The 54,873-nt window shown below is 60.4% G+C and carries 62 protein-coding genes (1 of these 62 only partly in view); 39 read left to right on the top strand and 23 right to left on the bottom strand.

Going from position 1 to position 54,873, the window contains the following annotated elements:
• From LGQ03_RS06805 to mscL, 9 genes are all read left to right on the top strand, one after another.
• A protein-coding gene (locus tag LGQ03_RS06805) for an ATP-binding cassette domain-containing protein (RefSeq protein WP_090158312.1) crosses the window boundary here: on the top strand, positions 1-296 show its final stretch. It extends 526 nt beyond the left edge of the window; the window shows 296 of its 822 coding nt (coding positions 527-822); its start codon lies off the left edge, out of view; the stop codon is at positions 294-296.
• A gap of 118 nt (positions 297-414) precedes the next feature.
• Positions 415-2,325 (top strand): bifunctional 5-dehydro-2-deoxygluconokinase/5-dehydro-2-deoxyphosphogluconate aldolase, encoded by a 1,911-nt coding sequence (locus tag LGQ03_RS06800; RefSeq protein ID WP_226747789.1) that lies wholly within the window; start codon positions 415-417, stop codon positions 2,323-2,325.
• 4 nt (positions 2,326-2,329) lie between these two features.
• On the top strand, positions 2,330-4,159 hold the full coding sequence (gene iolD, locus LGQ03_RS06795) for a 3D-(3,5/4)-trihydroxycyclohexane-1,2-dione acylhydrolase (decyclizing) (protein ID WP_226747788.1): 1,830 nt from the start codon (positions 2,330-2,332) through the stop codon (positions 4,157-4,159).
• A complete protein-coding gene (gene iolE, locus LGQ03_RS06790; protein ID WP_226747787.1) occupies positions 4,159-5,064 on the top strand; it encodes a myo-inosose-2 dehydratase in 906 nt (301 codons plus the stop codon). Before iolD ends, iolE begins: the two co-directional genes overlap by 1 nt.
• Positions 5,065-5,069: 5 nt before the next feature.
• A complete protein-coding gene (gene iolB, locus LGQ03_RS06785) occupies positions 5,070-5,876 on the top strand; it encodes a 5-deoxy-glucuronate isomerase (protein WP_226747786.1) in 807 nt (268 codons plus the stop codon).
• 1 nt (position 5,877) lies between these two features.
• On the top strand, positions 5,878-6,657 hold the full coding sequence (locus LGQ03_RS06780) for a TIM barrel protein (RefSeq protein WP_226747785.1): 780 nt from the start codon (positions 5,878-5,880) through the stop codon (positions 6,655-6,657).
• A 123-nt stretch (positions 6,658-6,780) separates the two neighbouring features.
• A complete protein-coding gene (gene pheT, locus LGQ03_RS06775; RefSeq protein ID WP_226747784.1) occupies positions 6,781-9,177 on the top strand; it encodes a phenylalanine--tRNA ligase subunit beta in 2,397 nt (798 codons plus the stop codon).
• A 10-nt stretch (positions 9,178-9,187) separates the two neighbouring features.
• Positions 9,188-9,634 (top strand): YtoQ family protein, encoded by a 447-nt coding sequence (locus LGQ03_RS06770; RefSeq protein ID WP_226747783.1) that lies wholly within the window; start codon positions 9,188-9,190, stop codon positions 9,632-9,634.
• A 159-nt stretch (positions 9,635-9,793) separates the two neighbouring features.
• Positions 9,794-10,222, top strand: a complete 429-nt coding sequence (mscL, locus tag LGQ03_RS06765; protein WP_090158319.1) for a large conductance mechanosensitive channel protein MscL — start codon at positions 9,794-9,796, stop codon at positions 10,220-10,222.
• Positions 10,223-10,572: 350 nt separating this feature from the next.
• On the opposite strand, the gene LGQ03_RS06760 is transcribed toward mscL, so the two are convergent.
• The 3 genes from LGQ03_RS06760 to LGQ03_RS06750 form a co-directional block, all read right to left on the bottom strand.
• Positions 10,573-12,225 (bottom strand): sensor histidine kinase, encoded by a 1,653-nt coding sequence (locus LGQ03_RS06760; protein ID WP_226747782.1) that lies wholly within the window; start codon positions 12,223-12,225, stop codon positions 10,573-10,575.
• A gap of 101 nt (positions 12,226-12,326) precedes the next feature.
• Complete coding sequence (locus LGQ03_RS06755) at positions 12,327-12,881, bottom strand: RNA polymerase sigma factor (protein ID WP_371260057.1); 555 nt, start codon at positions 12,879-12,881, stop codon at positions 12,327-12,329.
• Positions 12,878-13,036, bottom strand: coding sequence for a NepR family anti-sigma factor (locus LGQ03_RS06750; protein WP_090158322.1), 159 nt, complete (start codon positions 13,034-13,036; stop codon positions 12,878-12,880). Before LGQ03_RS06750 ends, LGQ03_RS06755 begins: the two co-directional genes overlap by 4 nt.
• A 103-nt stretch (positions 13,037-13,139) precedes the next feature.
• On the opposite strand from LGQ03_RS06750, the gene LGQ03_RS06745 reads away from it, so the two are divergent.
• Positions 13,140-13,958, top strand: coding sequence for a response regulator (locus tag LGQ03_RS06745; RefSeq protein WP_056030466.1), 819 nt, complete (start codon positions 13,140-13,142; stop codon positions 13,956-13,958).
• On the opposite strand, the gene LGQ03_RS06740 is transcribed toward LGQ03_RS06745, so the two are convergent.
• Positions 13,959-14,420 carry an Lrp/AsnC family transcriptional regulator gene (locus tag LGQ03_RS06740; protein WP_226747781.1) on the bottom strand — a complete coding sequence of 154 codons (462 nt, stop codon included), beginning with the start codon at positions 14,418-14,420 and terminating at the stop codon, positions 13,959-13,961.
• Positions 14,421-14,554: 134 nt separating this feature from the next.
• On the opposite strand from LGQ03_RS06740, the gene ald reads away from it, so the two are divergent.
• Positions 14,555-15,673: an alanine dehydrogenase gene (gene ald, locus LGQ03_RS06735; protein WP_226747780.1), complete on the top strand. Its 1,119-nt coding sequence runs from the start codon at positions 14,555-14,557 to the stop codon at positions 15,671-15,673.
• Here the strand turns inward: ald and LGQ03_RS06730 are convergent.
• Together LGQ03_RS06730 and LGQ03_RS06725 are read right to left on the bottom strand one after the other, a co-directional pair.
• Positions 15,663-16,910, bottom strand: coding sequence for a DUF2254 domain-containing protein (locus LGQ03_RS06730; RefSeq protein WP_226747779.1), 1,248 nt, complete (start codon positions 16,908-16,910; stop codon positions 15,663-15,665). The two genes, ald and LGQ03_RS06730, sit on opposite strands and share 11 nt — an antisense overlap.
• Complete coding sequence (locus tag LGQ03_RS06725) at positions 16,911-17,807, bottom strand: mechanosensitive ion channel family protein (RefSeq protein ID WP_090158325.1); 897 nt, start codon at positions 17,805-17,807, stop codon at positions 16,911-16,913.
• A gap of 267 nt (positions 17,808-18,074) precedes the next feature.
• Between LGQ03_RS06725 and LGQ03_RS06720 the strand changes: the two genes are divergently transcribed.
• Positions 18,075-18,296, top strand: a complete 222-nt coding sequence (locus LGQ03_RS06720; protein ID WP_319004464.1) for an HVA1 family protein — start codon at positions 18,075-18,077, stop codon at positions 18,294-18,296.
• A complete protein-coding gene (locus LGQ03_RS06715) occupies positions 18,296-19,303 on the top strand; it encodes a DNA topoisomerase IB (protein WP_226747778.1) in 1,008 nt (335 codons plus the stop codon). The genes LGQ03_RS06720 and LGQ03_RS06715 overlap by 1 nt, the downstream gene beginning before the upstream one ends.
• Here LGQ03_RS06715 and LGQ03_RS06710 read toward each other — a convergent pair whose 3' ends face one another.
• Both LGQ03_RS06710 and rpsU read right to left on the bottom strand, forming a co-directional pair.
• Positions 19,304-20,032: a Crp/Fnr family transcriptional regulator gene (locus LGQ03_RS06710; RefSeq protein ID WP_226747777.1), complete on the bottom strand. Its 729-nt coding sequence runs from the start codon at positions 20,030-20,032 to the stop codon at positions 19,304-19,306.
• Positions 20,033-20,178: 146 nt separating this feature from the next.
• The gene (rpsU, locus tag LGQ03_RS06705; protein WP_056030482.1) at positions 20,179-20,385 is read right to left on the bottom strand and encodes a 30S ribosomal protein S21; all 207 of its coding nucleotides are present in this window, start codon (positions 20,383-20,385) and stop codon (positions 20,179-20,181) included.
• Positions 20,386-20,493: 108 nt separating this feature from the next.
• Between rpsU and LGQ03_RS06700 the strand changes: the two genes are divergently transcribed.
• Complete coding sequence (locus LGQ03_RS06700) at positions 20,494-21,189, top strand: COQ9 family protein (protein WP_404807646.1); 696 nt, start codon at positions 20,494-20,496, stop codon at positions 21,187-21,189.
• The gene (locus tag LGQ03_RS06695; RefSeq protein ID WP_226747775.1) at positions 21,186-22,160 is read left to right on the top strand and encodes an NAD(P)H-quinone oxidoreductase; all 975 of its coding nucleotides are present in this window, start codon (positions 21,186-21,188) and stop codon (positions 22,158-22,160) included. Before LGQ03_RS06700 ends, LGQ03_RS06695 begins: the two co-directional genes overlap by 4 nt.
• Before the next feature lie 52 nt (positions 22,161-22,212).
• Here the strand turns inward: LGQ03_RS06695 and LGQ03_RS06690 are convergent, their stop codons facing one another.
• From LGQ03_RS06690 to LGQ03_RS06680, 3 genes are all read right to left on the bottom strand, one after another.
• Positions 22,213-22,836, bottom strand: a complete 624-nt coding sequence (locus LGQ03_RS06690; RefSeq protein ID WP_090158724.1) for a trimeric intracellular cation channel family protein — start codon at positions 22,834-22,836, stop codon at positions 22,213-22,215.
• Positions 22,837-22,859: 23 nt separating this feature from the next.
• Positions 22,860-23,312 (bottom strand): ribonuclease HI, encoded by a 453-nt coding sequence (rnhA, locus tag LGQ03_RS06685; RefSeq protein ID WP_226747774.1) that lies wholly within the window; start codon positions 23,310-23,312, stop codon positions 22,860-22,862.
• 79 nt (positions 23,313-23,391) lie between these two features.
• Positions 23,392-23,832, bottom strand: a complete 441-nt coding sequence (locus LGQ03_RS06680) for a DUF3429 domain-containing protein (protein WP_226747773.1) — start codon at positions 23,830-23,832, stop codon at positions 23,392-23,394.
• Positions 23,833-24,005: 173 nt separating this feature from the next.
• On the opposite strand from LGQ03_RS06680, the gene LGQ03_RS06675 reads away from it, so the two are divergent.
• Positions 24,006-24,437, top strand: coding sequence for a cupin domain-containing protein (locus tag LGQ03_RS06675; RefSeq protein WP_226747772.1), 432 nt, complete (start codon positions 24,006-24,008; stop codon positions 24,435-24,437).
• A 12-nt stretch (positions 24,438-24,449) separates the two neighbouring features.
• On the opposite strand, the gene ispH is transcribed toward LGQ03_RS06675, so the two are convergent.
• Together ispH and LGQ03_RS06665 are read right to left on the bottom strand one after the other, a co-directional pair.
• Positions 24,450-25,400 (bottom strand): 4-hydroxy-3-methylbut-2-enyl diphosphate reductase, encoded by a 951-nt coding sequence (gene ispH, locus LGQ03_RS06670; protein ID WP_226747771.1) that lies wholly within the window; start codon positions 25,398-25,400, stop codon positions 24,450-24,452.
• 132 nt (positions 25,401-25,532) lie between these two features.
• Positions 25,533-26,111: a LabA-like NYN domain-containing protein gene (locus LGQ03_RS06665; protein ID WP_090158334.1), complete on the bottom strand. Its 579-nt coding sequence runs from the start codon at positions 26,109-26,111 to the stop codon at positions 25,533-25,535.
• 114 nt (positions 26,112-26,225) lie between these two features.
• Here LGQ03_RS06665 and folK point away from each other — a divergent pair, with 114 nt between their 5' ends.
• The 13 genes from folK (at position 26,226) to LGQ03_RS06600 (ending at position 35,843) form a co-directional block, all read left to right on the top strand.
• On the top strand, positions 26,226-26,816 hold the full coding sequence (folK, locus tag LGQ03_RS06660; RefSeq protein WP_226747770.1) for a 2-amino-4-hydroxy-6-hydroxymethyldihydropteridine diphosphokinase: 591 nt from the start codon (positions 26,226-26,228) through the stop codon (positions 26,814-26,816).
• An 88-nt stretch (positions 26,817-26,904) separates the two neighbouring features.
• Entirely contained in the window at positions 26,905-27,258 is a 354-nt protein-coding gene (gene rpoZ / locus LGQ03_RS06655) for a DNA-directed RNA polymerase subunit omega (protein ID WP_056030505.1), read from the top strand.
• A 40-nt stretch (positions 27,259-27,298) separates the two neighbouring features.
• Positions 27,299-29,422, top strand: coding sequence for a RelA/SpoT family protein (locus LGQ03_RS06650; RefSeq protein ID WP_226747769.1), 2,124 nt, complete (start codon positions 27,299-27,301; stop codon positions 29,420-29,422).
• Positions 29,423-29,484: 62 nt separating this feature from the next.
• Entirely contained in the window at positions 29,485-30,093 is a 609-nt protein-coding gene (locus LGQ03_RS06645) for a DUF2062 domain-containing protein (protein ID WP_226748181.1), read from the top strand.
• A 29-nt stretch (positions 30,094-30,122) separates the two neighbouring features.
• The gene (locus LGQ03_RS06640) at positions 30,123-30,866 is read left to right on the top strand and encodes a pyridoxine 5'-phosphate synthase (RefSeq protein WP_226747768.1); all 744 of its coding nucleotides are present in this window, start codon (positions 30,123-30,125) and stop codon (positions 30,864-30,866) included.
• Positions 30,863-31,330, top strand: a complete 468-nt coding sequence (locus LGQ03_RS06635; protein WP_226747767.1) for a nucleoside deaminase — start codon at positions 30,863-30,865, stop codon at positions 31,328-31,330. Before LGQ03_RS06640 ends, LGQ03_RS06635 begins: the two co-directional genes overlap by 4 nt.
• Positions 31,327-31,743 carry a holo-ACP synthase gene (gene acpS / locus LGQ03_RS06630; RefSeq protein ID WP_090158340.1) on the top strand — a complete coding sequence of 139 codons (417 nt, stop codon included), beginning with the start codon at positions 31,327-31,329 and terminating at the stop codon, positions 31,741-31,743. Before LGQ03_RS06635 ends, acpS begins: the two co-directional genes overlap by 4 nt.
• Before the next feature lie 56 nt (positions 31,744-31,799).
• Complete coding sequence (gene lepB, locus LGQ03_RS06625; RefSeq protein WP_177172629.1) at positions 31,800-32,636, top strand: signal peptidase I; 837 nt, start codon at positions 31,800-31,802, stop codon at positions 32,634-32,636.
• Entirely contained in the window at positions 32,633-33,313 is a 681-nt protein-coding gene (gene rnc, locus LGQ03_RS06620; protein ID WP_090158341.1) for a ribonuclease III, read from the top strand. The genes lepB and rnc overlap by 4 nt, the downstream gene beginning before the upstream one ends.
• Positions 33,310-34,224 carry a GTPase Era gene (era, locus tag LGQ03_RS06615; RefSeq protein ID WP_226747766.1) on the top strand — a complete coding sequence of 305 codons (915 nt, stop codon included), beginning with the start codon at positions 33,310-33,312 and terminating at the stop codon, positions 34,222-34,224. Before rnc ends, era begins: the two co-directional genes overlap by 4 nt.
• 3 nt (positions 34,225-34,227) lie before the next feature.
• Positions 34,228-34,554, top strand: coding sequence for a DUF1491 family protein (locus tag LGQ03_RS06610; RefSeq protein ID WP_090158343.1), 327 nt, complete (start codon positions 34,228-34,230; stop codon positions 34,552-34,554).
• 9 nt (positions 34,555-34,563) lie between these two features.
• Positions 34,564-35,289, top strand: coding sequence for a DNA repair protein RecO (recO, locus tag LGQ03_RS06605; RefSeq protein WP_226747765.1), 726 nt, complete (start codon positions 34,564-34,566; stop codon positions 35,287-35,289).
• A 59-nt stretch (positions 35,290-35,348) separates the two neighbouring features.
• Positions 35,349-35,843, top strand: coding sequence for a DUF421 domain-containing protein (locus LGQ03_RS06600; protein ID WP_090158345.1), 495 nt, complete (start codon positions 35,349-35,351; stop codon positions 35,841-35,843).
• Here the strand turns inward: LGQ03_RS06600 and LGQ03_RS06595 are convergent, their stop codons facing one another.
• Positions 35,844-37,529, bottom strand: a complete 1,686-nt coding sequence (locus LGQ03_RS06595; protein ID WP_226747764.1) for an acyl-CoA dehydrogenase family protein — start codon at positions 37,527-37,529, stop codon at positions 35,844-35,846.
• Between the two features lie 147 nt (positions 37,530-37,676).
• Between LGQ03_RS06595 and LGQ03_RS06590 the strand changes: the two genes are divergently transcribed.
• Entirely contained in the window at positions 37,677-38,447 is a 771-nt protein-coding gene (locus LGQ03_RS06590; protein ID WP_226747763.1) for a sulfite exporter TauE/SafE family protein, read from the top strand.
• A 3-nt stretch (positions 38,448-38,450) separates the two neighbouring features.
• On the opposite strand, the gene LGQ03_RS06585 is transcribed toward LGQ03_RS06590, so the two are convergent.
• Together LGQ03_RS06585 and LGQ03_RS06580 are read right to left on the bottom strand one after the other, a co-directional pair.
• Positions 38,451-38,984, bottom strand: a complete 534-nt coding sequence (locus tag LGQ03_RS06585) for a DUF3859 domain-containing protein (RefSeq protein WP_226747762.1) — start codon at positions 38,982-38,984, stop codon at positions 38,451-38,453.
• Positions 38,985-39,022: 38 nt separating this feature from the next.
• Positions 39,023-40,621, bottom strand: coding sequence for a phosphoenolpyruvate carboxykinase (locus LGQ03_RS06580; protein WP_226747761.1), 1,599 nt, complete (start codon positions 40,619-40,621; stop codon positions 39,023-39,025).
• A gap of 290 nt (positions 40,622-40,911) precedes the next feature.
• Here LGQ03_RS06580 and LGQ03_RS06575 point away from each other — a divergent pair, with 290 nt between their 5' ends.
• The 7 genes from LGQ03_RS06575 to LGQ03_RS06545 are packed head-to-tail and all read left to right on the top strand — an operon-like array spanning position 40,912 to position 46,234.
• Positions 40,912-41,613, top strand: coding sequence for a response regulator transcription factor (locus LGQ03_RS06575; RefSeq protein ID WP_056030551.1), 702 nt, complete (start codon positions 40,912-40,914; stop codon positions 41,611-41,613).
• A 4-nt stretch (positions 41,614-41,617) separates the two neighbouring features.
• Positions 41,618-43,327, top strand: coding sequence for a sensor histidine kinase (locus LGQ03_RS06570; RefSeq protein WP_226747760.1), 1,710 nt, complete (start codon positions 41,618-41,620; stop codon positions 43,325-43,327).
• Between the two features lie 25 nt (positions 43,328-43,352).
• Complete coding sequence (locus LGQ03_RS06565; protein ID WP_226747759.1) at positions 43,353-43,772, top strand: HPr kinase/phosphorylase; 420 nt, start codon at positions 43,353-43,355, stop codon at positions 43,770-43,772.
• A complete protein-coding gene (gene rapZ / locus LGQ03_RS06560) occupies positions 43,765-44,691 on the top strand; it encodes an RNase adapter RapZ (RefSeq protein WP_226747758.1) in 927 nt (308 codons plus the stop codon). Before LGQ03_RS06565 ends, rapZ begins: the two co-directional genes overlap by 8 nt.
• Positions 44,688-45,080 (top strand): PTS sugar transporter subunit IIA, encoded by a 393-nt coding sequence (locus tag LGQ03_RS06555; RefSeq protein WP_056030564.1) that lies wholly within the window; start codon positions 44,688-44,690, stop codon positions 45,078-45,080. Before rapZ ends, LGQ03_RS06555 begins: the two co-directional genes overlap by 4 nt.
• Position 45,081: 1 nt before the next feature.
• Entirely contained in the window at positions 45,082-45,351 is a 270-nt protein-coding gene (locus LGQ03_RS06550) for an HPr family phosphocarrier protein (protein WP_056030568.1), read from the top strand.
• A complete protein-coding gene (locus LGQ03_RS06545; RefSeq protein ID WP_226747757.1) occupies positions 45,344-46,234 on the top strand; it encodes a lysophospholipid acyltransferase family protein in 891 nt (296 codons plus the stop codon). Before LGQ03_RS06550 ends, LGQ03_RS06545 begins: the two co-directional genes overlap by 8 nt.
• Here LGQ03_RS06545 and LGQ03_RS06540 read toward each other — a convergent pair.
• Entirely contained in the window at positions 46,201-47,076 is an 876-nt protein-coding gene (locus tag LGQ03_RS06540; RefSeq protein ID WP_090158726.1) for a 3-hydroxybutyryl-CoA dehydrogenase, read from the bottom strand. The two genes, LGQ03_RS06545 and LGQ03_RS06540, sit on opposite strands and share 34 nt — an antisense overlap.
• A 146-nt stretch (positions 47,077-47,222) precedes the next feature.
• Here LGQ03_RS06540 and LGQ03_RS06535 point away from each other — a divergent pair, with 146 nt between their 5' ends.
• Positions 47,223-48,074 (top strand): DUF6473 family protein, encoded by an 852-nt coding sequence (locus tag LGQ03_RS06535; RefSeq protein WP_226747756.1) that lies wholly within the window; start codon positions 47,223-47,225, stop codon positions 48,072-48,074.
• A 54-nt stretch (positions 48,075-48,128) separates the two neighbouring features.
• Here the strand turns inward: LGQ03_RS06535 and LGQ03_RS06530 are convergent, their stop codons facing one another.
• The 6 genes from LGQ03_RS06530 to LGQ03_RS06505 form a co-directional block, all read right to left on the bottom strand.
• Entirely contained in the window at positions 48,129-49,055 is a 927-nt protein-coding gene (locus tag LGQ03_RS06530) for an electron transfer flavoprotein subunit alpha/FixB family protein (protein WP_226747755.1), read from the bottom strand.
• Positions 49,055-49,813 carry an electron transfer flavoprotein subunit beta/FixA family protein gene (locus LGQ03_RS06525; RefSeq protein ID WP_056030575.1) on the bottom strand — a complete coding sequence of 253 codons (759 nt, stop codon included), beginning with the start codon at positions 49,811-49,813 and terminating at the stop codon, positions 49,055-49,057. Before LGQ03_RS06525 ends, LGQ03_RS06530 begins: the two co-directional genes overlap by 1 nt.
• A gap of 140 nt (positions 49,814-49,953) precedes the next feature.
• Positions 49,954-50,526, bottom strand: a complete 573-nt coding sequence (locus LGQ03_RS06520; RefSeq protein WP_090158358.1) for a cob(I)yrinic acid a,c-diamide adenosyltransferase — start codon at positions 50,524-50,526, stop codon at positions 49,954-49,956.
• 2 nt (positions 50,527-50,528) lie between these two features.
• Positions 50,529-50,732 carry a twin transmembrane helix small protein gene (locus tag LGQ03_RS06515; protein ID WP_056030581.1) on the bottom strand — a complete coding sequence of 68 codons (204 nt, stop codon included), beginning with the start codon at positions 50,730-50,732 and terminating at the stop codon, positions 50,529-50,531.
• 57 nt (positions 50,733-50,789) lie between these two features.
• Complete coding sequence (locus LGQ03_RS06510) at positions 50,790-51,614, bottom strand: SDR family NAD(P)-dependent oxidoreductase (RefSeq protein ID WP_226747754.1); 825 nt, start codon at positions 51,612-51,614, stop codon at positions 50,790-50,792.
• A gap of 38 nt (positions 51,615-51,652) precedes the next feature.
• Entirely contained in the window at positions 51,653-52,213 is a 561-nt protein-coding gene (locus tag LGQ03_RS06505) for an SH3 domain-containing protein (protein ID WP_226747753.1), read from the bottom strand.
• A gap of 142 nt (positions 52,214-52,355) precedes the next feature.
• Between LGQ03_RS06505 and LGQ03_RS06500 the strand changes: the two genes are divergently transcribed.
• Entirely contained in the window at positions 52,356-54,698 is a 2,343-nt protein-coding gene (locus tag LGQ03_RS06500; protein WP_226747752.1) for a DNA topoisomerase IV subunit A, read from the top strand.
• Positions 54,699-54,873 lie beyond the last annotated feature (175 nt).

Raw genomic sequence — 54,873 nt, 5'->3', positions numbered from 1 at the left:
ATTTCGGTGCCAAGGTGCTGATCCTGGATGAGCCGACCTCGGCGCTGGGTGTGCGCCAGACATCCAATGTGCTGGCGACGATCGACAAGGTGCGCAAGCAGGGCGTCGGCGTCGTCTTTATCAGCCATAACGTGCGGCACGCGCTGGCGGTCGGGGATCGGTTCACGGTGCTGAACCGGGGCAAGACGCTGGGGACGGCCAAACGCGGCGAAATCACCCCGGAAGAGTTGCAGGACCTGATGGCAGGTGGCCAGGAACTGGCCCAGCTCGAAGGTTCGCTCGGCGGGACGGTCTGACGCCATTTATCGCATACCATTCAGTGTCCTCCCAGGAACGTTGGAATGGTTCGAGGGGCTGACAGGGCAATTTCTGTCAGCCCCTCACACTGAAATTTCCGAACAACAGGTACGTCACATGACGAAACTTGATCTCATCACGATTGGCCGATCCTCTGTGGATCTCTATGGCGCGCAGATCGGCGGGCGGTTGGAGGACATGGGGTCGTTCGACAAATATATCGGGGGCAGTCCGACGAACATCGCCTGCGGCACCGCGCGACTAGGCCTGAAATCCGCCGTGATCACCGCCGTTGGTGACGAACACATGGGCCGTTTCGTCACTGAACAGTTGGCCCGCGAGGGCGTCAACACCGAGGGCGTCAAGGTCGACCCCGAACGTCTGACCGCGCTGGTTCTGCTGGGCATCCGAGATCAGGAACAGTTCCCGCTGATTTTCTATCGTGAAAACTGTGCGGACATGGGGCTGACGGTCGACGACATCGACCCTGCGTTCATCCAGTCGGCCCGCGCTGTCGTGGCCACAGGCACGCACCTAAGCCACCCGCAGGTCGAGGCCGCGACGATCAAGGCACTCGACATCGCGCGCGCGGCCGGTCTGCAAACCGCATTGGATATCGATTACCGTCCGAACCTGTGGGGCGTGGCCGGGCACGGCGACGGCGAAAACCGTTTCGTCGCAAGCGATGCTGTCACGACCAAACTGCAATCGACGCTGCATTTGTTCGACCTCATCGTGGGCACCGAAGAGGAATTCCACATCGCGGGCGGGACGACCGATACGATCGCAGCATTGCGTGCCGTCCGGGCTGTCAGCGGTGCCACACTGGTGTGCAAGCGGGGCGCCGATGGGGCGGTGGCCTTTGTCGGTGAAATTCCCGACAGTCTGGATGAGGGCGCAGCAGGTCCTGGTTTCCCGATCGAGGTGTTCAACGTGCTGGGGGCTGGTGACGGTTTCATGTCGGGCCTGCTGAAAGGCTGGCTGGACGGCGAGGATTGGCCAACGGCCCTGAAATACGCGAACGCCTGCGGTGCCTTTGCGGTCAGCCGCCATGGCTGCACGCCCGCCTATCCGTCGTGGGACGAGCTGCAATTTTTCTTTGCACGCGGGATCAAGCGTCCGGACCTGCGCAATGATGCGGAACTGGAACAGGTCCATTGGGCCACCAACCGGTCGGGTGACTGGTCCTCGGTCAAGACCTTTGCGTTTGATCACCGGCTCCAGCTGGAAGAGATGCAGGGTTACACGCTGGAAAAGGGCGCGGCCTTCAAGGAACTTTGCCTTGCCGCAGCACTGAAGGTTCAGGACGGCAAACCGGGCTATGGCATCTTGTGCGACAACCGGATCGGGCGGTCTGCCTTGCATCAGGCGTCCGGCACAGGCCTGTGGATCGGTCGTCCGACCGAACTGCCGGGATCGCGCCCTATCGCGTTCGAGCCGGAACTGGGCGAAGACCTGGGAAATCTGCGCGAATGGGCGCGTGAAAATGTCGTCAAACTGCTGGTGTTCTGCCACCCTGACGATGACGACAAGACATCAAAGATGCAGATTGCGCGGGTCAAACGCCTGTTCACGGCGGCGCGCCGCAATGGGCTGGAATTCCTGCTGGAAATCATCCCGTCCAAGGTCGGCCCCGTTGACGACCACACATCCGCTGTTCTGATTCAGTCATTCTACGATGCGGGCGTCTATCCCGACTGGTGGAAACTGGAGCCGTTCAAGACCGATGCGGCATGGACCAATGCCGTCGCCGCAATCGAGAGAAACGATCCGCGGACCCGCGGTATCGTTGTGTTGGGACTGGACGCGCCCGAAGCTGAACTGGCGGCCAGTTTCGCGCTTGCCGCGCGCCAACCGTTGGTCAAGGGTTTCGCGGTGGGGCGCACCATCTTTGGTGATGCGGCACGGGCCTGGCTCAAGGGTGAGATGGCAGACGATGCAGCAATAACCCAGATGGTCGGTCGCTATACCCGGCTTTGCAATATCTGGGACAAGGCGCGGGCCGATGCCCGCCTGAACGAGGAGTGATCCGATGACAAAGACGATCCGACTGACGGCCGCACAGGCCATGGTGCGCTATATCGCGGCCCAGCAGAACGCCGATGGCGACCGCTTTGTCGAAGGCTGCTGGGCGATCTTTGGTCACGGCAACGTCGCCGGGATCGGCGAGGCATTGCATGCTGCCAAGGAAACCTTTCCGACGTGGCGCGGCCACAACGAACAGACAATGGCGCATGCCGCCATCGCCTATGCCAAGCAGTCGGGTCGTCGCAAGGCAATGGCCGTGACGTCCTCCATCGGGCCGGGGGCGGCCAACATGGTGACGGCGGCGGCGCTTGCTCATGTGAACCGTCTGCCGGTTCTGCTGATCCCCGGCGACGTCTTTGCCGATCGCGGCCCCGATCCGGTGTTGCAGCAGGTCGAGGACTGGACAGACGGCACGGTGACCGTCAACGACATCTTCAAACCGGTGACGCGCTATTTTGACCGTATCATGCGCCCCGAACAGTTGTTGACCGCCTTGCCACGGGCATTCCGGGTCATGACCGACCCGGCCGAATGTGGCCCGGTGTGTCTGTCGTTCTGTCAGGACGTACAGGCCGAAGCCTATGATTTCCCGGAAAGTTTCTTTGAGCCAAAGGTCTGGCATCAGCGTCGCATGCGCCCCGACACGCAAGAGCTGCAGGATGTCGCTGACCTGATCCGCGGTGCAAAACGCCCCGTGATTGTCGCGGGTGGCGGTGTGCATTACAGCGGTGCCACCGACGCGCTCGCGGCCTTTGCCGAGGCGCACAACATCCCGGTGACCGAAACGCAGGCAGGCAAATCCGCGCTGCCATGGGATCATCCGCTGAACATGGGGCCGATCGGTGTAACCGGTGGCGCAGCCGCGAACACGGTCTGCGCCGAGGCTGACGTGGTGATCGGGATCGGGACCCGGTTTCAGGATTTCACCACCGGATCATGGGGCCTGTTCGCCAATCCCGTGCGCAAGCTGATTTCCCTGAACGTCGCGGCCTATGACGCGATGAAACATGGTGCAGTTCCGTTGCAAACGGACGCCCTGATCGGGTTGCAGGAATTAGGGGATCTGCTGAATGGCCACAGCTGCCCCGGTGCGGTCGAAGGGCTCAAGTCCGACTGGTTCGCGCAGGTCGATCCGCTGACCGACGCCCCTGACGGCAACGCGCTGGCCACCGACATGCAGGTCATCGGCGCCGTGCAGCGCGCCGCCCACGCAGAGACTGTTGTGATGTGCGCCGCAGGGACCATGCCGGGCGAATTGCACAAGCTGTGGAAGGCGGGCAAACCCGGCAGCTATCACATGGAATACGGTTTCAGCTGCATGGGCTACGAAATCGCGGGTGCCATGGGCATCAAGATGGCCGAGCCGAACCGCGACGTGATCTGTTTTACCGGTGACGGCACCTACATGATGGCCAATTCCGAAATGGCGACGGCGGCGATGATGGGGATACCATTTACCGTCGTGGTCACGGACAATCGTGGCTATGGCTGCATCAACCGGTTGCAGATGGGCACCGGCGGGGCAGAGTTCAACAACCTGCTGGACCACGCTATCGGCGGTGAAAATTCCAGAATCGACTTTGCAAAGCACGCGGAATCGATGGGGGCCGTCAGCATCAAGGTCAGTTCGATCGCAGAGCTGGAACAGGCGCTGGCGCGCCGGGCAGAGGCCAAGGGTCCCTATGTGATCGTCATTGACACAGACCCCTATCCCAGCACCGAACCGGGGGGCACCTGGTGGGATGTGGGCGTGCCAGAGGTCAGCACCCGTGCCGAAGTGAATGCCGCGCGTGCGGCCTACGAAACCAACAAGAAAAAACAAAGGGCCGACTGATGTCTGTCAAAATCGGTATTTCGCTGATCGCGTGGCAAAACGATGATCTGCCAGAATTGACCAAGGACTACACCACCGAAGGTGCGATGCAGGACGCTGCCCGGATCGGCTACAAGGGGGTTGAACGTGGCCGCCGGATGCCTGCCGACACCGATGGCCTGCGCGCCTATCTCGACACCTACGGGGTCGTGCTGTGCGGCGGATGGTGTTCGGGCAACCTGATGGTCACGACGGTGGCCGAAGAGCAGGCGGCAATCCGTCAGCAGGTCGAACAATTCGCGGCACTCAATGCGCCCTGTATCGTTTATGCCGAATGTTCCAACACCATTCAGGGCATGCTGAACACGCCAGTCAGTCAGCGCCCCAAGCTGTCCCGCGACGAGGTGTTGGCCTATGCCGCAAAACTGTCCGAGGTCGCCAAGTGGTCCGCCGACACGGGGGTCACGCTCAGCTATCATCATCACATGGGGGCGATGGTGCAGGACGCCGAGGATATCGACTGGCTGATGGAAGGATCCACTGATGATCTGACCCTGCTCTACGACACGGGCCATCTGCATTTTGCGGGTGCCGATCCGGTGGCGGTCCTGGACAAATGGGGGCACCGCGTCAGTCACGTGCACTTCAAGGATGTGCGCCAGCCGGTGCTGGATTGGGTGAATGCGCAGGACAAAAGCTTTCTCGATGGGGTTGCAGCCGGGGTTTATTCCGTGCCGGGCGACCCCGAGGGATGCATCGATTTCCAGGCAATCACCGACAAGCTCGCGAAAATGAATTACCACGGCTGGATCGTGGTCGAGGCGGAACAGGACCCGGCCAAGGCCGCGCCCTATGAATATTCGAAAATAGGCTTTGACCATATCACCGACATCTGTGGCCGGTCCGGCCTGACAATCGAGGGATGACCGACATGGCTGACCTGCTGAAAAAACCGTTCGGAACCCGTGGTAAGGTGCATCAGATCACACCCGATAGCGCGGGCTGGCGTTATGTCGGGTTCTCTTTGTACCGGCTGCGTGCCGGTGACACCGCAGCCGAGGCGACGGGTGACCGCGAGGTCATTCTGGTGATGGTCGAAGGCAAGGCAGCGGTGAGCGGCGCGGGACAGGACTGGGGTGTGCTGGGCGACCGAATGGACGTATTCGAGAAAACGCCGCCGCATTGCCTGTATCTGCCCAATGGTACCGCCTGGGAGGCAAAGGCCGAAACCGATTGCGTCATTGCCGTTTGCTCTGCCCCCGGGATCGGCGGCCATGTCGCGCGCCGGATCGGACCTGACGGCATCACGCTGACCGAACGTGGCAAGGGCACAAACACACGCCACATCAACAACATCGCCATGGAAAACGAGGATTTCTGCGACAGCCTGCTGGTGACAGAGGTGTTCACCCCGGCCGGCCATTGGTCATCTTACCCCAGCCATCGCCATGACGAGGACGATTTTCCGCGGATCACCTATCTCGAGGAGACCTATTACCACCGTCTGAATCCGGCCAACGGGTTTGGCGTTCAGCGGGTCTATACGGACGACGGCCTGCTGGATGAAACGATGGCCGTCAGCGACGGTGACGTGGTTCTGGTCCCGCGTGGGCATCATCCTTGCGGCGCACCTTATGGGTTCGAGATGTACTACCTGAATGTAATGGCGGGACCGCTGCGCAAATGGCGGTTCGTCGCAGCCCCCGAAGTCGCGTGGATCATGGAGAGGGATGCCTGAAATGACTGAAGGGTTTCAACTGGCCGCATGTGCGGAAATGCTCTGGCAGGACAGGCCGATTGCCTGGCGTGCGGCCAAGCTGCACGAAATGGGTTTCGGCGTCGGGCTGTGGAACTGGCCCGCGTGGGATATCGACGCGCTGGAACGGACCGGGGCCGATTTCACGATCATGAACGGCTACCTCGAAGGGCGTCTGGCCGATGACGAGGGGGCCGACATGTTGCTGAAATCTGCCCTTGAAACGGTGCAGATCGGCAAGCGGCTGGGCGTGGACAGGTTGAACTTGCATGGCACCGGATTGGGTGATGGCGGTATCCCGATTTGGCAGCACGACGTGACAACCGGTGCAATGTGGCTCAAGGCGCGTGACACGCTCAATCGCGTCTGCGATCTGGCGGAAAGCCATGATGTCGTCTTTACGCTGGAGAATCTGAACCAGCTTGATCATCCGGGCTGTCCGTTCGGATCGACGGCTGATGTCCTGGCACTTGTGTCGCAGATCGACCGCCCGCAACTGCGCATCAATCTGGACCTGTATCATACCCAGATCGGCGAGGGTGACCTGATCCGCTGGTGCGAAAAATGCCTGCCCTGGATCGGAGAAGTTCAGGTGGCCGACAATCCGGGCCGGTTCGAGCCCGGCACGGGCGAAGTGAACTACAAGGCCGTGGCCGAGGCACTGCACCGCATGGGATATGCAGGCCCTGTCGCGCTCGAAGCCTTTGCCAAAGGCGAGGAGGAGGCCGCGCTGGAGGCGTTTCGCGCTGCGTTCACGCTGTAGCCGCGCCATCCATCACATATGCGGATCTTTCACGCTGGCCGGTGTTTGATGGCACGGCACTTTTCCCCTGCGGCGCAATAGGCTAGGACGACGCGATATGTCGCCAAACAAGGGACCGGGTGCGTGAAATTTTCTTTGTCGTGGTTGAAAACCCATTTGGACACCGATGCCTCTGTCGAAGAGATTGCGGAGACCTTGACCGATCTCGGGCTCGAGGTTGAAGGCATCGAAAATCCGGCCGAACGCCTGCGCGACTTTACAATCGGATACGTGGCTTCGGCGGAAAAGCACCCTGACGCGGACAAGTTGCGCGTCTGTCAGGTCGAAACGCGGGACGGATTGCAGCAGATCATCTGTGGTGCGCCGAATGCGCGGCAGGGGATCACCGTCGTCGTGGCGCATCCGGGCGTCTACGTCCCCGGGATCGACACCACGATCGGCGTGGGCAAGATCCGCGGCATCGAAAGTTTCGGCATGATGGCGTCCGAGCGCGAGCTTGAACTGTCCGAAGAGCATGACGGCATCATCGAACTGCCGCAGGGCGAGGTCGGACAAAGCTTTGCCGATTGGTTGGCCCAGCATGATCCCGCGCGGGTCGATCCGGTCATCGAAATTGCGATCACCCCAAACCGTCCCGATGCGCTGGGCGTGCGCGGCGTGGCGCGTGATCTGGCGGCACGCGGGATCGGCAAGCTGCGCCCGCTTGCGGCCCCTGCCGTGCAGGGCAACGGTGCCCCGGCAGTCGGTGTGTCGATCGCGGATGATACGCAGGATGGGTGTCCCGTGTTTTGTGGTCGTCTGATCGAGGGAGTGACCAATGGCCCGTCCCCCGCGTGGTTGCAGCAACGCCTGACCTCCATCGGCTTGCGTCCGATCAGTTTCCTTGTGGATGTGACGAATTTCTACACCTACGACCTGAACCGTCCGTTGCATGTCTTTGACGCGGACAAGGTCTCTGGCGACCTGCGTGTTCATCGTGCATCGGGTGGCGAAGAGATCGTCGCGCTGGATGACAAGACCTATACGCTGTCCGCAGGTCAGATCGTGATTTCTGACGATAACGGACCCGTCAGCATCGCCGGCATCATGGGCGGCGAGGCGACAGGCTGCACCGCCGACACAACCCGCGTTTTCGTCGAAAGCGCCTATTGGGACCCGGTGCAGATTGCCTATGCAGGCCGCGCCTTGCGGATCAATTCCGATGCCCGCTACCGGTTCGAGCGCGGAATTGATCCTGCATTCACGCCAGAGGGGCTGGACCATGCCTGTGCGTTGATCGTGGACACGGTCGGTGGTCAGGTCAGCGACATGGTGACCGCTGGTGCCGCGCCTGACGTGGCGCGCAGCTATCGGTTGGATACCGACCGTGTCATCAGCCTTGTGGGTATGGATATTCCGGCCGACACGCAGCGACAGACCCTGACCGCGTTGGGGTTCGTTCTGGACGGGGATCAGGCCCATGTACCCAGCTGGCGGCCTGACGTGCAGGGCGAGGCTGATCTGGTCGAAGAGGTGGCACGCATCGCGTCGCTGACCAAATTGCAGGGAAAACCGTTGCCACGCACCCAGCCCGGCGTGCCGAAACCGGTTCTGACGCCACAGCAGGCCCGTGCACAGGCGGCGCGCCGTACGGCGGCGGCGCTGGGCTACAACGAATGCGTGACCTACAGCTTTATCGATGCAGCCTCTGCCGCGATGTTCGGTGGCGGGTCGGATGCCACACGTCTGGAAAACCCTATCAGTTCCGAAATGTCGCACATGCGCCCCGCGTTGCTGCCGGGTCTGTTGCAGGCCGCGGCACGTAACCAGACGCGCGGGATCGCCGATATGGCCCTGTTCGAGGTCGGTGATATTTTTGCCGGTGGCGAACCGGGTGAACAATCGCCCTGCGTGACGGGTATCCTGATCGGGCGCACCGGTCCCCGTGATACATTCGGCGCATCGCGCCCGGTGGACCTGTTCGACGCCAAGGCCGATGCCGAGGCGATCCTTGCGGCCATCGGTGCGCCTGCGAAAACCCAGGTGATGCGGGATGGGCCAGACTGGTTCCACCCTGGTCGCCATGGCCAGATCTGTCTGGGACCGAAAAAGGTTCTGGGTATCTTCGGAGAGCTGCACCCAAAGGTGCTGTCCGATATGGGGATCAAGGGGCCGGCTGTCGGGTTCACGCTGTTCCCTGCCGAAGTTCCCCTTCCGCGCTCTAAAACCAACACGCGCGCGGCGCTGGCGGCAACCGATTTGCAGGCGGTCGAACGTGATTTTGCCTTTGTCGTGGATGCGGATGTTCCCGCGCAGACGCTGATGAATGCGGCGGCCGGCGCGGACAAGGCATTGATCGCAGAGGTACGTCTGTTCGACGAATTCATTGGCGGCAATCTGGGCGAGGGCAAGAAATCGCTTGCGATCACGGTGCGGTTGCAGCCGACCGAAGCGACCTTGACCGACAAGCAGATCGAGGCTGTCGGCGCACAGATCGTGGCCAAGGTCACCAAGGCAACAGGCGGCGCATTGCGCAGCTGAAGAGGGTAATATGATGAAAGTTTATCTGTCCGGCGAAATCCATACTGACTGGCGTGACCAGATCACCGCGGCTGCCGCTGATCTTGACGTGACGTTTGCCGGGCCGGTGACGGATCACGCCGCCTCTGACGATTGCGGTGTGGCCATCATGGGGGCAGAGGACCAGAAATTCTGGCACGATCACAAGGGTGCGAAACTGAATGCCATTCGCACCCGCAAGGGGATCGAAAGCGCGGACATCGTCGTCGTTCGGTTCGGCGATCAATACAAACAGTGGAATGCGGCATTCGATGCAGGCATGGCCGCAGCGCTGGGCAAATCGCTGATCGTGATGCATGGCCCGGACCATCAGCATGCCCTGAAAGAGGTGGACGCAGCTGCATTGGCTGTCGTCGAGACACCGAAACAGGTAGTTGAAATTTTGACCTACGTCCTGAATGGGACGCTGCCTGATTGACCGCCATCCCCGTTGTTTTGTGGCCTGTCGTGCGCAAATTTCTAGGTTTCGTCAGCTTCGTGTAGAAAAAGCTATCTTTTTTTTAGAACGGCTTTTAATCGTCTTTGGCATCCGGGAATTGCGGCACAACGCCGCATAAGGTTTGGGGAAAAACGGCACATGCTTCAGGAATTCAAAGATTTCATCGCCAAGGGCAACGTCATGGATTTGGCGGTCGGTATCATCATTGGTGCTGCGTTCACGGCAATCGTTTCATCGCTGGTCGCGGATCTGATCAACCCGTTCATCGGCCTTGTGCTGGGTGGCGTAGATTTCACGTCGATGTACGTCGTGCTGTCTGGTGATGTCGCCGCAGGCACGGGCCTTGATGCTGCGCGCGAAACAGGTGCAGCCATTTTTGCCTATGGTGCCTTTATCACGGCCTGCATCAATTTTCTGATCATCGCGTTTGTCGTGTTCATGCTGGTCAAGGCTGTGAACCGTCTCAAGGCTGTTTCGGAAAAGCCTGACGATATCGCACCCGAGGTGGAAACCGGCCCGTCCGAACTGGATGTCCTGCTGGAAATCCGCGACAGCCTGCGCAAGTAAGTCGCCCTCTTATCGCTAAAAAACGAAAAGCCTGCCACGTGGCAGGCTTTTTTCGTGGTGCAGACGTGCAGTGTCTACTTGCGACGGGCACCCTGCGGGCTAACGCTGTTTCGCACGTGGGCACTGTCGTCGTCAGTGTCGTCCTTTGGAAGGCGCGTCATCGCATGAATCAGGATGGCTGCAAGCAATACAGCGGCCATTCCTGCCAAGAAAACTTCGGTGCTCATTTATCTGCCTCATAAATCCGATACGACCCAACCCAGCGGCAAATGGATTGTTCCGACCAATACCAGTTAAAGTTTTTGTGACAGTGCACAGAGGCGATCATGCAACACATCGTCGCGCTTCACTCAGTAGTCCAGTGCGTCCGGAATGTTCGATGTGATTGCAAATGACAGTGTCCGGGTTCGGATGCCGTCACTTTCTGTCGTCTCGAAGTCGCTGCCAAGCTGCATCGCAAAGGCCCGCATCAATTGCGCCCCGGTCTTTACTTCGGTCGTCGCCCGATGGTCCGGCTTTACGACGTAGGGGCTGCGGCAAATGATGAGCGCAGTGCCGGGCGACACGATCTTGAGACTGATATGTAGAAAACCGGGATTTTCGGCAGTCGGCACCGGCATGTCGCGGACGGCCTGCGCGCCAGTTTCGCCGATGAACAATGACATGGGAACGGCCTGATCGGGGATCAGGCTAAAGGTGTCACAGGTCAGCCGCGTATCCGCCTTTGGATGGGTGGCGGACAGCGCGTCGAACAGCGTGCTCGACACCTCTTGCATCAGTGGTTCGGCCTCTGCACGTCCGAGGTTATCGCTCTTGTACAAAAGACGGTGCACGGTCGCGAGGCCAATGATCCGGGCGTGCAGTCGCTTGAGCGTGTTGCGTGCGAAATTATCGTCACTGGCGCGGATTTCCATGTTGATGATCGAAGAGATCATCTGAAGATTATTTTTGACCCTGTGGTGGATTTCCTTGAGCAGGACGTTCTTTTCACGCAAGGAATCTTCCATGCGGGCCTCGTCATCCATGAGGTCGTAGGCCATGTTGCCAAAGGTTTTTTCCAGTTCGAACAATTCCGTCGGAAGGCGTTCCATCTGGTTGGTGTTGGGCAACGACCTGTTCACGGCAAACAGCCGCATGCGCTTTTGCAGGTCCCGGATGGGGGCGACGACTAGGCGGTGGACGGCAAAATAGGCGACCAGCAGGCTGGCGAACCACATCAGAACCGGCAGCGAAAATGTCGGCAGCACCGTTCCGGGAGGTTGCAGTCCCGCATGGGAGGGATCCCAACTGCCGACGGCATAGGCCACACCCGGGATCAGAGAAGCGGTCGTCAGAACCTGATGATGACCGTCAGGTCTCTGGTTGCGCACGACCCGCCGCTGCGGGTCAAAGATCGATCCGTTTTTTTGGGGTTCGACAAGCGATCTGACAACGGCCGGGTCCAGCGGTTCGCCCTGGGTGGAAATGACATCGCCGGCCTGGTTGTAGATCACCATCGACAACGGCTGATCATCAATCGTCATGTCCTGCTGCTGGGTCAGAACATCGGTTGGAATGGCGATCGCGACCTGCCCTACAACGGTGGCATCATTCAGGATCGGTTGCAGCAAGACCGCGAAACTGCGCCCATTGCCGGTGATATCACCAAGCGGCACGATAGATTGCACCGCCGATGAAGAACGTGACCGAATTTCCTCGTCGATCAGCTCTTCGCTGATCGGGGTGCGCAAGGACGAGCACAGGATCGGCGCACCAACCGGCACGAAGCCGATAAAACTGTAGATCGGACTGTTTTCGACCAAGCGGCTGACGGCGGCAGAGCATCGTTCGGGATCGCCAATCAGCTCTGGATACATTTCCGCGATGGCAGATGCGGACCCGATCCCGCTTTGGATTGCGCGGCGTTCACCCGAAGATCCAAGTTCGGTCCGCGCGATCAGGCTCAGTTCGGTGCGTTCGCGCAGGGTCTCGTCCAGGTCTTTTGTTTGCCAGATGGCCAACATGCCGATCGGCAAAAGAGCAAGCGAAAGGAATGCGACGACGCGAAACGGAAGCCCGCGGAGGAACCGAAACGATTCCTCGCTATCCGGCCGCCCCTGGGGCATCAGAATGCAGAGCTGCCATTGCTGCTGACGACCGCGACAGTCGCCTTGTCGGTCAGTTCCACGGGGCCATCCTCGTCCAGAAACATCAGCTCTGCCAAGCGCTTGCGCCCCCGGTTGGCCCGACTCTTGATCGTTCCGACAGCCACGCCGCACATTTCTGCGGCCTCTTCGTAGGAAAAGCCTGATGCACCGACCAATATCAAGGTCTCGCGTTGTTCGTCAGGCAATTTGGCAAAGGCCGTCTGGAAATCCGCCATCTGCAAGTGGCCGTCATGGGCCGGTTTTTCAGCCATGTTCTCGGTGAAAATGCCGTCGACATCAGCAACTTCACGCTTTGCCTTGCGTCGACTGGAATAGAACGTGTTGCGCAAGATCGTAAACAACCAGGCGCGCATGTTGGTGCCCGCTTCGTATTTGTCGATGTTCGTCCATGCCTTGACCACGGTATCCTGCACCATGTCGTCAGCCGTCGCACCATTCCGCGTGAGCGAAATCGCAAAGGCCCTCAATGCAGGAAGATGGATCACGAGTTCGTCGCGTGGATCGGTGTTCACGATGCATCACCGGTTTGACTGTCTTGCGCCTTGAGCTGTTCGAGAAGCTGTTTGAAACGGTCAGGCAATTCAGCTTCTTCCTGAGCCTGAAAAACGCGCTTTAGATTCTCGTCGATCTGCTGTCGCGCTTTTTCGCTGCTTGGGTCGTTGGACATTGGTTAGACCGTCTTTATGTTTGGTTTCTGCAATTGCTTGCGGAACCCAAACGCGCCACAGCGCGTTAGGTTCCCACGAACAGGGACAAGATTGGAATAATATATGGCGAGCGCGTCTGCCAACCAGGATATCACAACCGCAATTGGGACGTATCTCCCCTATCTGCGTCGCTACGCGCGGGCACTGACCGGATCGCAATCGAGTGGTGACGCCTATGCGGCTGCCACGCTCGAGGCCATTCTGGAAGATCGCAGCATTTTCGACATGCAGATTTCGGCCAAATCGGCTTTGTTCAAGACGCTGCACATGATGTGGTCCAGCACCGACCTGTCCGGCCCGGGCGAAAGCCCCGTCGGCATCGAAGGTGCAGCCCTGCGGCATCTGGCAAAGCTGACGACAAACACGCGCGAGGCGCTGTTGCTCAACACAATCGAAGAATTTTCCTTTGCCGAGATTGCCGACATCATGTCGATCGACGAGGCCGAAGCGGAACATCTGGTCAGCGTGGCACATCGCGAAATGGCTGACAGCATCGCGGGCCGCATCCTGATTATCGAGGACGAGGCAATCATTGCGATGGATCTCGAGGCGTTGGTGTCCGACATGGGCCACAAGGTGACTGGCATCGCTCGCACCCACGAGGGCGCTGTCAAACTGGGCACGTCGGAAAAGCCGGATCTGATCCTTGCGGATATCCAACTGGCAGACAATTCTTCGGGCATCGACGCTGTGAACGAGCTGTTGCAGACGTTTGGTGACATGCCGGTGATTTTCATCACGGCCTTCCCAGAGCGGCTGCTGACGGGCGACAAGCCAGAGCCTGCCTTCCTGATCGCCAAGCCCTACACCGAGGAACAGGTACGTTCAGCGGTCGCACAGGCGATGTTCTTTTCGTCGACCGAGACGCTAAACGCAGGCTGATCAGATCGGCAGGGCTGTCGTTGATCTGACGGTCCGCAACGCGAAACTTGACTGCATCTGCGCGACGCCGGGAAGGCGCGCCAGATGCTGTCTGTGGATGCGGGCGAAATCCTCGGTGTCGCGCGCGACCACCTTCAGCAGATAGTCCGCTGATCCTGCCATCAAATGGCATTCCAACACATCTGGGATCAGACGCACGGCCCGTTCGAATGCGTCCAGCAGTTCATCGGCCTGCCCGGACAGTGTGATTTCGACAAATACCGTGGTCGACAGGCCGATGTTGCGTGCATTCACGATTGCGACGTATCCGCCGATCACCCCCAGTTTTTCCAGACGCTGCACCCTGCGATGGCAGGCCGAAGCGGACAGGTGCACCTTGTCCGCCAGTTCCGCATTCGTCATGCGGCCATCGCGCTGCAATGCCGCCATCAGCCGAAGATCTGTCGCGTCCAAATCCGTCATGCGCAAAAACGTCCTGAAATAATGCGTCAAGACGCACAATTTTACAAATGTGATCGCTATCAGCGGTAATGAATTCGACAAATTTCCGCAAGCGCGGCGCGACAGTGTGGCAAATGCAAACAGTGGAGTCCCTCATGCACATCGGCTGCCCCAAAGAAATCAAACCCCAAGAGTTCCGCGTCGGCCTGACGCCGAATGCAGCGCACGAGGCGGTGTTGCACGGTCATACAGTCACCGTCGAAACAGAGGCAGGCGTTGGTGCGGGTTTCAGTGACGCTGATTACATCGCGGCAGGTGCCCAGATCGCGGCAAACGCGGCCGACGTCTTTGCCGCAGCGGATATGATCGTAAAGGTAAAGGAACCCCAGCCGGGCGAACGCCAGATGTTGCGCGAGGGGCAGATCCTGTTCACCTACCTGCATCTTGCGCCTGATGCGGCACAGACGCAGGACCTGATCGCGTCGGGAGCGACCTGCATCGCATATGAAACCGTCACGGATCGCAACGGCGGCTTGCCGCTGCTGGCCCCCATGTCCGAAGTCGCCGGTCGGCTGGCCCCGCAAGTCGGTGCCTGGACCCTGCAAAAGGCAAACGGTGGCCGGGGCGTTCTGATGGGTGGTGTGCCGGGTGTCGGACCCGCGCGCGTTGCCGTCATCGGTGGCGGGGTCGTCGGAACGCAGGCCGCGCGGATTGCCGCTGGCATGGGTGCGGATGTGACGGTCCTGGACCGGTCCTTACCGCGTCTGCGCTATCTGGATGACACCTTTGCCGGGGTGTTCAAAACCGGGTTTGCCAGCGCGGGCAACACGATCGAACTGGCGATGCAGGCCGACATGATTATCGGTGCAGTCCTCATTCCCGGCGCCGCTGCGCCCAAGCTGATCAGTCGTGCGCAGCTTGCTGATCTCAAGCCGGGGGCGGCTCTGGTCGACGTGGCGATCGATCAGGGCGGCTGCTTTGAGACATCGCGGGCAACGACACATCAAGACCCGATCTATGATGTGGATGGGATCATGCACTATTGCGTCGCCAACATGCCGGGCGCGGTTGCCCGCACCAGCACCATCGCGCTGGGAAATGCCACGATGCCGTTCATGCTGGCGCTGGCGGACAAGGGGTGGCGGCAGGCCTGCAGTGACGATCCGCATCTGCTGGCGGGCCTGAACGTGCACGCGGGTCAGGTCACCTATGCCGCAGTTGGCGCTGCATTGGGGATCGACACCATCGACCCGCAGGATGCGCTTAGACAGTAATATCCTCTTCCGGCTGGTCGAGCGTTCTGACCAGCCGGTCCAGCCCGTGTCGCTGGGCATGGTCGGATGGCATCCGTGCGATCAATGACTGGGCAAGTTCGCGGTGCCGCAATCGCGCCATGCGGTCCGTGACCGTATAGGGGGCCGCGCGTTCGAACGGCCCCAGAAGGTCGCCGAAATCGGTATGATGGATCGCGACCCGCTGTGGCGTGATTGGATGTAGTCCGCCCTTGTACAGCAGCCCGTCCATCAGTCCTGCATGCAGCCAGTTCAGGCAGTTCATCGCGGTGAACGGATCATTGAACCCCGGCGACAGCGCGCGCGCAATCATCTCGCACAGCTGATCGCCGATAAATGGCGTCGCCTGATCTTCGGTGCGGGCGTTTCCCGTCGCAAAGGCGTCGCGCAGCCCCTGGAGTTGTGAGTCCGTCAGCGCCTTTGACGATTTCACCGACGCCACCGACACATGGGGGCTGATAAAGGTCCCGGGGGCGTGCATCACGTCGATCAGCCAGTCATGGCTCTGCGCCTGTTCGTTCAGTGCGGCCACGTCCATCTGTTGGATGTAACCGGCTGTTTTCAAGTGCAAATCAGTCGTGATCTGGTCGGTGCGCGGTGAAATCTGTTCGACCTCGATTGTCGGGCGGGTCTCGATCAGCCGGCGAATGTCGCGGCCGAAACGATGCCCCAGATCAGAGGCGATGTTCGATACGTTGATCGTCTCGGGGACATGGTGGACGTAGTAGATCATCGTAAAAATGGCGATCACCATCAGCACCATTGCAACCACCATGGCATATTGCGCAACAAACGGTGCCTGGCCGTCTATCGGCCCTTTTATCGCGCGCAGGATGAACATGTTGTAGGTAAAGACGCCCAACAGCAGACCGAAACTGATCTGTGTCCCGCGATCCCGCATGAAATTTCCGATCAATCGCGGCCCAAAGGTATCAGCAGCGAAACTGACGGCGACCAGTGTCATCGAAAACATGACCCCGGCCACACCGATGATCGCGGTCGCCATGGTGGCAAGGGTCTGGCGGGCACCGTCGCCCTGCGTGTCAATCCATGCATCGGGTAGCGCGAATGGCAGATCTTGTGCGTTGCGGTCGATCCATTCCATGCCGAATGCCAGGATCAGTGCCGCGATGACGAAACCTGATGGCACAGCCCAGTAGCTGGCGCGCACATCATCCAGCAGCTTGCGGACCAGGGCGCGTCCTGGCACGGCGGCCATTTATCCCTGCGCCTTTTCGGGCTGTGCTGTCGCAATCTGTTCAATCTGGAGGGGCTCGTTGAATGTCAGCGTCTGGTAGGTGAACGGGATCTCGATGCCCGCATCGTCCAGAGCACGTTTGACTGCGCCGACGACCTGGTCACGGCTGGTGCGAATGTCGATTGGCCGCGATCCAGTCCACCAGGTCACTTCGAAATCAATGGATGACGCACCAAAGGCCTGCGCGAAAATCTGGACATCCTTGACGTCGTCCCGGACGGTTTCCACGTTTTTGACCGCCCGCGTGATGACGCTGCGCGCCTCGTCCACGTCAGCATCATAGGCCACGCCGCACATCACCGTCGTCCGGCGCAGATCCCGGTTGGTGCGCACGGTCACAGGGTTCGAAAACAGCGTATGGTTCGGCATGACGATCAGCTGGCCATCGGTCATACGTACCCGACTGTCCCGAATCGTGATGTCCTCGATCCGGCCTTCATGCCCGTCGACCTCGATATAATCGCCGATACTGAAAGGCTCTCGCAGCAGGATCAGGATGCCGGCAAGAAAGTTTTCGAACGTATCCTTGAACGCGAAACCGATCGCCACGGACCCAAGGCCCAGTGTCGTCAGTGCCTTGCCAGGGGTGATGGACGGAAAAACGACGGCAAGCGCAATCAGGATGCCAATCAACCAGATTGCCGTAGAGGCAACGAGCGCGAACACGTCCTTGAGGTTCTGGCGCAAATTCAGTCTGCGGCCAAACTTGCCGATCAGCATCCGAACGATGGCGACAGCGCACCACGTCAGCAGGATCAGCGCCAGCGCAAGTCCGATCCGGGGCAATGCCGCAATCAGACCGTTGATGTAATTGCTCAAGGTGGCAAAGAGCGTTTCAGTCACGTCGATGTTATTCATGACTGCCAACGCGCCCTGACCCTGCCCGGTTCCGATCCTTCAAATCCAGCCCGCGGAAAAAACCTGACATTTTTTGGGAACCAAGCGTGGGGTCTGGTGTTCATGTCATATCAAGGCAGTGTCCCCTGACTTGATAATATGCGGCCGGTCCGGGTTCTCCTCCCCGATTATTGCCGGTTCGGCTGTTGCATTCCTCCCTCCGACGTTTCGTCGACTGATCCGGAACCCATGTGGTTCCGGATCTTTGGGCGGTGACCACAGGAGAACATGACCATGTCAAATATTACCGAAGGCGACAAAGTGCAGTGGAACTGGGGCAATGGCACCGGTACCGGCACTGTGACCAAGGTTTACACACAAAAAAGAACTCTCAAGATCGACGGTGCAGAGGTGACTCGCGACGCCAGCGAGGATGAACCATCATTCTACATCGAGCAGGAGGACGGCAGCGCCGTCTTCAAGTCCGTCACAGAGGTAGAGCGCGCCTGATGTCATTCGCGGACCTGCAAGGTCAGACAGACCTGATCTATTATCCTGACAGTGAACCGGGCATTCGTCGCAGGCGCGCGGGACGTGGATTCAGCTATCTTGCACCTGACGGGACCCGCATTGATGACCAGGCAGAGCGCGCCCGGATCGGTGCTTTGGGCATTCCGCCTGCGTATGATGATGTCTGGATCTGTCCGCTCGACCTTGGGCATCTTCAGGCGACAGGGTTTGACGAAAAAGACCGCAAGCAATATCGCTATCATGCCGAATGGACAGAATTGCATGCGCGCCTGAAATTCGACTGCCTGAATGAACTGGCAGACAGGCTTCCTGCATTGCGGCGGTGGATCGAAACGCGATTGCGCGGTGATGTCGGTGATTTCGAAACGGCCCTTGCCGCCACGCTGGCGCTGATTGATCGCGCATCGATGCGGGTCGGACACAGCACCTATTCATCCGAAAACGGCAGCTACGGGGCAACGACGCTATTGCCGGAACACCTTGCGGTAGAGGATGGCCATCTGAGGCTGGATTATGCCGCCAAAGGTGGCAAGCAGGTCGAAAAGGATCTGTATGCACCCCGCCTGGCCGCAGTCCTTGAGGATTGTCAGGATCTGCCGGGGGCGACGGTGATCAGCTATCTGGACGACAGTGGCACCGCCCATGCCATCCGATCAGAGCATATCAATGCATTGCTGCGCGACATCTGCGGTGAGGACGTGACTTCCAAGACTCTGCGGACCTGGAACGGGACCCATGCTGCGTTTTGCGCCGCACAGGGTAACGACACTGTCACGATCAAGGCTCTGAGCGAGGCTGCGGGCGCGCGATTGCACAATACGGCGACCGTGGCGCGCAACAGCTACATTCATCCTGCCGTGATTGCGTTGACCGAAATGACGCCCGAGGCGCGGCTGAAACTGTTTGCGCGTTTGGACGATGTCCCTTCGGTCGACGGCTTGCGTGCGGGCGAGGCCGCATTGGCGGCATATCTGCGCACCGGATGATCACATCAGCGGACGGCGCGGCACCAGATCGGTTTCCACACCGGCGACAGCCGCCAGTTTTTCCGTGTCGTTGATTGTCAGCTGACCATCGGACCAGTTCACCAACTGACTCTCGCGCAGATGGCCGAGGGTCTTGTTGGTGTGAACCAGCGACAGCCCCAGTGCATCGGCAATATCCTGTTGCCTGAACGGCAGATCCATGGCGCGGTTGCGCACCAGCCCGATCATCCGGCCACGTTCGAAAATCCGCAGCAGCGCCCATGCCAGTGATTGTTTCGCCGTCCGCTGCCCGACCGTCGTCAGGGCTTCGCCCAAGAAATGTTCCTCGACGGCGGCCAGCCACGTGATGTCAAAGGCGCGTTCGGGGTGGGATTTGAAAAAACTGAACAGCTCTGATCGATTGAAAACGCACAATGTCATTTTCGACCGGGCCTCGACCGAATGGGACATTTCATTCATGAGCCCGGATTGAAGGCCGATGAAATCCCCCGGAAAAACAAAATTCACGACCTGTCGTCGCCCGTCTGCGGTCGTCTTGTACCGGATCGCCATGCCGCGCAGCGCCGTGAACAGTTGCGGACTGTTCGAGCCTTCGATCAGCAGTGGTGTGCCGGGGTCGACGCTCAATTCGCCCACCTTGAATTTCTGCATCGTCTGCACGTCGCTTTCGGACATGCCGACGAACAGCGGCTGTTTGCGCAGGGGGCAGTTTTCGCAAAGTGTTGCCATGATCCGTCTCCTCGGGCACCGGTCCATTTGTCAGGGCGGGCCGGGCTGTCATTCGTATTGTGAGGACGCGGTGGGACTTGTCCATGAAAAAACCCCCGCCCGTTGCCGGGCGGAGGTCAGTGCGTTCAGTCGAAAAAGGGGATGCCTTACAGCAAACCTTCGCGCTGGGCCTTTTTCCGTGCCAGCTTGCGCTGACGGCGGATCGCTTCGGCCTTCTCGCGTGCCTTCTTGACGGAGGGCTTCTCGAAATGCTGCTTGAGCTTCATTTCACGAAACACACCTTCACGCTGAAGTTTTTTCTTCAGAGCACGGAGCGCCTGATCGACGTTGTTATCACGAACACTAACCTGCATGTGGTTTTCACCACCTTTCTAGTCAGATTTGCAAAAATTGCAGGAGTTGGTCCTATAGCCGCGCTGCACTAACTTGTCTAGTCTGCTGACAGGCAAGGAGAACCAATGATGTATACCGATCCCGCCAAGCGCGCACTACTTGACGCGATACTGCCGCATGTCGCCTTTGATGGTTGGTCCGAAGATGCGTTCAAGGCCGCGATCGCGGCGTCTGACGTGACGCCGGACCGGGCCCGGTCGCTGTGTCCGCGCGGTGCGACCGACCTTGCCGTGCTGTTTCACGTCGAGGGCGATCGCAAGATGAAAGAGGCGCTGGCCGAGGCTGACCTGGCAGATCTGCGGTTTCGCGACCGGGTCGCCCGCGCATTGCGCATCCGCCTTGACGTGACCGAAGACAAGGAGGCGGTGCGCCGCGGCACGACGCTGTTTGCGTTGCCGCATCTCGCCCCCGAAGGTGCCAAACTGATGTGGGGCACGGCCGATGCGATATGGACCGCGCTGGGAGATACATCCGACGACGTGAACTGGTACACGAAACGCGCCACGCTGTCGGGGGTCTGGGCGTCTGTCGTGCTGTACTGGCTGGGCGATCAGTCGGTGGATCATACGGCAACGGATGATTTCATCGACCGCCGCATCGACGAGGTCATGCAGATCGAAAAGCTGAAGGCCAAGGTGAATGCGAATCCTTTGCTGAAACCGCTGACCGGTCCGCTGGGCCGGCTGGCCGGAATGGTCCGTGCACCAGCAGCGCGTCAGGATTTCAAGGTGCCGGGCATGTGGCGCAAGGCCGGACCACGATGATGCAGGCCGTTGAAATCGCCAAACCCGGTGGCCCGGAGGTTCTGACCCTGACCGACCGCCCCATGCCGGTGGCCGGGGCAGGGCAGGTGGTGATCAAGGTGGCCTATGCAGGTGTGAATCGCCCCGACGCCCTGCAACGTGCCGGTGCCTATGATCCGCCGCCCGGGGCATCCGACCTGCCGGGTCTGGAATGCGCAGGCGAGGTCTACAGCGTCGGGCCCGACGTGACCGAGCTGTCGGTTGGCGACGCAGTCTGCGCGCTGTTGCCCGGCGGGGGCTATGCGGAATACGCAGCAACCCCAGCGGCGCATTGCCTGCCCGTCCCAAAGGGGCTGAGCCTGAAACAGGCAGCTTGTTTGCCCGAAACTTTCTTTACCGTGTGGTCCAACGTGTTCATGCGCGGTGGGCTGCGGGCCGGTGAACGGCTGTTGGTACACGGCGGATCATCGGGTATCGGAACCACGGCCATTCAATTGGCCCATGCGTTCGGGGCGCGGGTATTCACGACGGCCAGCACCACGGCCAAGCTGGACGCCTGCCGTGACCTAGGGGCAGAGGTTCTGATCAATTATCGCGATGAGGATTTCGTCAAGATCGTGCGACAGCACGGCGGGGCCGATGTCATTCTGGACATGGTGGGCGGCTCTTATATTCAGCGCAACATTGCTGCGCTGGCCGATGATGGGCGTCTTGTGCAGATCGCCTTCTTGGGTGGGGCAAAGGCCGATGTGAATTTCGTGCAGATGATGACCCGTCGATTGACCCTGACGGGCAGCACCCTGCGCCCGCAAAGCGATCTGGCCAAGGCACGGATTGCCAGCGACCTGCGCGAACGGGTCTGGCCGCTGCTGGCGGCAGGCCGGATCGGTCCCGTGATGGATGAGGAATTTGCCCTGGCCGACGCGCACGCGGCGCATGCCCGGATGGAAGCGGGCGATCACATCGGCAAGATCGTGTTGCGGGTCGGCTAGACGACCCGCGTGCATCGGGCTGCGCCCGGCACGACGCCCCGCCCGCCGTCCCCTACTGGCGGGGCGGGAAACCTTTGTAGACAGGCAGACGCCAACCCAGTGTGATGCTGCCAGCCCGCAGGGCGAATGTTGTCAATGCGCAGACGAGCAATGGTGCAGCCCCATTCAGGCCGAACGCCTGACAGGTCACCGCAGCCACCGCCCCCGCGAGGGCGCAGGTCACGTACAGCTCTCCTTGTTTCAGGACCAGCGGCACTTCGTTGCAGACAACGTCGCGCATCAGGCCCCCGAAACATCCCGTCGCGATGCCCATGATCAAAACGATTGGCCAGTCCATACCCATGGCGCGCGCCACGCCGACGCCTGCGGGCACGGCGACAGCCAGTGCCAAGGCATCGAACCAGACGATGCCGGCATAGCGGCTTTCGAGCCGGTGGGCGGTGAAAAATACGATGATCGCAGCGATCCCCGCGACGGCGATATAGGTCGGGTCCGCGATCCAGAACACCATGTCGCGGTTCAACAAGACGTCGCGTAGCGTGCCGCCGCCGGTCGCCGTCAGGGCCGCAACAAAAACAAACCCCACCACGTCAAGTTGCGCGCGGCTGGCGACCAACGCACCGGTAATCGCAAAGATGAACACAGATGCATAGTCGAGTGCGACCAGCATCGGCATCAGGTCGGGCAGGTCTACCGCGATCATGGTTTGAAGGGTGCCATGCCGGCCCGCGCAAGCGCATCGGCGCGTTCGTTTTCAGGATGGCCTGCGTGCCCCTTGACCCATTCCCAGCTGACGTCATGGGATTGGGTCGCGGCATCAAGTCGTTTCCACAGTTCTTCGTTCTTGACGGGTTTTTTGGCCGCGGTCTGCCAGCCGCGCTTTTTCCAGCCGTGTATCCAGGTCGTGATCCCATCCTTGACGTAAGAGCTGTCTGTCACGATCGTAATCGCACTTCGCTTCGTCAGGGATTCCAGTGCGCTGATCGCTGCCAGCAGTTCCATCTGGTTATTGGTCGTCTTTGCGGCACCGCCCTGCAATTCGCGTTCCTTGATCACGGTGTCGCCTTCGCGTGCGATTAGCAGGCAGCCCCATCCGCCGGGGCCGGGATTTCCGGAACAGGCACCATCTGTATAGGCATAAAGCTTGGGCATGGATCAGGTCTTTCGGCGGGTAAAGCTGTGCCTCTCATCAAGGGATGTGGTCGCGGTGTCCAGTCCCGGGCGCGTTGCGTTACAGGATCAGCGGCAGGAAACTGATCACGACGATGCCCGTCAGCAGGGCGCGCAGTTTCATCCACCATTGTGGGGCCCAACCGGCCTTTGCGAATTGCCAGTCCAGCAGCAGCAGGCCGACAAAACCCGCAACCAGGTTGATCGCGGCCGTTGTCGGTCCGCCGCCGACCATGAAGAATGCCCAGAGGGCGGGAATGACCGACAACGCATAGGGCAGCCAGCGGTCCTGTCGCGTGGCAAAGCCCCACAGGACCCCGGACATGAACGACAGGATCACACTGCCGTACGACAGCTGCACAAAGGGTGCGGTGAATCTTCCGCCCAGCGTCAGCAGGGCCCAGTCGCCCAGTGCTGGCACCATTGCCGTCAACGCGCCCCACAAAAACGGCAAAAGCCCGGCAAGGCCCAGGACAAGTGGTCCGGTCGGAATGCGAAACATCAGGGTCGGCCTTTGTGCTTGGATGGATCAGATAGGCGTTTGATAGATGATCTGCCGGGCGTTGCACAACGCGACACGTCGTTTTGTGGCCTTTGGTGTCGGAAATAGTGCGGACATGGCGATGAATCGCGATCCAAATACCTGCGAGGGTGAACCAGCGAGGAGGCGTTGGCATGGATTTTCTGACACAGGCGGTTGCGACCGTGGCAAATGCCGATCACGCACCGCTCGAGGCTTTTGATGACCCCCGGCACGGTACCGTGCAGTGGCGGACGTTGTTTTCAGGCGACCGGACCCAGACATCCAGCCTGACGCTGGGTGTGGCGGAATTCGGACCGGCGGGCACATTGCATTCGCACCGCCATTCACCGTGCGAGTTCTACTTTTGCCTGTCGGGGCAGGGGATCGTCACGATCGACGGAATTGACCACGATTTGCGACCAGGCGTTGCCTTGTACATCCCCGCCGATGCCGAACATTGCGTTGTGGCAGGCGAGGACGGGTTGCGGTTCCTGTATGGTTTTCCACAAGATCGGTTTTCAGACGTCGAATACCGTTTTTCCGCCGAAGCTGATCCTGTCTTGCAGGCCGCCATCGCGATCTGAAGGGTGGTCCCCTCAGGCTGGTTCACGCAAAACGCGTGGCACCTTGAATTCGACATTTTCGACCGCGGTTTCGACCATTTCGACCGTCACCTCGTAACGATCCCTGAAGGCCTGGATGACTTCTTCGATCAGGACCTCGGGTGCAGATGCCCCGGCGGTGATGCCCATTGACGTGATCCCGTCCAAGGCGCGCCAGTCGATATCTGCCGCGCGTTGGACCAGCTGGGAATAGGGGCAACCTGCCTTGGTGCCGACTTCGACGAGGCGTTTCGAGTTGGACGAATTCGGCGCGCCGACAACCAGCATGGCGTCGCACTTCGGGGCCATCGCCTTGACCGCCTCCTGGCGGTTTGTCGTGGCGTAGCAGATGTCTTCCTTGTGGGGGCCGACGATTGCCGGGAACCGGGTTTTCAGTGCCTCGACGATGTCGATGGTGTCATCCACAGACAATGTGGTCTGCGTCACGAATGCCAGCCGTTCGGGGTCGCGCACATGCACATGTGCCACGTCCTCGACCGTTTCGACCAGTAGCACATCACCCTCTGGCAATTGCCCCATCGTGCCGACTGTTTCGGGATGACCCGCATGGCCGATCATGATCATCTGCAACCCGTTGTCCGCGTGGCGCTGCGCCTCGATATGGACCTTGCTGACCAGGGGGCAGGTTGCGTCCACATAGACCATCTCGCGTTTGGCGGCAGCGGCGGGGACCGCCTTGGGGACACCATGCGCGGAAAAGATGACAGGCCGGTCATCGGGGCATTCGTCCAGCGTTTCGACAAAAACCGCACCCTTGTCGCGCAAACCGTCGACCACGAATTTGTTGTGCACGATCTCGTGCCGGACGAAAACGGGCGCACCCCATTTGTCCAGCGCCATTTCCACGATCTTGATCGCGCGGTCGACACCGGCGCAGAACCCGCGCGGCGCGGCAAGGTAGAGTGTCAGGGGCATCTTTGACATGGGGTGCCTTTCGGTCCGTGTGCTGTCTAGATAGGCGGGCTTATGCAGCAGGTCCAGTGTGCGGTTCTACCCAAACAAAAGGCCCGCAGGATCATGCTGCGGGCCTTGCATCGCTCGTTCGGTCTGCGCGGGTCAGTCTGCTTCGGTTATTGCTTGGTCTTCGTCTGATTGCCCGCGTGGCTCGCGCGGTGGGCGGCCAATGACATCGCGCAGTTCATCCAGTTCGATGAAATTGTCGCACTGGCGACGCAGTTCGTCTGCAATCATCGGGGGCTGGCTGCGAATGGTCGAAACCACGGAAACGCGCACACCTTTGCGTTGGAGGGATTCAACAAGCGGGCGAAAATCACCGTCGCCGGAAAACAGTACGATGTGATCGACATGCGGGGCCAGTTCCATCGCATCGACGGTCAGTTCGATGTCCATGTTGCCCTTGATCTTGCGACGGCCCATGGAATCCGTGAATTCCTTGGCCGGCTTGGTCACCATGTTGAAACCGTTGTAGTTCAGCCAGTCGACCAGCGGACGGATCGGAGAGAAGTCGTCATTTTCCAAAAGCGCCGTGTAGTAGAATGCGCGCAGCAGTTTGCCACGCCGCATGAATTCCGCGCGCAGCAGTTTGTAGTCGATATCAAAGCCGAGCGCTTTGGCTGCAGCATAGAGATTCGCTCCGTCTATGAAGAGGGCCAATCTTTCGTCGCGGTAAAACATCACGTAGCCTTTTTGAAAGCCGTTTAAATTTTTCAGAAACAGAGGCTGACATCTGCCAAAGTAGCGAAGAGACTGGTTCTATATGAGACCGGGTAATGAGGTTGCAAGCAGACCGTGACGGCACCAAGCAGAATCGCGCTTGTCGCATTGGGGGGCAATGGGTCTGACGCTTCGAGCGAGCGTCAGCAGGCTGTTTCAATCGCTGCGAGAGCCGTCGCTGTCGCCTTGGAAGGCGGTCCGGACGTGCGGCTGTCTGCGCTTTATGACACTGACGCCTATCCTGTTGGAATTGGTTCGGATTTTACGAATGCGGCGATGGCGGTGCCGACGCTGCTCGAACCGGAAGATATCTTGGCACGCCTGCATGAGATCGAGGCTGACGCAGGGCGCATACGCCAGAAAAGATGGGGTCCGCGACCGATTGATCTTGATCTGATCGGATTGGGTGACCTGATATTACCTTGCGTCACAACGCAGTCGGCTTGGCGCAACATCTCGCTGGAGGATCAGCAAGAGCGTTGGCCTGCGGAACTGATCCTGCCGCATCCGCGGGTTCAGGATCGGGGATTCGTGCTGATTCCTCTGTGTGACGTGGCACCCGATTGGGTTCATCCGGTGCTGGGTAAATCCGTTCGGCAGATGTGCGCCGAACTGCCGGCGGACCAACGCAAAGGTGTCGTGCGGTCTGACCGACAAGAGGCTTGACAGGACGGGAAATCGGGTTGTCTTTCGGGGCGATGCGTGGCATGAGCATGGCTTGCTATCCATTTCGGACAACAACAGGAGTGTGCCGATGGCCCGCGTTACCGTCGAAGATTGTGTCGACAAGGTCCCGAACCGGTTTGAACTCGTCATGCTGGCCGCGCATCGTGCGCGTGAAATCGCAGCAGGTTCACCCGTGACCGTCAGCCGCGACAACGACAAGAACCCTGTCGTGTCCCTGCGCGAAATCGCAGACGAGACTCAGCAGGCCGACGATCTGCGCGAACGCATGATCGAGGCGAACCAGACCCAGATCGAAGTCGATGAACCCGAAGAGGACCAGATGGCCCTGCTGATGGGTGCCGAATCGGACAAGCCGGTCGAGGACGATATGTCCGAAGAAAAGCTGCTGCGCGCCTTGATGGAAGCGCAGGGTCAACGCTGACGGCCGGCCCCCGGCCCAGACATGAGAGTGCCGGACCACGATGACGACAGCCGATGACCTGATCGCACTGGTCCGCACCTACAACCCCCGCACGAATTCAGCATTGATCGCCGACGCCTATGCGTTCGGCGATCAGATGCACGAGGGGCAGTTTCGCCATTCCGGTGAAAGGTATTTCACACATCCCGTCGCCGTGGCCGAATCGCTGGCCAAGATGCAGATGGACGATGCCACGATCATCACTGCCCTGCTGCATGATACCATCGAGGACACGCCAGCCAGTTTCGCGATCGTGCAGAAACGGTTCGGTCAGGAAATTGCGGAACTTGTGGATGGCGTCACGAAACTGACGAACCTCCAGCTCAACAGCCGTGAAACCAAAGAGGCCGAGAATTTTCGCAAGTTGTTCATGGCGACCAGCCGCGACCTGCGTGTGACCTTGGTCAAATTGGCCGACCGTCTGCACAACATGCGCACCATCAGGTCCATGCGCCCGGAAAAGCAGGCCCAGAAATCGCGCGAAACCATGGATATCTATGCGCCTCTCGCGGGGCGGATGGGGATGCAATGGATGCGCGAGGAACTCGAGGATCTGGCGTTTCGCGTGCTGAACCCCGAGGCCCGCAATTCGATCATCCGCCGTTTCATCATGTTGCAGCGCGAATCGGGCGATGTGGTGAACCGCATTACATCCGATATTCGGGTCGAGTTGGAACGCGCCGATATCGATGCCGAGGTCATGGGGCGCGCCAAGAAGCCCTATTCGGTCTGGCGCAAGATGCAGGAAAAGGATCAGGGGTTTTCCCGCCTGTCCGATATCTATGGATTCCGGATCGTCACCGCGACCGAAGGCGATTGCTACCGCATCCTTGGCGCAATCCATCAACGTTGGCGCGCGGTGCCGGGGCGTTTCAAGGACTATATCAGCCAGCCGAAAACCAACGGCTATCGGTCGATCCACACGACCGTATCGGGCCGCGACGGTCGCCGGGTCGAGGTTCAGATCCGCACGCGCGAAATGCACGAAGTCGCCGAAACCGGCGTGGCTGCGCATTGGTCCTACAAGAACGGCGAGAGGGTCGAGAACCGATTTGCGGTCGACCCCGTAAAATGGATCAGTGCACTGACCGAACGACTGGAGGACGACGAGGATCACGACGCCTTTCTCGAGGCGGTCAAGCTGGAGATGTACACCGACCAGGTGTTTTGCTTCACGCCCAAGGGCGAAGTGATCAAGCTGCCGCGTGGTGCCACGCCAATCGATTTTGCCTATGCCATTCACACCCGTATCGGCACAACCTGTCAGGGGGCCAAGGTGGACGGCCTGCGCGTGCCGCTATGGACCCGCCTGAAAAATGGCCAATCGGTCGAGATCATCACCGCTGCCGGACAGACGCCGCAATCGACATGGATCGACATTGCCGTGACAGGTCGTGCCAAGACGGCCATTCGCAAGTTCCTGCGCGAAGAGGATCGTGACCGCTACGTGCGTTTGGGGCGTGAGTTGGTTCGTGTCGCCTTTGAGAATGCAGGCAAGAAGATGACGGAAAAGGCCCTGCGCACGGCGGCAAAGACGCTGGCGATGGGATCGGCCGACGACATGCTGGCCAGCTTGGGCAGCGCAGAGATTTCGGCGCGCGACATCGTGCGCGCCATCTATCCCGATCTGGACACACGTCCGACCGGTGAGGTCGACGCCAGCCGCGCTGTCGTGGGTCTGCGGGACGACCAGAAGTTTCAGCGTGCAGCCTGCTGTCAGCCCGTTCCGGGCGAGAGGATAATCGGGATCACCTACCGTGGCCAAGGCGTGCGGGTGCATGCCATCGACTGCGAGGCACTGGTCGACTACGAGGATCAGCTGGACCGTTGGGTTGATCTGCGGTGGCAAGAGGGCCAACATAAACCCGTTCATGCAGTGACCCTCGACATCTCGATCACGAACGATGCAGGGGTGCTGGGACGGATCTGTACGCTGATTGGTGAACAGGACGCGAATATTTCCGACCTGAAATTCATCGACCGCAAGCCGGATTACTTTAGGTTGCTGATTGACGTGGATTTGCGGGACGCCGACCATCTGCACCGCGTCGTCACCGCCATCGAGGCGGACAGCAATGTGTCCAACCTGTCGCGGCAGCGTGATCCGGGGCAATCTGGCGCTTAACCGACGAGGCGAGGGGAAACCGGGTGTTCAAACGCAGGGACAGGCGACCGGCCTGGCGGGTCATGGCCTCTGCCGTGTATCCCGACGGCGGTTGGCGTCGGGCGTTCTGGTATGTCCAGCGCCGCCTGCAACGCCTGCCGGACACCCCTGAAAAAATCGGTCGCGGCGTCTGGGCTGGTGTTTTTACCACCTTTACCCCGTTTTACGGCCTGCATTTCGTGATCGCAGCGCTGATCGCGCGTCTGATGCGCGGGAATATTCTGGCCGCGCTCATGGCGACGTTCTTTGGCAATCCGCTGACCTATCTGCCGATTGCGGCTGCGTCACTGGGGTTCGGGCGCTGGATTTTCGGGTTGGGTCCGCATCAGGACCCGCATTCGATCGGCACAAAGTTCATGAACGCGGGCAAGGACCTGACCCATAACCTGTTGGCGCTCTTTACGCCGGCCAAGCCGGACTGGCATGGCCTCGCGATTTTTTACGACGACATTTTTCTGCCCTACCTGATCGGTGGCCTGGTGCCCGGTGCGATCTCTGCCACGCTTTGCTATTTTCTCGTGGTGCCTGTTCTGAGGGCGCAGCAGAACCGGCGGCGCAAACGGCTCCGGGCCAAGCTTGAAAGGTTGGCGCTGCCGAAATCCGGGGATGGCGAAGCAGGGAATTCGGACTAGGTTCCAGCCAGTACCGATTGGAGACAGTGATGACCGAGAAACTGCGTCTAGGCGTGAATATCGACCACGTGGCGACCGTGCGCAACGCGCGTGGCGGGGACAACCCCGACCCCCTGCGTGCGGCCCTGATGGCGCAGGATGCTGGCGCAGACGGCATCACGGCACACCTGCGCGAGGATCGTCGCCACATCCGGGATGCCGATATGGCAGCGCTCAAGGACAAGTTGTCGATACCGCTGAATTTCGAAATGGCGGCAACAGCCGAGATGCGCGACATCGCCTTGCGCACCAAACCGCATGCCGTTTGCCTTGTCCCCGAGAAACGCGAGGAACGCACAACCGAAGGCGGGTTGGAGGTCGCCCGACAGGCAAATGTACTGGCGGACTATTTCGCCCCCCTGCAAGAGGCGGGATGTCGTATCTCTTTGTTCGTCGCTCCCGACCGCGATCAGGTCGAGGCCGCACACCGCATCGGTGCGCCCGTGATCGAACTGCACGCCGGTGCTTATGCGGATGCATGGGCCGAGGGGCGTTGGGCCGACCGTGACGCTGAACAGAAACGTCTGGTCGATATGGCAATCTACGGGCATCAGCTGGGTCTTGAGGTGCACGTGGGTCACGGTCTGACATTCGACAGCGTTGGCCCGATCGCGGCGCTGCCGCAGGTGCGCGAACTGAACATCGGTCATTTCATCATAGGCGAGTCCATTTTTATGGGGCTGGATGGTGCGATCCGCGAGATGCGCGTGCGCATGGACGCAGCCCGCGCATGATCCCCACGGATGCCGAACGCGACGCCATGCGCGGCGTAGCCGATCACGCGCTGGACCTGCACGCACAGGGCAAGGACATCGTTTTTACGGCCGCCGTAGTCAAAGACGGGCAGGTGATCGCCACGGCCCGAAACGAGGTTGGTGACACCAACGACGTGTCGCGCCACGCCGAAGTGGTCGCCATCGCCCGTGCGGCCGATGCGCTGGGTGATCGTAGCCTCAAGGGGTGCACGTTGCTGGCGTCCTGTCAGCCCTGCGAGATGTGCCTGTCCGCAATGCGCTGGGCGGAAATCGACCGGGTGATCTTTGGCGCGCAACAGGCCAACAGTGCCGCTGCCTTCTTTCGGTTTCCAAAGCTGAAGATCAGCGATTTTCACGCCGCCTGCGACGGGGCATTCGATTACCTCGGCGGGGTCGAAGAGGACCGCCTGCACGTCATTTACGCGCCCGAGGGCCAGAAATGATCCTCGGGATCGGGACTGATCTGGCCAATATCGACCGGATCGCAGGCACGCTGGACCGATTTGGTGACCGGTTTCGCAACCGTGTCTTTACCGAAACCGAACAGGCCAAGGCTGAACGCCGCCACGACACCCCCGGCACCTATGCCAAGCGCTGGGCGGCCAAGGAGGCCTGTTCAAAGGCATTGGGCACGGGGTTGCGCATGGGGATCGCGTGGAAGGACATGTCCGTCACCAACCTGCATACCGGTCAACCCGTGATGCAAGTGACCGGCTGGGCCAAGGACCGGCTGGACCAGATGACGCCACCGGGACACCGGGCCGTGATCCATGTCACGCTGACGGATGATCATCCTTGGGCACAGGCCTTTGTCCTGATCGAGGCGCTGCCGGTCACCGCAGACCCTGCGGCTTGACAGATGCAGGCCGTGCGATCATTTAGCCGTTCAGAATAAGGGACGGGATTGATCACATGGCCGAAAAGAATGGCATCGTCGCAAGCGTGATCGAGACCGTCAAAACCATTGTCTACGCGCTGCTGATTGCCGGCGTTTTCCGCACCCTCTTCTTTCAACCATTCTGGATTCCGTCAGGGTCGATGAAGGACACGCTGCTGATCGGCGATTTCCTGTTCGTCAACAAAATGGCCTACGGGTATTCCTACGCCTCTTGTCCGTCGATCCTGATTCCGGCGCTGGGTGTTGATATCGGTGCCGATGATTTCTGCGGCATGTTCGAGGACAGCGACGATCGCCTGTTCGGGTCCGATCCCGAACGCGGTGATGTCGTCGTCTTCCGCCACCCCGTGACCGGGCGTGATTTCATCAAACGCCTGATCGGTCTGCCGGGCGAGCGCATCCAGGTTGTCGACGGTCAGCTGTTCATCAATGACGAAGCGGTCCCGCAGGTCGAGGCGGGGATCTTTTCCGAAATCATGGAACCGCAGGGGTCCGGTCGCCAGCGGCCGCAATGTTTCAACGGTGCCGTCGGTGATGGTGCGGAATGCATCAAGCAGAAATTCGTCGAGACGCTGCCGGGGGGCATCAGCCACGACATTCTGAACATCGGAAATCGGGCGCTGGACAACACCGGCGTGTTCACCGTGCCCGAGGATCATTTTTTCTTTATGGGTGACAACCGCGACAATTCGACCGACAGCCGCGTCGCCCAGGTGGCGGGTGGTGTGGGCTTTGTCCCGCGCAAGGATATCGTGGGCCGCGCTGACCGCGTGATCTTTTCCTCGGCCGGGCGTTCGATGCTGGCGTTCTGGACCTGGCGCGGCGACCGCTTCTTTGAGAAGGTCGAGTGAAGGTCTCGGCGCAACTTGACGCGTTTCAGAAGCGCCTTGGGCACAGGTTTTCGGACGTGCGCCATTTGTTGCAGGCCGTCACCCATCCCTCGATGGCCAGCCCGCACCGCGACGACAACCAGCGTCTCGAATTCCTGGGCGACCGGGTTCTGGGCCTGACGATTGCAGAGGCACTGCTGAGGGCGGATCCCGCCGCGGCAGAGGGGTTGCTGGCGCCGCGCTACAATGCGCTGGTCCGCCGTGAAACCTGTGCAGAGGTTGCGCGAAGCATCGATCTGGGCGAGGTCATGAAACTTGGCCGGTCCGAGATGAAATCAGGTGGACGGCGCAAGGACGCGCTCTTGGCCGACGCGATGGAGGCCGTGATCGCGGCCGTTTACATGGACGGCGGGTTCGATGCCGCGCGCGATACGGTGCTGCGCCTGTGGTCCGATCGGATCACCAATGTCGCAGAAGACGCACGCGACCCGAAATCGGCGCTTCAGGAATGGGCGCAGGCCCGTGGCGAGGCACCGCCCGTCTATACAGAGGTCGCCCGGTCCGGCCCCGACCATCAGCCCGATTTCACGATCGAGGCGCGACTCCAAAGCGGTCAGACGGCACGCGCCACCGCGCGCGCAAAACGACAGGCCGAACAAGCGGCAGCCGCCGCATTGCTGGAAAAGGTATCCCAATGACCGAAAACACGCGCGCCGGTTTCGTCGCCCTGATCGGGGAACCGAATGCTGGCAAATCCACTCTTTTGAACCGGATGGTCGGCGCAAAGGTCAGCATCGTGACGCACAAGGTGCAGACCACACGTGCCCGGATCCGGGGGGTGATGCAGGCGGATCAATCGCAACTGGTCTTTGTCGATACGCCCGGTCTGTTCGCCCCGCGCCGCCGTCTGGATCGTGCGATGGTTGCCGCTGCCTGGTCAGGGGCAGGGGACGCCGATGTGGTCGTCCTGTTGATCGAGGCGCATCGTGGCCTGACGCCGGGTGTGCAGGCCATTCTGGATGTGCTGGCCGAACGTGTGGGCAAGGCGCGTGTGGCGCTGGCGATCAACAAGATCGACCGCGTGCAGTCGGAAACCCTGCTGGCCCTGACCGCCAAGATGAATGCGGCCTATGATTTCGCAGAGACTTTTATGATTTCTGCCGAACGCGGACATGGTTGCGACGCGCTGCGGGACTGGCTGGCATCCGAGGTCCCAGAGGGTCCGTGGCTGTATCCTGACGATCAGATCGCCGATGCGCCGCTGCGCAACATTGCCGCCGAGATCACGCGCGAAAAGCTGACTCTGCGCCTGCATCAGGAACTGCCCTATCAGTTGACGGTGGAAACGGAAAACTGGGAAGAGCGTAAAGACGGCTCTGCCAAGATCGACCAGTTGATCTACGTGATCCGCGATGGTCACAAGGGGATCGTGCTGGGCAACAAGGGCGAGACGATCAAGGCCGTGGGTCAGGCTGCACGTGTCGAGATCGAGGAACTGCTGGGCCGCAAGGTGCACCTGTTCCTGCAAGTCAAAGTCCGGTCCAACTGGCTCGAGGACAAGGAACGCTATTCCGAGATGGGCCTCGATTTCAAAGACGGCGACACCTGAGCGATGCGTCTGACCGCTGACTTTTGGGTCGCGGCCTATCTGGCACGGTTGAGGGGCGCGGATATCCCCGCCTTTGTCGTGGCGCGCGGCGATGCGACGGCGGGTGCGGTGCTGGTGAAACTCAATACACTGGACGGGAACGCACAGGCGTTTCAGCGCAGTTTTGATCTGATGACCGGTGATCGGGTCTGGGTGACGCTGGCGGATGGTCCCGAAACGGATGTCGATGCGTCCATCGCCAGACAACGTGGCTTTGACAGCGATCTGTGGGTGATCGAGGTCGAGGACCGCGCCGGGCGGCATCTGCTGGACCAGCCGGGATTGGAATAGGGGGCAGCGATGATCGCGTGGCGTGACGAAGGCATCCTGTTGTCGACCCGCCCGTTCGGCGAAACCTCTGCGATCATCGAAGTGTTCACCCCCGACATGGGGCGGCACGCAGGTGTCGTGCGTGGTGGTGTCAGCCGCAAAATCGCCCCGATCCTGCAACCCGGTGCGCAATTGTCCGTCGCATGGAAGGCGCGGCTGGGCGAACATCTGGGGTCCTTTACTGTCGAACCCGTCCGCAGCCGCAGTGTCGCGGCGATGGGGGACAGGCTGTCGTTGGCAGGACTGAATGCAGTCTGTGCCTTGCTGTCACGCATACTGCCAGAACGCGAACCGCACGGCCCACTGTATGACCGGACGACGCAACTGCTGGATCTGCTCGGCCAAACCGACGTCTGGCCCTTGGCCTATCTGCGGTGGGAACAGGCCTTGCTGTCCGAGATGGGGTTCGGCATGGACCTCTCTGCCTGTGCCGTACGTGGCACGAACGAGGATCTGGCCTTTGTGTCTCCGCGTACGGGACGCGCTGTCAGCAGGCAGGCCGCGGGCGAATGGGTGGACCGTCTGCTACCATTGCCGCCCGTGTTGGCGGGGCAAGGTGATGCGACCAACGACCAGATCGTGATCGCCTTGACGACGACCGGCTATTTCATCGAACACAGGCTGTTGCGGTCCTTGGGTCATGACACGTTACCGCCAGCACGCGATCGGTTGGTGCAGGCGATTGGGCGGGTCTGATCGCGCGGCGGAACTTAAAGGCTCAACAGATTGTTATCCTGTGAAGAACGGGGACAAACATGGCTGATATTTTCAACATTCTGGTGCGGTGCGTCATCATGGTGCCGTTCATCGTGATTTTGACCCGCATCGCTGGCTTGCGGTCGTTTTCCAAAATGTCAGGGTTTGACTTTGCGGTCACGGTCGCCAGCGGTTCTGTCCTCGCCGCAACCGTGATGACACCGTCGACGCCAATCTCGCACGGCATGGCGGCGCTGATCGGTCTCTTTATCGTTCAGATGGTCATCGCGCGCGCCCGCGCCTACGCGCAGCAGGTGCCCGGCCTCGTTGATAATGATCCGCTGTTGGTCATGCGGGACGGAGAGTTCCTGATGGAGAACATCAAGAAATCCGGCATGACCAAAGCCGACGTCATCGGCAAGCTGCGAGAGTCCAACGCGCTCGAATTCTCGAAGGTACGGGCCGTGATCTTTGAACCCACCGGCGATATCAGCGTGCTGCACGGTGACACCTTCGATGATACGCTGCTGGAAGGCGTCCGCGACAGCGTCTGATCAGGACAAAAGGCGTCGCGCAATCACCTGCGCCTGAATTTCGGCAGCCCCCTCAAAGATATTCAGGATACGTGCGTCGCACAGGATGCGGCTGATCTTGTATTCCAACGCGAACCCGTTGCCGCCATGGATTTGCAGCGCATTGTCGGCACAGGCCCAAGCTACGCGTGCGCCCAGCAGCTTGGCCATGCCGGCCTCTAGGTCGCAGCGGCGGTCGGCGTCTTTTTCGTGGGCACTGAAATAGGTCAGCTGGCGGGCAACCATAATTTCGACCGCCATCATGGCCAGCTTGCCGGACACGCGGGGGAAATCGATCAGCGATTGGCCGAACTGTTTGCGGTCTTGCGCATAGCGCATCCCTTCGTCCAGCGCGGATTGCGCGACACCGATGGCGCGGGCGGCCGTCTGGATGCGTGCGGATTCGAATGTCTGCATCAGTTGCTTGAAACCCTTGCCGGTCTCGCCGCCCAGCAGATTTTCACCGCTGACCTTGAACCCGTCAAAGGCAAGTTCGTATTCCTTCATGCCGCGATAACCCAGCACCTCGATCTCGCCGCCGGTGATGCCGTCGTCGGGGAATGGTGCCTCGTCCGTGCCGGGCGTCTTTTCCGCGAGGAACATCGACAGCCCGCGATAGTCGTCGGTGTCGGGTTCCGTGCGCGCGAGAACCGTCATCACATGGGTGCGGGCGGCGTGGGTGATCCAGGTCTTGTTGCCGGTGATCTGCCAGTCGTCGCCATCGCGCGTCGCCCGAGTGCGCAGCGCGCCCAGGTCGGACCCGGTATTCGGTTCGGTAAACACGGCCGTCGGCAGGATCTCACCGGATGCGAGACCGGGCAGCCATTTTTCCTTTTGGGCATCGGTGCCGCCGCAGATAATCAGTTCTGCCGCGATTTCGGACCGGGTGCCAAGTGACCCGACACCGATATAACCACGCGAGAGTTCCTCTGACACGACACACATTGCAGCCTTGGACAGACCGAAGCCGCCGTGCTCTTCGGGGATTGTCAGGCCGAATACGCCCATTTCGGCCATCTCGTTGATGATTTCCATCGGGATCAGATCATCATTGAGGTGCCAGTCATGGGCATGGGGTTCGACCCGTTCGCGACTGAAGCGGCGGAATTGGTCGCGGATCATCTCAAGCTCTTCATCCAGACCGCTGCGGCCCACGGTCAGATCGGCACTGCGGTCCTGCATTAGCTGGGCCAATGCGGTGCGGGCCGCCTGTGTATTGCCATGCGCCATCAGGTGCTGGACAGGTGTCGTCAGGAACGTGGACTGATCGTCCTGGCCAAGGCCCAGATCGCCCAGGCGCAGCACCTCGGTCTGGTTCATCGGAATGCCGCCAGCGATCTGGGACAGATATTCACCAAAGGCGATTTGGTGAATCAGTTGTTCGACCTCGCTGAATGTGCCGTCCGACGCCAATCTGTCCGCCCAGTGCTGCATCTGGTGCAGGGCCTGCGCGTAGGTCGCAAGCCAGGCCAACCCGTGGGTCGCGGTCTGATGCGCCTCGATCAGGCGGGCCGACACACGCCCGTCCAGCGTGACACGTGCGCCGACGACGGCCTTGGCGCGGTCCAGAACGGCATCCACGGCAGTCAGTGCCGCACGCGTGGTGTCCAGCAAGTCGATCAGTACCGGGTTCGTGTCCAGATCCAGCGTTTGTCCATCGTGCGGCATGGGAAGCTCCGTCATTTATGCATGTGCAGCACTACCGTCTTTGCGGCCGCAGCGCAATATTAATGCGAATAAATATCCACTTTCGCACAAAAGTGTCGCACGCGATTCGCAGTGGTGTGTCCCGCCGGTCTGGCGCAATGTGCGGCCATGTCATTGTTCACAGATATTCTCCCTCTCGGTCTGATCCTGTTTGCCTGTGGCGTCACGCTGCTGGGCGGCTTTGTCAAAGGTGCAGTCGGCTTTGCCATGCCGCTGATCATGATCTCCGGAATGGGCATTCTGATTGATCCGAAACTGGTGGTGGCGGGCATCATCTTTCCGATCGTGGTCAGCAATGGCTGGCAAGTGCTGCACGCCGGACTTGGGCAGGCGCGCGAGGCGGTGCGCGACCACTGGCGCTATGTGCTAGTGGTCTGTGTGATGATCCTGATATCGGCGCAATTCCTGACGCTGATACCAACGCGGGTGATGTTCTTCATTCTCGGCGTTCCGGTTGTCGTTCTTTGCGCGATCCAGTTGTTGGGATGGAGGCCCCGTATTCCTGCGCAACGACGCAGGGTGTTCGAATGGGGGGCCGGATTTGCCGCCGGCACCTTGGGCGGTCTGGCGGGTACATGGGGGCCGCCGACGGTGCTGTATCTGCTGGCGCTGAATACGCCACGCGCACGACAAATGGCCGTGCAGGGGGTCATCTATGGGGCGGGTTCAGTCATGCTGCTGCTGGGGCATCTGCAATCGGGCGTCATGAATGCCCAGACCTGGCCATTGTCGGCGCTGCTGGTCCCGCCTGCGCTGGCCGGGATGTGGCTGGGTTTCAAGCTGGGCGACAGATTCGATCAGAACCGATTCCGGCGCATGACGTTGCTCGTGTTGATCATTGCAGGCGCAAACCTGATCCGGCGGGGCGTGATGGGCTAACGCTTAGGACAGCAGGTGTTCGAACCCGCAGACCTGCGCCAGTCCAGGAACCTGATCGGGTGCGACGACCTCGAAGGTCGTGCGATACAGGATTTCGCCGTTCTTTGACGCCTCGATCTGCCAGACGCCCTGAACCAGTTCGTAATCGTAGTCGAACTGGTAGAATGTCAGCGACGGTTCCATGGAATCGATGCGCGACAAGAAGGTCTGCCGCACCGTGTTGTCAGCCCCCATTGGCGGGTGCGTGACCATGATCGTCACGTCGGGAATACCCAACAACCCCCCGGTGGTCGATTTGACGCCAAACCCTATTCCCAGAACCGCCGGAACACGCCGCGACTGCGCGACAAAGGGCGGCTCTTCCTCGATCAGATGGGTTGTGCCTGCGACGGTGCCGGGGGCTGCAACCTCGCCGACCGAGGGCGGGGGACAGATGATGCCTGCCTCGAAATAGGACAAGAGCGGACTTGTCTTGTCCGGGGCCTGTGCCGCCAGAGGTGTCGCGAGGATCAGGCAAAGAAAAAGGGTCAGGCGCATGGCCTGACCCTAGCAAATGATCGGTGCTGCGTCACGGCCTAGCCGATGGCGGCCGCTTTCACGTCATCGTCAATGAACGGGACGTATTTGGCAAAGTTCTCAGAGAACATCTCGACCAGCTTTTGTGCCTGCGCATCATAGGCCGCGGGGTCCGCCCAGGTGCGGCGTGGGTCCAGCAGCATGTCGTCGACGCCGTCGGCGGCCAGCGGCACATCGAACCCGAAGTTCGGATCCTTGCGGAAGGTGCTGTCGACCAGCGTACCGTCCAGTGCGGCCGACAACAGGGCGCGGGTTGCCTTGATCGGCATGCGGCTGCCGGTGCCATAGGCCCCGCCGGTCCAGCCGGTGTTCACCAGCCAGCAAGTTGCCCCATGGCTTGCGATCTTGTTGCGCAGCAGCGCGCCATAGGCTTCGGGGCGGCGCGGCATGAACGGCGCGCCAAAGCAGGTCGAGAACGTGGGTTCCGGTTCCGTCACGCCACGCTCGGTTCCCGCCACCTTGGAGGTGAAGCCGGACAAGAAGTGATACATCGCCTGTGCCGGGGTCAGGCGGCTGATCGGTGGCAGCACGCCGAACGCATCACAGGTCAGCATGATGATGTTCTTGGGGTGGCCCCCCAGTGCGGTATCCGACGCATTCGGAATGTAGTGCAGCGGATAGGCGCAGCGCATGTTGGCTGTCAGGCTGTCGTCGTTGAAATCCAGTTCCATCGTCGCCGGGTCGTGGACCATGTTTTCGATGACCGTGTTGGGCATTGCGCAGGTCGCATAGATTTCCGGCTCTGCCTTGGGGTCGAGGCCGATGGTCTTTGCGTAGCAACCGCCTTCGAAGTTGAATACGCCACGGTCCGACCAGCCATGTTCGTCGTCACCGATCAGCGTCCGGCTGGGGTCGGCGGACAGTGTCGTCTTGCCCGTGCCGGACAGGCCAAAGAATACGGCCGTATCGACCGGGTTATCCTTGGCGTGATTGGCAGAGCAGTGCATCGGCATGATGCCTTGGTCGGGCAACAGGTAGTTCAGCAGCGTGAACACCGATTTCTTGTTCTCGCCTGCATATTCCGTCCCGGTGATCAGGATGATCTTCTTTTCGAAGTTCAGCGCGATCACCGTATCGCTGCGGCACCCGTGCCGCGCCGGGTCCGCCTTGAAGCTGGGGCAGTTGATGATCGTGAAATCGGGGGTGAATGTCGTCAGTTCTGACACGTCCGGGCGGCGCAGCAGGTGCCTAATGAACAGGCCGTGCCACGCCAGTTCGGTCACGACGCGCACGTCCAGCCGGTAGGCGGGGTCCGCGCCGCCGAACAGATCCTGCACATAGGCAGTGCCGCCTGACATATGCGCCAGCACATCGGTGTAGAGCGTGTCGAAATCCGCCGGATCCATCGGCGGGTTGTTTTCCCACCAGATGGTGTCCTCGACATCAGGGGTGCGCACGACGAACTTGTCCTTGGGGGACCGGCCCGTGTGTTTTCCGGTGGTGACGAGGAACGTGCCACCCTTGCCCGTGATACCCTCGCCGCGCGCCACGGCGGCTGCATGCAGCGCGTCTGCATCGTCGTTATAATAGACCGCTGCCAGTCCGCTGATGCCTTGATCTTCAAGTCTCATCTCGGGGTTGACCGTGCCGTGGTCCATTGGGGAATCTCCTGTAAATGCCTGATTTGGCTAAGCCCCACTAGCATTGCTGCCCGACTGGCGCATACCCCATCCTGTCAAAGTTAGCGCAACCACGGTGATGTTAACGCAATCAGTCACCCTCACGGCGCAGGATTGTTTCGTTGTGAACCCTTCTTTACCGTTTAGGGGCGCAAATAAGGCACACTCTGTTTCCGATTCGTTATCCGGGGGTTGATTCGACATGCGAACCAAGGGAAAGATTCAGAAAAAAGCAGGCAATAATAACATAGAGCAGTAGGGGAAAACCCATGTCCAAAATCGCTTTGGTGGACGACGACAGGAATATCCTGACGTCCGTATCCATGACTCTCGAGGCCGAAGGTTTCGAGGTGGAAACCTATAACGACGGTCAATCCGCACTCGACGCATTCAATCGCAGCATGCCCGATATGGCGGTCCTTGATATCAAGATGCCGCGCATGGACGGCATGGATCTGTTGCAGCGTTTGCGTCAGAAAACATCGATGCCGGTCATTTTCCTGACGTCCAAGGACGACGAAATCGACGAGGTGCTCGGCCTGCGCATGGGTGCAGACGATTACGTCAAGAAACCCTTCAGTCAGCGTCTGCTGGTCGAACGCATCCGGGCGCTGCTGCGCCGGCAGGATGCAATCGGCGGCGAGGTCATCGACGAGACCGAAGAAACGAAAGTCATGGTGCGTGGTGATCTGACGATGGATCCGCTACGGCATGCCGTGAAATGGAAAGGTCGGGATGTTTCCCTGACCGTGACGGAATTCCTGCTGCTTCAGGCACTTGCGCAGCGTCCAGGCTTTGTCAAATCGCGCGACCAACTGATGGACGTCGCCTATGACGATCAGGTCTATGTCGACGACCGCACGATCGACAGCCACATCAAGCGTCTTCGCAAGAAGATGCGCACCGCCGACGATGAGTTTTCGGCGATCGAGACGCTGTACGGTATCGGTTATCGCTACAACGAAGACTGATCCGATGACCGATGCATCCGGCCACATCGACGTGCGTGACCTGAACTCGGTGCGTCAGGCGGCCCAACAGCCACGATTGCTGTTGGGCGACGACTGGGTTGCGCCGCAATCGATGCTGGAACGCGAAATCGCGGATCGACGCAGGGGGCGGCATTTGTTGAACCTGCGCAGGTCTCCGATCGCGCGCAAGATCATCACGTTCAACCTCTTTGCCATGATCCTGCTGGTTGCCGGGGTCCTGTATATCAACCCGTCGCGCGAAAACCTCGCGTTTCAACGGGCCAACGGTCTGATCAGCGAGGCCGAACTGATCGCCGACGTGCTGGAGGTGCGGCTGCCGGCCTCTGCTGCCAGCGACCTGAGCAGCGGAAATGGCCTCGATGTCGCGTTGACCTTGCAGGATATCGCGCTGCGCGGTGGCATTGATGTCAATGTTTACAACACGACAGGGACGTTGGTCGCGCAGTCTGCCGGTGCGGTTTCCGATGCCATCGCTGACGATCGGACATTCATTCTCGACCTGTTCACGTCGATCTGGGGCGGGTTGCAGAAAATCGTGACCCCCGTCACCACGCAGATCAGCGATACGACACTGACTGCGGACGATATTGCGTCTGTGTTGTCAGACGGCACCGATTTGCGGACACTTCAAACCGTGTCGGGCACGAATTTTCTGGTTGTTACGCCGATCATGCAGGCCGGGCAGGCGATTGGCGTGGTATCTGTCAGTAGCGCCCCGGGCGAGCTGGACGCATTTCTGAGACGTGAACGCGAGCAGGTCTTGCGGCTGTTTTTTGTCAGCATCCTGATCAGTGTCTCGCTCAGCCTTGTGCTTGCTTCGACAATCGCGAACCCGCTGGCTGATCTGGCGGCAGCCGCCGAACTGGGCCGGGACAAGAACGCGCGCAAGATCGCGCCGACCCGCATCCGCATTCCTGATCTGACAGCCCGCCCTGACGAGATCGGGCGTTTGTCGGGCGCACTGCGCGGGATGGTTCAGGCGCTGTACGAAAGGATCGAAGGCAACGAGCAGTTCGCGGCTGACGTTGCTCACGAAATCAAGAACCCACTGGCATCCCTGCGGTCGGCCGTCGGCACGATGCGCGTGGCCAAACGCGACGATCAGCGCGAAACCCTGCTCAAGGTCATCGAGCATGACGTCAACCGGCTGGATCGCCTGGTCAGCGATATTGCCAATGCATCGCGGCTTGATTCAGAACTGGTCAAGGAAGAAGAAGAAACCTTTGACCTGGTCAAGATGCTGGGCAACCTGAACGAGTTTCTGGCCAAGGAAGCCGCCGAGAAGAAGGTCGAATATATTTCCGATCTGCCGGACCAGCCGCTCCTTGTTCAGGGCCTTGAAGGTCGTCTGGCGCAGGTCTTTGTGAACCTGATCACCAACGCGATTTCGTTCTGCGAGGACGGCGACGCGATCCGCGTCTGGGTGCGCCGCCGCGAAAACCGCGTGTTGGTCGTTGTCGAAGATACCGGCCCCGGCATTCCCGACGGTGCGCTGAAAAAGATTTTCACTCGCTTCTATTCCGAACGCCCCGCGGGTCAGTTCGGAAACAACTCTGGCCTGGGACTGGCGATCAGCAAACAAATCGTCGAGGCGCATAACGGTGTGATCTGGGCCGAAAACATTCGCCCTACACAAGCCGACATCACGTCAGAGCCGCTGGGCGCGCGTTTTGTCGTCGGTCTTCCGATCTGATGCGCATCACGCGTCACGGCTGAGAATGACAAGTGTTCTCTTGCATGCCAGCAGTGTTGCGCTGGCTGGCCGTGCAGTCTTGATCGTCGGGGTGTCAGGACGCGGTAAATCCGCGTTGGCAATCCAGCTGATGGCGCTGGGCGCAGGTTTGATTTCTGATGATGCGACGCGTGTCAGCCTGCGCGATGGTGGCCTGTTCGCCGCGGCCCCACCGCGCCTTGCCGGGTTGGTCGAGGCCCGTGGCATCGGTATTCTGTCGGTCCCAGCCGCGCTTTCGGCGCGGGTGGCGTTGATCGTCGATATGGACATCGATGAAACCGATCGCCTGCCACCGCGCCGCACGCGAGAGGTGCTGGGTTGCGCACTGCCCTTGATCTACCGCGGTGACCCGACCACATTTGCCAGTGCATTAATTCTCTTGTTGCAGGGCCACCGCCATGCCTGACCTCGCCGACACGCCGCTTCAGACCGATCGCAGTGTGCAGACGCTGTTGGTGACCGGGCCGTCCGGCGCGGGCCGGTCAACCACGATCAATGCTCTCGAAGACATCGGTTTCGAGGTGATCGACAACCTGCCGCTTTCGCTGTTGCCGATCCTGCTGAGGCGCAAGGCAAAGGTGCCTCTGGCGCTGGTTCTGGACGTCAGGAACCGCGATTTCAGTGTCGACGCCTTGATCGGGGCCATCGATCAGCTGACGCTGGACCTTGGTGATGCGGGGCAGGTTCTCTATCTGGATGCCGAAAACGCGGTTCTTGAACGCCGCTATTCAGAGACACGCCGCCATCATCCGATGGCCCCGGCTGGCCCGCCACTGGTCGGCATTACCGCCGAAAAAGAGCTGCTGGCCCCGATCCGCGCGCGCGCAGACCAGTTGATCGACACCTCACACATGAGTCCCCACGACCTGAGGGCCGAGATCGAGGGACACTTTGCCCCCGGACAGGGCAAGCTGCTGGGGGTGTCGGTGCATTCCTTTTCCTACAAACGCGGGCTGCCGCGGGGCTTGGACATGGTTCTGGATTGCCGTTTTCTGCGGAATCCGCATTGGGACGCCGCACTGCGCCCGCTGGATGGCCGGGATGCCAGTGTGGCAACCTACGTCGGCCAGGATCCGCGCGCGGATGAATTCTTTGGTCGGGTCAACGATCTCGTTGCGCTCTTGCTGCCCGCGCACAAGGACGAGGGGCGGGCGCATCTGGCAATCGGTTTCGGCTGTACCGGCGGACAACACAGATCCGTTGCCATGGCCGAAAGGCTCGCTGCATCCCTTGCGCAGGCGGGCTGGCCCGTGTCTATTCGCCACCGAGAGTTGGAGCGTCGCGCACAGGCTGGCGTCGGCACAAATCAAGGATCGTCAACTTGATCGGTATCGTGATCGTTGCACATGGCAATCTGGCCAGGGAATACCTTTTGGCCGTCGAACATGTCGTGGGCCGTCAGGATGGCATGATCGCGGTCACCATCGGCCCCGAGGACGACCGCGCGGCCAAACAGCAGGAAATCTGCATTGCCGCCGATGATGTTGATACCGGTGACGGTGTCGTCGTGGTCACGGATATGTTCGGCGGTTCGCCCAGCAATCTGTCACTGCGTGCGTGCAGCGTCGACAATCGCCAGATCCTCTATGGTGCGAACCTGCCCATGTTGATCAAGCTCGCGAAATCCCGTCGCAAGTCAGTGCCGGACGCCGTCAGCGCGGCCATCGACGCGGCACATCGATATATCAACGCGCACAGCGTAGGACCAAAATAATATGGCCAGCCGACATCTGGAAATCACGAACATCAAGGGCCTGCACGCCCGCGCATCGGCCAAACTGGTCGAGGTGGTGGAAAACCACGATGCGACGGCTGTGGTGCGCAAGGATGGCATGAATGCAGGTGGCGACAGCATCATGGGTCTGCTCATGCTGGCGGCAACAATCGGAACGTCGATCGAGGTCGAAACCAGCGGTCCGGAGGCTGACAAGCTGATGGATGCCATTGACGCCTTGGTTCGAGATAAATTCGGCGAAGGTGACTGAAGCCGTACCGGACCAGCCGCGCAGATCCGACACGGTCGCCTATGACCGTCGTGCGCTCAGCTATGCCGCGTCATTTGACAGCCCGGCCCGTCGGGCGTTTGTGCGGGGCGTGGAATGGCTGACGGGCAAGTTGGTCGTGCTGCGCATGGTGCGGACATTCGAACGGATGGGGCCTGTAACCGGGCTGGGATTCTGGCAGGCGGCCCTGCAGGCGCAGGGCATTACGATCACCACCCAGGCCGAACAGATCGCACGGATTCCGGACTCGGGTCCTGTTGTTCTGGTGGCAAACCATCCGCACGGCATGGTCGATGGCATGGCGTTGGCCGCGCTGATCGGTCAGCGTCGCGATGATTTCAGGATCCTCAGTAGATCGCTGTTGGCGGGACTTGATGCAGAGGCCGCGCGTTACATGATCCCAGTTCCGTTCCCCGATCATCCCGATGCGCATCTGGACATGATCGCAATGCGCCGTGCGGCAATGGCGCATCTGGCAGATGGCGGTCTCATCGCGCTTTTTCCGGCGGGCGGTGTTGCGACGTCGGACAGCCTGCTGGGGCCTGCAATCGAGGCCGAGTGGAAGGTTTTTACCGCCAAGATGATCCGGCTGTCGGGGGCAACGGTCGTGCCGTGCTATTTCCCCGGTGCCAATTCGCGTGCCTATCAGATTGCGAACCGCATCTCGCCATTACTGCGTCAAAGTCTGCTGCTGCATGAAATCGTACGTCTGCGAAATACTGCGATGGCACCTGTTATCGGCGCCCCAATTCCATTTGCACAGCTCGCGCCCCGCCTCGGTGATCCGCGCAGCCTGATGTCATGGCTGCGTGCGCAGACACTGGCGCTGGGTCAGCGGGTCGGAACGGGCACGTCACCGCGATAGTCATAGAAACCGCGTTTGGATTTGCGACCCAACCAACCTGCTTCGACATATTTGGTCAGCAGGGGGCAGGGGCGGTATTTCGTATCGGCCAGCCCGTCATGCAGCACATTCATGATCGCAAGGCAGGTATCAAGCCCGATGAAATCCGCCAGTTCCAGTGGTCCCATAGGGTGATTGGCCCCCAGTTTCAGGGATGTGTCGATGGATTGAACCGACCCCACGCCCTCGTACAGGGTATAGATCGCTTCGTTGATCATCGGCATCAGGATGCGGTTCACGATAAAGGCGGGGAAATCCTCTGACGCGGTGCTGGTTTTCCCCAGGCGTTCCACGACCTGTTCGCAGGCGGCAAAGGTGTCCTGATCGGTGGCGATACCGCGGATCAATTCCACAAGCTGCATGATCGGCACCGGGTTCATGAAGTGGAACCCCATGAATTTTTCGGGCCGGTCGGTGCGGCTGGCCAGGCGGGTGATCGAAATAGATGACGTGTTCGATGTCAGGATCGTGTCGGGTTTGATATGCGGGATCAGATCCTCGAAAATCGCTTGCTTGATCGTCTCGCGTTCCGTTGCGGCCTCGATGATAAGATCCGCGCTGCCCAAGTTGGTCAGCTTGGGGGTCGTGGTGATCCGCTTCATCGCGGCGACCTTGTCTGCATCGCTGATCATGTCGCGCGTGACCTGTCGCGTGAGGTTGCGGTCAATCAAGGCGACGGCCTTGGTCAAGGCATCCTCGCTGACATCGGTCAGCAGAACATCATAGCCTGCGACTGCGAAAACATGCGCAATCCCATTACCCATCTGACCGGCACCGACGATTCCGACTTGTTCGATTGCCATCAATTCACCCCAGCTGCTTTGGCGTACCATAGGCTGTGGTGGCTACTGCCTTCAAGGCATCATGGCTGACGCATCCGCCTTAGGGATTTGGCAATGGGTTTGCCCCAGTCTGGCAAAAGTTGTTGCTGGGCGAACGGGATCTGCCGATGAAACAGGATGTGTTCGATACGGAAAATCTGGACAGGTTATCGTGTCGATATGGCATGTCGCGGCTGCAATGCCGCGGCCCGCAACGCAGTCTGGACGGGGATTACATCGCATTTGTGGGTGGGACGGAAACCTATGGCAAACTGATCGACCAGCCATTTCCGGCCCGTGTGGAACATCTGGTGGGCATGACCTGCGTGAATTTCGGATGTGTCAACGCGGGTGTCGATGCCTTTGTCAACGATCCGACTGTCATGCGGGCCTGCGCACAGGCGCGGATGACGGTCGTTCAGGTGATGGGGGCCAACTACCTGTCCAACCGATTCTATTCGGTTCATCCGCGCCGAAATGACCGGTTTTTGCGGGCGTCCACCGTCTTGCAGGCCATCTATCCAGAGGTGGATTTTTCGAATTTCACCTTCACACGACACATGTTGGGTGACTTGCTGGACAAATCCGCCGATCGTTTTGATATCGTCGTCAGCGAATTGCGCGCGGCATGGGTGGCACGTATGCGAAGCCTGCTGGGACAAATCGGACCGAATGCGGTCTTGCTGTGGTTTTCGACCGAAACGCCAGATGACACGCCCTGGCAGGAACGTTCAGCCTTGCTGAGTGCGGAACCGTTGTTCGTGAACGCTACCATGATCGATGCTTTGCGTCCGCTGGTGCACGACCTGGTAGTTGTCCAGCCGCCGCGCCGGGGTGGTCCTGTCGGAATGCGCGGCATGTTTTTTTCGGCACAACAGCGTCAGGCCGTATCGGAGCTGATGGGTCCTTCTGCCCATGCGGATGCAACTGTTGCACTGACACAAAAACTGGGGGCCTTGCTGGGCGTCACCGCCACATGAAAAAGGGACGCACCGTTCCCGGCACGCCCCCTTGGGACACTGATGGCAGTGAACCTACAATTTGCCGGTCAACTCGGGCACGGCGTCAAACAGATCCGCGACAAGTCCATAGTCGGCAACCTGAAAGATCGGTGCTTCTTCGTCCTTGTTGATCGCCACGATGATCTTGCTGTCCTTCATACCGGCAAGGTGCTGGATCGCGCCGGAAATGCCGACAGCAACATACAGATCAGGTGCCACGACCTTGCCTGTCTGACCGACCTGCCAGTCGTTCGGCGCGTAGCCGGAATCAACCGCCGCGCGCGATGCGCCAACGGCGGCACCCAACGTGTCGGCCAGTTTCTCGATCATCGCAAAGTCTTCTTCGGACCCGACGCCACGGCCGCCGGACACAACGATACCGGCGCTGGTCAGTTCGGGGCGGTCGCTCTCTGCGACCTTGTCCTCGATCCATGTCGACAGGTCGGATGCGTTTGCACCGTCGATGTTTTCGACGGCTGCGGACCCGCTCATGCCGGCGGCGTCGAATCCGGCTGTGCGGATCGTCATGACCTTTTTGGCATCAGTGGATTTCACTGTTTGCACGGCGTTGCCCGCATAGATCGGACGTTCGAACGTGTCGGCGTCAACCACGCCAGTCACCTCGGAAATGATCTGCACGTCCAACAGGGCCGCCACACGTGGCATGACGTTTTTCGCATCCGTCGTGCCCGGTGCAGCGATATGGCTATAGTCGGCGGCCAGTTTCACGATCAGGTCCGCAGTCGGTTCCGCCAGGCGGTGACCAAGTGCTGCATCCTCGGCGCAGAGCACGCGAGCCACGCCGTCGATCTTGGCTGCATCGGCGGCGGCGGCACTGGCAGAGGCACCAGCGCACAGCACGGTCACATCGCCCAGACCGGCGACAGCGGAGACGGCCTTGCCTGTCGCATCAACGTTCAGTGCACCATCGGTCACTTCGGCAATCAGAAGAACAGCCATTACACAGCCCCCGCTTCTTTGAGTTTTTCGACAAGTTCATCGACAGATTTCACCATGATCCCGGCGGCGCGTTCTGCGGGTTCGGTGGTCTTGATGATTTCCAGACGCGGGCTGACGTCGACGCCGTAGTCGGCAGGTGTCTTTTCATCCAGCGGCTTTTTCTTGGCCTTCATGATGTTCGGCAGCGACGCGTAGCGCGGTTCGTTCAGGCGCAGATCGACGGTCACGATGGTCGGCATCTTGACCTTGATGGTCTGCAATCCGCCATCGACCTCACGCGTGACGGTGGCGTGATCGCCGTCAACATCGACCTTGGACGCAAAGGTCGCCTGCGACCAGCCCAAGAGCGCCGCCAGCATCTGGCCCGTCGCGTTCATGTCGTTGTCGATCGCCTGCTTGCCGCACAGCACGAGGCCGGGCTGCTCTTCGTCGACGATCCCCTTGAGGATCTTGGCGACGGCCAGCGGTTCGATGTCGTTGTGCACATCGTCAGACGCCAGCACGAGGATCGCACGGTCAGCGCCCATTGCGAGGGCGGTGCGCAGCGTTTCCTGGCACTGCTTGACGCCGATGGATACGGCGACAACCTCCTCGACCTTGCCTGCCTCGCGCAGACGGATCGCCTCTTCGACGGCGATCTCATCGAACGGGTTCATCGACATTTTGACGTTGGCCAGATCGACACCCGAACCGTCCGCCTTGACGCGGACCTTTACGTTATAGTCGATGACGCGTTTGACCGGTACCAGCACCTTCATCGCGGCTCACTCCCATGCAATTTTATCTCGCACCTTTGAGATAACGACAGGGCACAAATTACAATAGGACAAAGCGCCGTTTCGCGTTTCGGACGCGACGTTGTTTACGCGCACGTCAACAAATGTGGGCGTTTGCGGTCCTAGCGGTTTGCGCCCGGCACCCACAAAACGTCGTCGCGGCCATCGTCGTTGGCGATGCGGCTTGCCTGAAAAAACCAGTCCGACAGCCGGTTGAGGTATTTGGTGGCTGCCGGATTGACGTCCTCGGCCGCAGCCAGTTCGACGCACAGACGTTCGGCGCGGCGGCTGACGGTGCGGCACAGATGCAGATGCGCCGACAGGGCAGACCCACCCGGCAGGACAAAACTGCGCAGCGGTTCGACCGCTTGGGTCATCGCGTCGATTTCCTGTTCCAGACGGTCAACCTGCGCATCGCTCATGCGCAGCGGCGGATATTCTGCCTTGGCGTCGTTGGCCATGTCCGGGCGGCACAGGTCGGCCCCCAGATCGAACAGGTCATTCTGGATGCGCGCCAGCTGCGCGTCGACATCGCCGCTGGCATGCAGGCGGGCCATCCCGACGGTGGCATTCACCTCGTCGACGGTGCCGTAGGCGTTGACGCGATCCGCGTATTTCGGAACGCGTGTGCCATTGCCCAACGCAGTGTCACCCTTGTCGCCGGTGCGGGTGTAGATCTTGTTCAATACGACCATGTTCAGTTGCCTCCACGCAGAAATACGAACAGCAGAATCAGCAGCACCGCGACGAACTGTGCGCCGATCCGCCAGCGCATGATCTTGTTTGCGTTACGTCGGTTGAATTCGCCGCCCTTGCCAAAGGACCCGACACCCAGGATCAGGATGCCCAGCACGATCAGGCAGGCGAGGGCTGCGAGGAGAAAGAGGGGATCACTGGCCATGGGCGCTCCTATCGTTGTAGCCCGGACATAGCAGGCACATCGTCAAAGACCAGCGGATCATCCGCGCGAAATCACCGCATCCAGCAGCCGCGTGGACAGTATCCGGCGCGCGATGCCTGCAAAATAGGTCGGTGTTGTCACGTAATAGCGTGGTTTCGGGCGCGGGTGTTCAAGCGCGTGGCGCAGCTTGGCGGTCACGGCACTGGCGGGCAGTTGGAACTTGTCGGCACCGTCGTGATACAGCCGCTGTTTCAGCGCGTCGTACTGCGTCCGGCGGGCCGAATTTTCGGTATCGAACCAGCGCTCGAAGTGCGGGATCGCGTTTTCGCGGATGCGGCTGGCGATCGGGCCGGGTTCCAGCAGGATGACCTTGATCGGGGTGTCAGCCATTTCCAGCCGCAGCACGTCGGTCAGTCCTTCCAGCGCGAATTTGGTGGCGACATAGGCACCACGCCATTTCATGCCCACCAGCCCCAGAACAGACGAACAGTTCACGATGCGGCCATGTCCCTGCGCCCGCATGACCGGGATGACCTGCACGGTCAGGTCATGCACGCCGAACAGATTGGTCTGGAAAATCGCCTCCAGCCCGCCGCGCGGCAGATCCTCGACCGCGCCGGGGCAGGCAAAGGCGCCGTTGTTGTACAGCGCATCCAGCGTGCCGCCCGTGGCGTCCAGCACCGCGGCCAGTCCGTCGCGGATGGTCTGCGGATCGGCATAGTCGATCAACGGTGCATCAAAGCCCATGTCGCGCAAGCGGTCGCAATCCGATTGTTTGCGGCACGATGCGAACACCCGCCAGCCTGCGTCGCGCAGGCCAATCGCTGCATCATAGCCAATGCCGGACGAACAGCCTGTGATGAGGACGGTTTTTTGCGTCATGCCGCTTGATGCCGGGACAACAGTCGCGGCGCAAGGGGTCAGCCGGCTGTCAGCAGGCGTTCTGCCATCCATCCGGTCTGGCCGGTGCCGGGGATATAGACCCGCACCCATCCGGTGCCGTCACTGTCCATGATTTCAGCCTGCGTGCCCTGCGGCAGCGTGTCGATCACGTCAAAGGCCGTGCTGGGGCCGGACCGCATGTTCACAGCGCGTGCGGCAACCTCGCGGATCGGGTTGATGGCACCAAGGTCGGCACCACCCGTCGCTGAAAGGGATGCAAAGGTGGGCTGCGTGTCGATGCCGATGACCTCGGTCGTGCTGCCTGTCGATGGCGTCGCCACGGGCAGGGTTGCGGCCTCTTGCTGGGATGCGGTGACCGGTTGTGCGGCGACCTGTGTCAGTTCGGCGGTATCTGCGCGGGTGGGTTGCTCCGGCAGATCCGGTACGGGCGCCGCGGCGGCGGTCTGGGTGTCCGGTTCTTCCTGCTGGACTGCGGGGGCCCGCGCGATCCGTTCCTCGGGCACAAAATCCGCGCCGCCCGACAATTCGTAGAATGCGAATGCGAGTATGGCAAATGTGCCGATGATGAATTTGCCCATGAGGCCCCCCGGTCGAATCGATCCTTGGCAGTTGCAGTCTAAACACCTTATCGTGATTCTTAGTTCCCGGTTGTCGGAAAATGCGCCCATGCTGTGCTTGCGTTGCCTTTACGCACCTCTGCGGCTTCGCTAGACCGTCGCCATGACAGACCCCACCGATGACACGCTTGGCCCGAATGATGTGACGGAAACGCTGCGGAGCGCCATTGGCGACCGCTATCTGACCTACGCGCTGTCCACGATCATGCACCGCGCCTTGCCGGATGCGCGCGACGGTCTGAAACCCGTGCACCGCCGCATCCTGTATGCGATGCGCGAATTGCGATTGTCCGCCACGGGCGGTTTCCGCAAATCGGCCAAGATTTCGGGCGATGTGATGGGTAACTATCACCCGCACGGTGATGCCGCGATCTATGACGCGATGGCGCGTCTGGCGCAGGATTTCAACGTCCGCTACCCGCTGGTGGACGGTCAGGGCAATTTCGGCAACATCGACGGCGATAACCCCGCCGCCGCCCGTTATACAGAGGCGCGGATGACGGCCGCAGCCGAGGCCCTGATGGAAGGGCTGGCTGAAAACGCGGTGGATTACCGCCCGAACTATGACGGCACGCTGGAGGAACCGGTCGTGTTCCCCGCGGCCTTTCCGAACCTGCTGGCAAACGGATCGTCCGGGATTGCCGTCGGCATGGCGACAAACATTCCACCGCATAACCTGCATGAATTGATCGACGCCTGCCTTCACCTGATCAAATCGCCAAACGCCGCTGACGACACTCTGCTGCAATATATCCCGGGACCCGATTTTCCGACCGGTGGTGTCATTGTCGAATCGTCCGAAAACATCGCGAACGCCTACCGGACAGGACGCGGGTCGATCCGTCTGCGCGCGCGCCACGAGGTCGAGGACCTGGGCCGCGGTCAATGGCAGATCGTCGTCACGGAAATCCCCTATCAGGTTCAGAAATCCAAGCTGATCGAAAAGCTGGCCGAGATCATCCAGACCAAAAAGGTGCCCTTGCTGGCCGATGTGCGTGACGAATCCGCCGATGACGTGCGCATTGTGCTGGAACCGCGTGCGAAAACGGTCGATCCTGACATGTTGATGGGCATGCTGTTCCGCAATTCCGATCTGGAAACGCGATTCAGCCTGAACATGAACGTGCTCATCGACGGCCTGACGCCCAAGGTATGCAGCGTCAAGGAGGTGCTGCGCGCGTTCCTCGATCACCGTCAGGATGTGTTGCTGCGCAGGTCCCGGCACCGGCTGGCCAAGATCGATCACCGGCTCGAGGTGCTCGAAGGTTTCATCATCGCCTTCCTCAATCTGGACCGCGTGATCGACATCATCCGCTACGATGACGACCCCAAGCGCGCCTTGATGGCCGAGGATTGGGCGCAGAGCCATGTCAGGGCGACCGACGAAAAAGACTATGTCTCGCCGCTGGTTGCGGGTGCCGACCCCGAGGTCAGCCTGTCCGAGGTTCAGGCCGAAGCCATTCTGAACATGCGTCTGCGCAGCCTGCGTCGCCTCGAAGAGCTGGAGCTGATCGCCGAACGCGACGCCTTGATGGAGGAACGTGCCGGGATCGAAGACCTGCTGGAGGACGAAGGCCTGCAGTGGAAACGTATCGCCGAACAACTGCGCGAAACCCGCAAGCAATTCGGCAAGGACAGCCCCGGCGGCGCGCGGCGCACCACATTCGGCGAGGCAGGAGAGGTCGCGGACGTCCCGATCGAGGCAATGATCGCGCGCGAGCCGATTACAGTCGTTTGCTCGCAGATGGGCTGGATCCGGGCCATGACGGGTCACGTCGCGCTGGACAAGGAGCTGAAGTTCAAGGACGGCGACGGGCCGCGATTTGCGTTCCATGCTGAAACAACGGACCGGCTGCTGGTCTTTGGGTCGCTTGGGCGGATCTATACCTTGCAGGCCAGTCAGCTACCCGGCGGGCGCGGCATGGGCGAACCGCTGCGCCTGATGATCGACCTGCCCAACGATGCGGCGATCGTTGATATTCTCGTGCATCGTCCGGGTGAAAAACTGCTCGTTGCCTCGACCGAAGGTGACGGCTTTGTCGTGCCGGAAAACGATGTGATCGCGCAGACCCGGGCGGGCAAGCAGGTGCTGAACGTCAAGGAAGGTGCCGCCAAGGTCATTCGCCGCGTTCAGGGTGATACCGTGGCCGTCGTGTCGGAAAACGGCCGGTTTCTGGTGTTCCCGATCGCAGAGCTGCCGGAAATGGCACGCGGCAAGGGGGTGCGTTTGCAAAAATACAAACGGGTGTTCGGCAAGCAGGGCACGCTCGAACTGGATGGCGGTTTGGGGGATGTCACCACCTTTGACTGGGACAAGGGGCTGTCGTGGACGATGGGCGGCGGCAAGACCCGGACAGAAGAAGACATGTCCGAATGGAAGGCCGCACGTGGTGGCGTCGGCAAACGCGCACCACACGGTTTTCCGAAATCAAACCGGTTCGACTAGACACGGCTCTGGTTCGGATTGGTGGGGAAACCTGCGCTTGATTTCCCGTGCGATCCACAATACATCGCCCGCGATGTTCAAAACGGGCCAGCAGCGGCCCCGCAAATCAAAAGGTGCCCGTCATGGCTAAGGCAAAGTTCGAACGTAACAAACCGCACGTTAACATCGGCACGAT

The organism is Loktanella gaetbuli, assembly GCF_020531945.1.
Classification (GTDB): Bacteria; Pseudomonadota; Alphaproteobacteria; order Rhodobacterales; family Rhodobacteraceae; genus Loktanella; species Loktanella gaetbuli.
This window is presented reverse-complemented; position numbering and strand designations above follow the sequence as displayed.

Excerpts from the sequence above, each read along its gene's own strand:
- LGQ03_RS06800 (WP_226747789.1), top strand. The coding sequence starts at position 415 with ATGACGAAACTTGATCTCATCACGATTGGCCGATCCTCTGTGGATCTC.
- iolD (WP_226747788.1), top strand. The coding sequence starts at position 2,330 with ATGACAAAGACGATCCGACTGACGGCCGCACAGGCCATGGTGCGCTAT.
- iolE (WP_226747787.1), top strand. The coding sequence starts at position 4,159 with ATGTCTGTCAAAATCGGTATTTCGCTGATCGCGTGGCAAAACGATGAT.
- iolB (WP_226747786.1), top strand. The coding sequence starts at position 5,070 with ATGGCTGACCTGCTGAAAAAACCGTTCGGAACCCGTGGTAAGGTGCAT.
- LGQ03_RS06780 (WP_226747785.1), top strand. The coding sequence starts at position 5,878 with ATGACTGAAGGGTTTCAACTGGCCGCATGTGCGGAAATGCTCTGGCAG.
- LGQ03_RS06770 (WP_226747783.1), top strand. The coding sequence starts at position 9,188 with ATGATGAAAGTTTATCTGTCCGGCGAAATCCATACTGACTGGCGTGAC.
- mscL (WP_090158319.1), top strand. The coding sequence starts at position 9,794 with ATGCTTCAGGAATTCAAAGATTTCATCGCCAAGGGCAACGTCATGGAT.
- LGQ03_RS06760 (WP_226747782.1), bottom strand. The coding sequence starts at position 12,225 with ATGTTGGCCATCTGGCAAACAAAAGACCTGGACGAGACCCTGCGCGAA.
- LGQ03_RS06750 (WP_090158322.1), bottom strand. The coding sequence starts at position 13,036 with ATGTCCAACGACCCAAGCAGCGAAAAAGCGCGACAGCAGATCGACGAG.
- LGQ03_RS06745 (WP_056030466.1), top strand. The coding sequence starts at position 13,140 with ATGGCGAGCGCGTCTGCCAACCAGGATATCACAACCGCAATTGGGACG.
- LGQ03_RS06740 (WP_226747781.1), bottom strand. The coding sequence starts at position 14,420 with ATGACGGATTTGGACGCGACAGATCTTCGGCTGATGGCGGCATTGCAG.
- ald (WP_226747780.1), top strand. The coding sequence starts at position 14,555 with ATGCACATCGGCTGCCCCAAAGAAATCAAACCCCAAGAGTTCCGCGTC.
- LGQ03_RS06730 (WP_226747779.1), bottom strand. The coding sequence starts at position 16,910 with ATGGCCGCCGTGCCAGGACGCGCCCTGGTCCGCAAGCTGCTGGATGAT.
- LGQ03_RS06725 (WP_090158325.1), bottom strand. The coding sequence starts at position 17,807 with ATGAATAACATCGACGTGACTGAAACGCTCTTTGCCACCTTGAGCAAT.
- LGQ03_RS06720 (WP_319004464.1), top strand. The coding sequence starts at position 18,075 with ATGACCATGTCAAATATTACCGAAGGCGACAAAGTGCAGTGGAACTGG.
- LGQ03_RS06715 (WP_226747778.1), top strand. The coding sequence starts at position 18,296 with ATGTCATTCGCGGACCTGCAAGGTCAGACAGACCTGATCTATTATCCT.
- LGQ03_RS06710 (WP_226747777.1), bottom strand. The coding sequence starts at position 20,032 with ATGGCAACACTTTGCGAAAACTGCCCCCTGCGCAAACAGCCGCTGTTC.
- rpsU (WP_056030482.1), bottom strand. The coding sequence starts at position 20,385 with ATGCAGGTTAGTGTTCGTGATAACAACGTCGATCAGGCGCTCCGTGCT.
- LGQ03_RS06700 (WP_404807646.1), top strand. The coding sequence starts at position 20,494 with ATGTATACCGATCCCGCCAAGCGCGCACTACTTGACGCGATACTGCCG.
- LGQ03_RS06695 (WP_226747775.1), top strand. The coding sequence starts at position 21,186 with ATGATGCAGGCCGTTGAAATCGCCAAACCCGGTGGCCCGGAGGTTCTG.
- LGQ03_RS06690 (WP_090158724.1), bottom strand. The coding sequence starts at position 22,836 with ATGCCGATGCTGGTCGCACTCGACTATGCATCTGTGTTCATCTTTGCG.
- rnhA (WP_226747774.1), bottom strand. The coding sequence starts at position 23,312 with ATGCCCAAGCTTTATGCCTATACAGATGGTGCCTGTTCCGGAAATCCC.
- LGQ03_RS06680 (WP_226747773.1), bottom strand. The coding sequence starts at position 23,832 with ATGTTTCGCATTCCGACCGGACCACTTGTCCTGGGCCTTGCCGGGCTT.
- LGQ03_RS06675 (WP_226747772.1), top strand. The coding sequence starts at position 24,006 with ATGGATTTTCTGACACAGGCGGTTGCGACCGTGGCAAATGCCGATCAC.
- ispH (WP_226747771.1), bottom strand. The coding sequence starts at position 25,400 with ATGTCAAAGATGCCCCTGACACTCTACCTTGCCGCGCCGCGCGGGTTC.
- LGQ03_RS06665 (WP_090158334.1), bottom strand. The coding sequence starts at position 26,111 with ATGTTTTACCGCGACGAAAGATTGGCCCTCTTCATAGACGGAGCGAAT.
- rpoZ (WP_056030505.1), top strand. The coding sequence starts at position 26,905 with ATGGCCCGCGTTACCGTCGAAGATTGTGTCGACAAGGTCCCGAACCGG.
- LGQ03_RS06650 (WP_226747769.1), top strand. The coding sequence starts at position 27,299 with ATGACGACAGCCGATGACCTGATCGCACTGGTCCGCACCTACAACCCC.
- LGQ03_RS06645 (WP_226748181.1), top strand. The coding sequence starts at position 29,485 with ATGGCCTCTGCCGTGTATCCCGACGGCGGTTGGCGTCGGGCGTTCTGG.
- LGQ03_RS06640 (WP_226747768.1), top strand. The coding sequence starts at position 30,123 with ATGACCGAGAAACTGCGTCTAGGCGTGAATATCGACCACGTGGCGACC.
- LGQ03_RS06635 (WP_226747767.1), top strand. The coding sequence starts at position 30,863 with ATGATCCCCACGGATGCCGAACGCGACGCCATGCGCGGCGTAGCCGAT.
- acpS (WP_090158340.1), top strand. The coding sequence starts at position 31,327 with ATGATCCTCGGGATCGGGACTGATCTGGCCAATATCGACCGGATCGCA.
- lepB (WP_177172629.1), top strand. The coding sequence starts at position 31,800 with ATGGCCGAAAAGAATGGCATCGTCGCAAGCGTGATCGAGACCGTCAAA.
- era (WP_226747766.1), top strand. The coding sequence starts at position 33,310 with ATGACCGAAAACACGCGCGCCGGTTTCGTCGCCCTGATCGGGGAACCG.
- LGQ03_RS06610 (WP_090158343.1), top strand. The coding sequence starts at position 34,228 with ATGCGTCTGACCGCTGACTTTTGGGTCGCGGCCTATCTGGCACGGTTG.
- recO (WP_226747765.1), top strand. The coding sequence starts at position 34,564 with ATGATCGCGTGGCGTGACGAAGGCATCCTGTTGTCGACCCGCCCGTTC.
- LGQ03_RS06600 (WP_090158345.1), top strand. The coding sequence starts at position 35,349 with ATGGCTGATATTTTCAACATTCTGGTGCGGTGCGTCATCATGGTGCCG.
- LGQ03_RS06595 (WP_226747764.1), bottom strand. The coding sequence starts at position 37,529 with ATGCCGCACGATGGACAAACGCTGGATCTGGACACGAACCCGGTACTG.
- LGQ03_RS06590 (WP_226747763.1), top strand. The coding sequence starts at position 37,677 with ATGTCATTGTTCACAGATATTCTCCCTCTCGGTCTGATCCTGTTTGCC.
- LGQ03_RS06585 (WP_226747762.1), bottom strand. The coding sequence starts at position 38,984 with ATGCGCCTGACCCTTTTTCTTTGCCTGATCCTCGCGACACCTCTGGCG.
- LGQ03_RS06580 (WP_226747761.1), bottom strand. The coding sequence starts at position 40,621 with ATGGACCACGGCACGGTCAACCCCGAGATGAGACTTGAAGATCAAGGC.
- LGQ03_RS06575 (WP_056030551.1), top strand. The coding sequence starts at position 40,912 with ATGTCCAAAATCGCTTTGGTGGACGACGACAGGAATATCCTGACGTCC.
- LGQ03_RS06570 (WP_226747760.1), top strand. The coding sequence starts at position 41,618 with ATGACCGATGCATCCGGCCACATCGACGTGCGTGACCTGAACTCGGTG.
- LGQ03_RS06565 (WP_226747759.1), top strand. The coding sequence starts at position 43,353 with ATGACAAGTGTTCTCTTGCATGCCAGCAGTGTTGCGCTGGCTGGCCGT.
- rapZ (WP_226747758.1), top strand. The coding sequence starts at position 43,765 with ATGCCTGACCTCGCCGACACGCCGCTTCAGACCGATCGCAGTGTGCAG.
- LGQ03_RS06550 (WP_056030568.1), top strand. The coding sequence starts at position 45,082 with ATGGCCAGCCGACATCTGGAAATCACGAACATCAAGGGCCTGCACGCC.
- LGQ03_RS06540 (WP_090158726.1), bottom strand. The coding sequence starts at position 47,076 with ATGGCAATCGAACAAGTCGGAATCGTCGGTGCCGGTCAGATGGGTAAT.
- LGQ03_RS06535 (WP_226747756.1), top strand. The coding sequence starts at position 47,223 with ATGAAACAGGATGTGTTCGATACGGAAAATCTGGACAGGTTATCGTGT.
- LGQ03_RS06530 (WP_226747755.1), bottom strand. The coding sequence starts at position 49,055 with ATGGCTGTTCTTCTGATTGCCGAAGTGACCGATGGTGCACTGAACGTT.
- LGQ03_RS06525 (WP_056030575.1), bottom strand. The coding sequence starts at position 49,813 with ATGAAGGTGCTGGTACCGGTCAAACGCGTCATCGACTATAACGTAAAG.
- LGQ03_RS06520 (WP_090158358.1), bottom strand. The coding sequence starts at position 50,526 with ATGGTCGTATTGAACAAGATCTACACCCGCACCGGCGACAAGGGTGAC.
- LGQ03_RS06515 (WP_056030581.1), bottom strand. The coding sequence starts at position 50,732 with ATGGCCAGTGATCCCCTCTTTCTCCTCGCAGCCCTCGCCTGCCTGATC.
- LGQ03_RS06510 (WP_226747754.1), bottom strand. The coding sequence starts at position 51,614 with ATGACGCAAAAAACCGTCCTCATCACAGGCTGTTCGTCCGGCATTGGC.
- LGQ03_RS06505 (WP_226747753.1), bottom strand. The coding sequence starts at position 52,213 with ATGGGCAAATTCATCATCGGCACATTTGCCATACTCGCATTCGCATTC.
- LGQ03_RS06500 (WP_226747752.1), top strand. The coding sequence starts at position 52,356 with ATGACAGACCCCACCGATGACACGCTTGGCCCGAATGATGTGACGGAA.